The organism is Gordonia terrae (assembly GCF_001698225.1).
In the GTDB taxonomy this organism is placed as follows: domain Bacteria; phylum Actinomycetota; class Actinomycetes; order Mycobacteriales; family Mycobacteriaceae; genus Gordonia; species Gordonia terrae.
In genome coordinates, this window is record NZ_CP016594.1 from 4,136,391 (window position 1) to 4,194,061 (window position 57,671).

The 57,671-nt window shown below is 67.0% G+C and carries 54 protein-coding genes and 1 riboswitch (2 of these 55 cut by a window edge); of the genes, 26 read left to right on the top strand and 28 right to left on the bottom strand.

Annotation, left to right across the window (positions count from 1 at the left end):
- The 7 genes from rplQ to infA form a co-directional block, all read right to left on the bottom strand.
- Nucleotides 1–577 carry the 5' portion of a 50S ribosomal protein L17 gene (rplQ, locus tag BCM27_RS18605; protein WP_004023533.1) on the bottom strand. It extends 50 nt beyond the left edge of the window, so 577 of the gene's 627 nt are visible here — the first part of the coding sequence; its start codon is at nucleotides 575–577; the stop codon falls past the left edge of the window.
- Between the two features lie 81 nt (nucleotides 578–658).
- Entirely contained in the window at nucleotides 659–1,711 is a 1,053-nt protein-coding gene (locus tag BCM27_RS18610) for a DNA-directed RNA polymerase subunit alpha (protein ID WP_004023534.1), read from the bottom strand.
- Nucleotides 1,712–1,793: 82 nt separating this feature from the next.
- Nucleotides 1,794–2,399 carry a 30S ribosomal protein S4 gene (rpsD, locus tag BCM27_RS18615; protein ID WP_004023535.1) on the bottom strand — a complete coding sequence of 202 codons (606 nt, stop codon included), beginning with the start codon at nucleotides 2,397–2,399 and terminating at the stop codon, nucleotides 1,794–1,796.
- 21 nt (nucleotides 2,400–2,420) lie between these two features.
- Nucleotides 2,421–2,828: a 30S ribosomal protein S11 gene (gene rpsK, locus BCM27_RS18620; RefSeq protein ID WP_004023536.1), complete on the bottom strand. Its 408-nt coding sequence runs from the start codon at nucleotides 2,826–2,828 to the stop codon at nucleotides 2,421–2,423.
- On the bottom strand, nucleotides 2,828–3,196 hold the full coding sequence (gene rpsM / locus BCM27_RS18625; protein WP_004023537.1) for a 30S ribosomal protein S13: 369 nt from the start codon (nucleotides 3,194–3,196) through the stop codon (nucleotides 2,828–2,830). Before rpsM ends, rpsK begins: the two co-directional genes overlap by 1 nt.
- Before the next feature lie 210 nt (nucleotides 3,197–3,406).
- On the bottom strand, nucleotides 3,407–3,520 hold the full coding sequence (gene rpmJ, locus BCM27_RS18630) for a 50S ribosomal protein L36 (protein WP_005207978.1): 114 nt from the start codon (nucleotides 3,518–3,520) through the stop codon (nucleotides 3,407–3,409).
- A 118-nt stretch (nucleotides 3,521–3,638) separates the two neighbouring features.
- Nucleotides 3,639–3,860, bottom strand: a complete 222-nt coding sequence (infA, locus tag BCM27_RS18635) for a translation initiation factor IF-1 (protein WP_004023539.1) — start codon at nucleotides 3,858–3,860, stop codon at nucleotides 3,639–3,641.
- 249 nt (nucleotides 3,861–4,109) lie between these two features.
- Between infA and BCM27_RS18640 the strand changes: the two genes are divergently transcribed.
- Nucleotides 4,110–4,454, top strand: coding sequence for an iron chaperone (locus BCM27_RS18640; RefSeq protein ID WP_004023540.1), 345 nt, complete (start codon nucleotides 4,110–4,112; stop codon nucleotides 4,452–4,454).
- A gap of 96 nt (nucleotides 4,455–4,550) precedes the next feature.
- A riboswitch (cobalamin riboswitch) is annotated at nucleotides 4,551–4,768 on the top strand.
- A gap of 146 nt (nucleotides 4,769–4,914) precedes the next feature.
- Nucleotides 4,915–7,218 (top strand): 5-methyltetrahydropteroyltriglutamate--homocysteine S-methyltransferase, encoded by a 2,304-nt coding sequence (gene metE, locus BCM27_RS18645; protein WP_004023542.1) that lies wholly within the window; start codon nucleotides 4,915–4,917, stop codon nucleotides 7,216–7,218.
- Between the two features lie 91 nt (nucleotides 7,219–7,309).
- On the opposite strand, the gene BCM27_RS18650 is transcribed toward metE, so the two are convergent.
- From BCM27_RS18650 to prpD, 4 genes are read right to left on the bottom strand one after another with little or no spacing between them, the layout of a single operon-like run.
- The gene (locus tag BCM27_RS18650) at nucleotides 7,310–10,699 is read right to left on the bottom strand and encodes a pyruvate carboxylase (protein ID WP_004023543.1); all 3,390 of its coding nucleotides are present in this window, start codon (nucleotides 10,697–10,699) and stop codon (nucleotides 7,310–7,312) included.
- Nucleotides 10,700–10,749: 50 nt separating this feature from the next.
- On the bottom strand, nucleotides 10,750–11,901 hold the full coding sequence (locus tag BCM27_RS18655; RefSeq protein ID WP_004023544.1) for a bifunctional 2-methylcitrate synthase/citrate synthase: 1,152 nt from the start codon (nucleotides 11,899–11,901) through the stop codon (nucleotides 10,750–10,752).
- A complete protein-coding gene (prpB, locus tag BCM27_RS18660; protein ID WP_004023545.1) occupies nucleotides 11,898–12,842 on the bottom strand; it encodes a methylisocitrate lyase in 945 nt (314 codons plus the stop codon). Before prpB ends, BCM27_RS18655 begins: the two co-directional genes overlap by 4 nt.
- A complete protein-coding gene (prpD, locus tag BCM27_RS18665) occupies nucleotides 12,842–14,344 on the bottom strand; it encodes a 2-methylcitrate dehydratase PrpD (RefSeq protein ID WP_004023546.1) in 1,503 nt (500 codons plus the stop codon). Before prpD ends, prpB begins: the two co-directional genes overlap by 1 nt.
- 154 nt (nucleotides 14,345–14,498) lie before the next feature.
- On the opposite strand from prpD, the gene BCM27_RS18670 reads away from it, so the two are divergent.
- The 5 genes from BCM27_RS18670 to fdhD all read left to right on the top strand — a co-directional run bounded on the left by BCM27_RS18670 (nucleotide 14,499) and on the right by fdhD (nucleotide 18,629).
- Entirely contained in the window at nucleotides 14,499–15,926 is a 1,428-nt protein-coding gene (locus BCM27_RS18670) for a short-chain fatty acyl-CoA regulator family protein (RefSeq protein WP_004023547.1), read from the top strand.
- Nucleotides 15,927–16,110: 184 nt separating this feature from the next.
- Nucleotides 16,111–16,503, top strand: a complete 393-nt coding sequence (locus BCM27_RS18675) for a phage holin family protein (protein WP_004023548.1) — start codon at nucleotides 16,111–16,113, stop codon at nucleotides 16,501–16,503.
- On the top strand, nucleotides 16,500–17,249 hold the full coding sequence (locus BCM27_RS18680; RefSeq protein ID WP_004023549.1) for an SIMPL domain-containing protein: 750 nt from the start codon (nucleotides 16,500–16,502) through the stop codon (nucleotides 17,247–17,249). Before BCM27_RS18675 ends, BCM27_RS18680 begins: the two co-directional genes overlap by 4 nt.
- Nucleotides 17,250–17,263: 14 nt before the next feature.
- Nucleotides 17,264–17,713 carry a D-aminoacyl-tRNA deacylase gene (gene dtd / locus BCM27_RS18685; RefSeq protein ID WP_033205133.1) on the top strand — a complete coding sequence of 150 codons (450 nt, stop codon included), beginning with the start codon at nucleotides 17,264–17,266 and terminating at the stop codon, nucleotides 17,711–17,713.
- Between the two features lie 40 nt (nucleotides 17,714–17,753).
- Entirely contained in the window at nucleotides 17,754–18,629 is an 876-nt protein-coding gene (fdhD, locus tag BCM27_RS18690; protein ID WP_033205165.1) for a formate dehydrogenase accessory sulfurtransferase FdhD, read from the top strand.
- Here fdhD and BCM27_RS18695 read toward each other — a convergent pair.
- The 6 genes from BCM27_RS18695 to BCM27_RS18720 all read right to left on the bottom strand — a co-directional run bounded on the left by BCM27_RS18695 (nucleotide 18,598) and on the right by BCM27_RS18720 (nucleotide 26,212).
- Complete coding sequence (locus BCM27_RS18695; RefSeq protein ID WP_004023552.1) at nucleotides 18,598–19,731, bottom strand: ABC transporter ATP-binding protein; 1,134 nt, start codon at nucleotides 19,729–19,731, stop codon at nucleotides 18,598–18,600. The genes fdhD and BCM27_RS18695 overlap by 32 nt on opposite strands.
- 49 nt (nucleotides 19,732–19,780) lie before the next feature.
- A complete protein-coding gene (locus BCM27_RS18700; RefSeq protein ID WP_004023553.1) occupies nucleotides 19,781–21,088 on the bottom strand; it encodes an ABC transporter substrate-binding protein in 1,308 nt (435 codons plus the stop codon).
- 104 nt (nucleotides 21,089–21,192) lie between these two features.
- On the bottom strand, nucleotides 21,193–22,029 hold the full coding sequence (locus BCM27_RS18705) for a carbohydrate ABC transporter permease (RefSeq protein ID WP_033205164.1): 837 nt from the start codon (nucleotides 22,027–22,029) through the stop codon (nucleotides 21,193–21,195).
- Between the two features lie 113 nt (nucleotides 22,030–22,142).
- A complete protein-coding gene (locus tag BCM27_RS18710; protein ID WP_004023555.1) occupies nucleotides 22,143–23,057 on the bottom strand; it encodes a carbohydrate ABC transporter permease in 915 nt (304 codons plus the stop codon).
- A gap of 97 nt (nucleotides 23,058–23,154) precedes the next feature.
- Complete coding sequence (locus BCM27_RS18715; protein ID WP_004023556.1) at nucleotides 23,155–25,245, bottom strand: bifunctional lysylphosphatidylglycerol flippase/synthetase MprF; 2,091 nt, start codon at nucleotides 25,243–25,245, stop codon at nucleotides 23,155–23,157.
- A gap of 52 nt (nucleotides 25,246–25,297) precedes the next feature.
- On the bottom strand, nucleotides 25,298–26,212 hold the full coding sequence (locus tag BCM27_RS18720; RefSeq protein ID WP_239450618.1) for a hypothetical protein: 915 nt from the start codon (nucleotides 26,210–26,212) through the stop codon (nucleotides 25,298–25,300).
- 345 nt (nucleotides 26,213–26,557) lie between these two features.
- Between BCM27_RS18720 and BCM27_RS18725 the strand changes: the two genes are divergently transcribed.
- Nucleotides 26,558–28,195, top strand: a complete 1,638-nt coding sequence (locus tag BCM27_RS18725) for an HNH endonuclease signature motif containing protein (protein WP_033205162.1) — start codon at nucleotides 26,558–26,560, stop codon at nucleotides 28,193–28,195.
- A gap of 138 nt (nucleotides 28,196–28,333) precedes the next feature.
- Here the strand turns inward: BCM27_RS18725 and BCM27_RS18730 are convergent, their stop codons facing one another.
- Nucleotides 28,334–28,936 carry a TetR/AcrR family transcriptional regulator gene (locus BCM27_RS18730; protein WP_033205160.1) on the bottom strand — a complete coding sequence of 201 codons (603 nt, stop codon included), beginning with the start codon at nucleotides 28,934–28,936 and terminating at the stop codon, nucleotides 28,334–28,336.
- Nucleotides 28,937–29,076: 140 nt separating this feature from the next.
- Here BCM27_RS18730 and BCM27_RS18735 point away from each other — a divergent pair, with 140 nt between their 5' ends.
- Both BCM27_RS18735 and BCM27_RS18740 read left to right on the top strand, forming a co-directional pair.
- A complete protein-coding gene (locus BCM27_RS18735) occupies nucleotides 29,077–29,712 on the top strand; it encodes a hypothetical protein (RefSeq protein WP_004023561.1) in 636 nt (211 codons plus the stop codon).
- A gap of 34 nt (nucleotides 29,713–29,746) precedes the next feature.
- A complete protein-coding gene (locus BCM27_RS18740; RefSeq protein ID WP_033205129.1) occupies nucleotides 29,747–31,240 on the top strand; it encodes an alpha/beta hydrolase in 1,494 nt (497 codons plus the stop codon).
- A 43-nt stretch (nucleotides 31,241–31,283) separates the two neighbouring features.
- Here the strand turns inward: BCM27_RS18740 and map are convergent, their stop codons facing one another.
- From map to rpsH, 9 genes are all read right to left on the bottom strand, one after another.
- Nucleotides 31,284–32,087 carry a type I methionyl aminopeptidase gene (gene map / locus BCM27_RS18745; RefSeq protein WP_004023563.1) on the bottom strand — a complete coding sequence of 268 codons (804 nt, stop codon included), beginning with the start codon at nucleotides 32,085–32,087 and terminating at the stop codon, nucleotides 31,284–31,286.
- 38 nt (nucleotides 32,088–32,125) lie between these two features.
- A complete protein-coding gene (locus tag BCM27_RS18750; protein WP_004023564.1) occupies nucleotides 32,126–32,680 on the bottom strand; it encodes an adenylate kinase in 555 nt (184 codons plus the stop codon).
- Complete coding sequence (secY, locus tag BCM27_RS18755; RefSeq protein ID WP_004023565.1) at nucleotides 32,677–34,005, bottom strand: preprotein translocase subunit SecY; 1,329 nt, start codon at nucleotides 34,003–34,005, stop codon at nucleotides 32,677–32,679. The genes BCM27_RS18750 and secY overlap by 4 nt, the downstream gene beginning before the upstream one ends.
- 205 nt (nucleotides 34,006–34,210) lie before the next feature.
- Nucleotides 34,211–34,651, bottom strand: coding sequence for a 50S ribosomal protein L15 (rplO, locus tag BCM27_RS18760; RefSeq protein WP_004023566.1), 441 nt, complete (start codon nucleotides 34,649–34,651; stop codon nucleotides 34,211–34,213).
- A gap of 5 nt (nucleotides 34,652–34,656) precedes the next feature.
- Nucleotides 34,657–34,836, bottom strand: coding sequence for a 50S ribosomal protein L30 (gene rpmD, locus BCM27_RS18765; protein ID WP_004023567.1), 180 nt, complete (start codon nucleotides 34,834–34,836; stop codon nucleotides 34,657–34,659).
- Nucleotides 34,837–34,838: 2 nt separating this feature from the next.
- The gene (rpsE, locus tag BCM27_RS18770) at nucleotides 34,839–35,489 is read right to left on the bottom strand and encodes a 30S ribosomal protein S5 (protein ID WP_004023568.1); all 651 of its coding nucleotides are present in this window, start codon (nucleotides 35,487–35,489) and stop codon (nucleotides 34,839–34,841) included.
- A gap of 46 nt (nucleotides 35,490–35,535) precedes the next feature.
- On the bottom strand, nucleotides 35,536–35,940 hold the full coding sequence (gene rplR / locus BCM27_RS18775; protein WP_004023569.1) for a 50S ribosomal protein L18: 405 nt from the start codon (nucleotides 35,938–35,940) through the stop codon (nucleotides 35,536–35,538).
- A 3-nt stretch (nucleotides 35,941–35,943) separates the two neighbouring features.
- The gene (gene rplF / locus BCM27_RS18780; protein WP_004023570.1) at nucleotides 35,944–36,480 is read right to left on the bottom strand and encodes a 50S ribosomal protein L6; all 537 of its coding nucleotides are present in this window, start codon (nucleotides 36,478–36,480) and stop codon (nucleotides 35,944–35,946) included.
- 14 nt (nucleotides 36,481–36,494) lie between these two features.
- Nucleotides 36,495–36,893, bottom strand: a complete 399-nt coding sequence (rpsH, locus tag BCM27_RS18785) for a 30S ribosomal protein S8 (RefSeq protein WP_004023571.1) — start codon at nucleotides 36,891–36,893, stop codon at nucleotides 36,495–36,497.
- A gap of 271 nt (nucleotides 36,894–37,164) precedes the next feature.
- Here rpsH and BCM27_RS18790 point away from each other — a divergent pair, with 271 nt between their 5' ends.
- The 7 genes from BCM27_RS18790 to BCM27_RS18820 all read left to right on the top strand — a co-directional run bounded on the left by BCM27_RS18790 (nucleotide 37,165) and on the right by BCM27_RS18820 (nucleotide 47,015).
- Complete coding sequence (locus BCM27_RS18790; protein WP_004023572.1) at nucleotides 37,165–38,286, top strand: PQQ-dependent sugar dehydrogenase; 1,122 nt, start codon at nucleotides 37,165–37,167, stop codon at nucleotides 38,284–38,286.
- 223 nt (nucleotides 38,287–38,509) lie between these two features.
- The gene (locus BCM27_RS18795) at nucleotides 38,510–38,851 is read left to right on the top strand and encodes a cupin domain-containing protein (RefSeq protein ID WP_004023573.1); all 342 of its coding nucleotides are present in this window, start codon (nucleotides 38,510–38,512) and stop codon (nucleotides 38,849–38,851) included.
- A 128-nt stretch (nucleotides 38,852–38,979) separates the two neighbouring features.
- Nucleotides 38,980–42,696 (top strand): nitrate reductase subunit alpha, encoded by a 3,717-nt coding sequence (locus BCM27_RS18800; RefSeq protein WP_033205125.1) that lies wholly within the window; start codon nucleotides 38,980–38,982, stop codon nucleotides 42,694–42,696.
- Nucleotides 42,696–44,387 (top strand): nitrate reductase subunit beta, encoded by a 1,692-nt coding sequence (gene narH, locus BCM27_RS18805; RefSeq protein WP_004023575.1) that lies wholly within the window; start codon nucleotides 42,696–42,698, stop codon nucleotides 44,385–44,387. The genes BCM27_RS18800 and narH overlap by 1 nt, the downstream gene beginning before the upstream one ends.
- Nucleotides 44,384–45,049, top strand: a complete 666-nt coding sequence (gene narJ / locus BCM27_RS18810) for a nitrate reductase molybdenum cofactor assembly chaperone (RefSeq protein WP_004023576.1) — start codon at nucleotides 44,384–44,386, stop codon at nucleotides 45,047–45,049. Before narH ends, narJ begins: the two co-directional genes overlap by 4 nt.
- Nucleotides 45,050–45,057: 8 nt before the next feature.
- Nucleotides 45,058–45,807, top strand: coding sequence for a respiratory nitrate reductase subunit gamma (gene narI / locus BCM27_RS18815; RefSeq protein WP_004023577.1), 750 nt, complete (start codon nucleotides 45,058–45,060; stop codon nucleotides 45,805–45,807).
- Nucleotides 45,804–47,015, top strand: coding sequence for a nitrate/nitrite transporter (locus tag BCM27_RS18820; protein WP_004023578.1), 1,212 nt, complete (start codon nucleotides 45,804–45,806; stop codon nucleotides 47,013–47,015). Before narI ends, BCM27_RS18820 begins: the two co-directional genes overlap by 4 nt.
- 69 nt (nucleotides 47,016–47,084) lie before the next feature.
- Here BCM27_RS18820 and BCM27_RS18825 read toward each other — a convergent pair whose 3' ends face one another.
- The gene (locus BCM27_RS18825; RefSeq protein WP_004023579.1) at nucleotides 47,085–48,308 is read right to left on the bottom strand and encodes an MFS transporter; all 1,224 of its coding nucleotides are present in this window, start codon (nucleotides 48,306–48,308) and stop codon (nucleotides 47,085–47,087) included.
- A gap of 151 nt (nucleotides 48,309–48,459) precedes the next feature.
- Here BCM27_RS18825 and BCM27_RS18830 point away from each other — a divergent pair, with 151 nt between their 5' ends.
- The 9 genes from BCM27_RS18830 to BCM27_RS18870 form a co-directional block, all read left to right on the top strand.
- Complete coding sequence (locus BCM27_RS18830; RefSeq protein WP_004023580.1) at nucleotides 48,460–48,927, top strand: MarR family winged helix-turn-helix transcriptional regulator; 468 nt, start codon at nucleotides 48,460–48,462, stop codon at nucleotides 48,925–48,927.
- A gap of 91 nt (nucleotides 48,928–49,018) precedes the next feature.
- Nucleotides 49,019–49,636: a DUF4262 domain-containing protein gene (locus BCM27_RS18835; protein ID WP_004023581.1), complete on the top strand. Its 618-nt coding sequence runs from the start codon at nucleotides 49,019–49,021 to the stop codon at nucleotides 49,634–49,636.
- Nucleotides 49,637–49,774: 138 nt separating this feature from the next.
- Nucleotides 49,775–51,175 (top strand): O-antigen ligase family protein, encoded by a 1,401-nt coding sequence (locus BCM27_RS18840; RefSeq protein ID WP_033205121.1) that lies wholly within the window; start codon nucleotides 49,775–49,777, stop codon nucleotides 51,173–51,175.
- A 32-nt stretch (nucleotides 51,176–51,207) separates the two neighbouring features.
- Entirely contained in the window at nucleotides 51,208–52,164 is a 957-nt protein-coding gene (locus tag BCM27_RS18845; RefSeq protein ID WP_081487058.1) for a glycosyltransferase family 4 protein, read from the top strand.
- Complete coding sequence (locus tag BCM27_RS18850) at nucleotides 52,154–53,749, top strand: oligosaccharide flippase family protein (RefSeq protein ID WP_004023584.1); 1,596 nt, start codon at nucleotides 52,154–52,156, stop codon at nucleotides 53,747–53,749. The genes BCM27_RS18845 and BCM27_RS18850 overlap by 11 nt, the downstream gene beginning before the upstream one ends.
- Nucleotides 53,746–54,870 (top strand): glycosyltransferase family 4 protein, encoded by a 1,125-nt coding sequence (locus tag BCM27_RS18855; protein WP_004023585.1) that lies wholly within the window; start codon nucleotides 53,746–53,748, stop codon nucleotides 54,868–54,870. Before BCM27_RS18850 ends, BCM27_RS18855 begins: the two co-directional genes overlap by 4 nt.
- Before the next feature lie 35 nt (nucleotides 54,871–54,905).
- The gene (locus BCM27_RS18860; protein WP_004023586.1) at nucleotides 54,906–55,997 is read left to right on the top strand and encodes a cellulase family glycosylhydrolase; all 1,092 of its coding nucleotides are present in this window, start codon (nucleotides 54,906–54,908) and stop codon (nucleotides 55,995–55,997) included.
- 149 nt (nucleotides 55,998–56,146) lie between these two features.
- Nucleotides 56,147–57,523 carry a YveK family protein gene (locus BCM27_RS18865; RefSeq protein WP_004023587.1) on the top strand — a complete coding sequence of 459 codons (1,377 nt, stop codon included), beginning with the start codon at nucleotides 56,147–56,149 and terminating at the stop codon, nucleotides 57,521–57,523.
- On the top strand, nucleotides 57,513–57,671 hold the beginning of the coding sequence (locus BCM27_RS18870; protein ID WP_004023588.1) for a glycosyltransferase. 948 nt of this gene lie beyond the right edge of the window; 159 of the gene's 1,107 nt are visible here — the first part of the coding sequence; it begins with the start codon at nucleotides 57,513–57,515; its stop codon lies beyond the right edge, outside the window. Before BCM27_RS18865 ends, BCM27_RS18870 begins: the two co-directional genes overlap by 11 nt.

Below are 57,671 nucleotides of genomic sequence, written 5' to 3' on the forward strand. Positions count from 1 at the left end.
CGGTCGCCGCGGTGGACTCGTCGTCGACCGCCTCGGCCACGGCCTCGGCGTTGGCGACCTCGGCATCGGTGGCGTCGGCCTCGACGGCCTCCACCACGTTGTCCGCGCCATCAGCCGAATCGGTATCGGCGACAACCTCTTCGGTGGCGTCGAGCTTGTCCTCGGCGGCCTTCTTGGAGGCGGCGACGCGGGTCGCGCGGCTGGCCTCGCTCGACGCGGTGGTCTCGCGCACCAGCTCGATCACGGCCATGGGGGCGTTGTCACCCTTGCGCGGCAGCGTCTTGATGATGCGGGTGTAGCCACCCGGACGATCGGCGAAGAACGGGCCGATCTCGTCGAACAGTGTGTGCACGACGTCCTTGTCACGGATGTCCTTCAGCACCTCACGACGGTTGGCCAGCTTGCCGGCCTTGGCGTGGGTGATGATCTTCTCCGCGTACGGACGCAGGCGCTTGGCCTTGGCTTCCGTGGTGGTGATGCGGCCGTGCTCGAAGAGCGAGGTGGCGAGATTCGCCAGCATCGCCTTCTGGTGGCTGGCCGACCCGCCGAGGCGGGCACCCTTGGTGGGCTTGGGCATTGTCTTCTCCTAGGAGGACCCCGCATCACTCGATGCGGAAGTCAGGGTTGGGCAGTGACAGCTACCGCCGCGTCGAAGCGACTACAGCTGCTCGGTCTCCGCGAAATCCTCACCGGAATCGGCGTCGAAGGACGCGTCTTCCGACCACGTGCCGGTGGCCGGGTCATAACCTGCGACCTGCGACGGATCGAAGCTCGCCGGGCTGTCCTTGAGCGACAGACCGAGCGCGTGCAGCTTGACCTTGACCTCGTCGATCGACTTCTGACCGAAGTTGCGGATGTCGAGCAGATCCGACTCGGTCCGGGCAACCAGCTCGCCGACGGTGTGCACACCCTCGCGCTTGAGGCAGTTGTAGGACCGGACGGTCAGCTCGAGATCCTCGATCGGCAGGCTGAACGACGCGATGTGGTCGGCCTCGGCCGGCGACGGCCCGATCTCGATGCCCTCGGCCTCGACGTTGAGTTCCCGGGCGAGCCCGAACAGCTCCACCAGGGTCTTGCCCGCCGATGCCAGCGCGTCACGCGCACTGATCGAGTTCTTGGTCTCCACATCGAGCACCAGGCGATCGAAGTCGGTGCGCTGCTCGACACGGGTTGCCTCGACCTTGTAGGTCACCTTGAGCACCGGCGAGTAGATCGAGTCGACCGGGATACGGCCGATCTCGGCACCCGACGCCTTGTTCTGCACGGCCGGAACATAGCCGCGGCCCCGCTCGACGACGAGCTCGATCTCGAGCTTGCCCTTGTCGTTCAGGGTGGCGATGTGCAGATCGGGGTTGTGCACGGTGACACCGGCCGGGGGCACGATGTCGGCGCCGGTGACGGTGCCCGGACCCTGCTTGCGCACGTACATGGTGACCGGCTCGTCCTCGTCGGAGCTGACCACGAGGCCCTTGAGGTTCAGGATGATGTCGGTGACGTCTTCCTTGACCCCGGCCACGGTGGTGAACTCGTGGAGCACGCCGTCGATACGAATGCTGGTGATGGCAGCACCCGGGATCGAGCTGAGCAGGGTACGACGCAGCGAGTTGCCGAGGGTGTAACCGAAGCCCGGCTCGAGCGGCTCGATGACGAACTTCGAACGGTCCTCGGCAAGGACTTCCTCGGTGAGGGTGGGTCGCTGTGAGATGAGCATTTCTTGGATATCTCCTTTGGCCGACCGCTATATGACGGCCTCGAGGGTGAACCGAACAGCTGCTGCTGTCGGGCGGTGTGTCTTACTTCGAGTAGAACTCGACGATGAGCTGCTCGGTGAGCGGTACGTCGATCTGAGCACGCTCGGGCACGCTGTGCACGAGGATGCGCAGGGTCGACGGCACGACCTGGAGCCAACCCGGGACCGGACGATCGCCGACGAGCTCCTTGGCGATCTGGAACGGGACGGTCTGCAGCGACTTCGGGCGGACGTCGATGATGTCGTACTGGCTGACGCGGTAGCTGGGCACGTCGACCTTCACACCGTTGACGGTGAAGTGGCCGTGGCTGACCAGCTGGCGGGCCTGGCGACGGGTCCGGGCGATGCCCGAGCGGTACACGACGTTGTCGAGACGGGTCTCGAGCAGCTTCAGCAGTTCGTCACCGGTCTTGCCGGTGCGACGGTTCGCCTCTTCGAAGTAGCGGCGGAACTGCTTCTCCATGACGCCGTAGGTGAAGCGCGCCTTCTGCTTCTCCTGCAGCTGGAGCAGGTACTCGCTCTCCTTGATCCGCGAACGGCCGTGCTGGCCGGGCGGGTAGGGGCGACGCTCGAACGCTGCGTCTCCACCGATGAGGTCGACGCGGAGACGACGGGACTTCTTTGTTGCGGGGCCGGTATAACGAGCCATGTCTTATCTCTTCCTTTCCCGCTAGACCCGGCGCCGCTTGGGCGGACGGCAACCGTTGTGCGGCTGCGGGGTCACATCGGAGATGGTGCCGACCTCGAGGCCGGCTGCCTGCAGGGAGCGGATGGCGGTCTCGCGACCCGAGCCCGGTCCCTTGACGAAGACGTCGACCTTCTTGACGCCGTGTTCCTGGGCCTTGCGCGCAGCGTTCTCGGCCGCGAGCTGAGCCGCGAACGGGGTGCTCTTGCGCGAACCCTTGAAACCGACGTGGCCCGACGATGCCCAGCTGATGATGTTGCCGCTGGGGTCGCTGATCGACACGATGGTGTTGTTGAACGTCGACTTGATGTGCGCGTGGCCGTGCGGGACGTTCTTCTTATCGCGACGGCGGGTGCCCTTCTTGGGGCCTGCGCTACGTGACTTCGGAGGCATTACTTCTTCTTCCCGGCGATGGTCTTCTTCGGGCCCTTGCGAGTGCGGGCATTGGTCTTGGTGCGCTGTCCACGCACAGGCAGGCCACGACGGTGGCGCAGACCCTGGTAGCAGCCGATCTCGATCTTGCGACGGATGTCGGCCTGCACCTCGCGACGCAGGTCACCCTCGACCTTCACCGAGGCTTCGATGTACTCACGCAGCTTCGAGACGTCTGCGTCGGTGAGATCCTTGGCTCGCAGGTCGGGGCTCAGGCCCGTTCCCTCGAGGATCTCCTTGGAGGTGGTACGCCCAACTCCATAGATGTAGGTCAGTGCGATCTCCAGCCGCTTCTCGCGGGGGAGATCCACACCAGCAACACGTGCCATGTGGCGGATTTCCTTTTCGATTCTCAGAGGTCTGCTCCCAGTCCGTCCCGCGAGCTGGTGCCGAACCGTGTGTCCGGCCTCGTGGGCTCCGGCCTCTGATCCGGAGGTAGGCGGTGACGCGTCTGTCGCCGCTGGTGTTGGGAGGTCCTTGTGTGTTCAGTTGTCGATCTTCAGTTGTTCTGACTCAAGCGACCCGGAGGGTGCGCGTGATCAGCCCTGACGCTGCTTGTGACGCAGGTTCTCGCAGATCACCATGACCCGACCGTTGCGGCGGATCACCTTGCACTTCTCGCAGATCGGCTTGACGCTCGGCTGAACCTTCACGTCAATCTCTCCTGCTCGGCTCGCCCGCGCGCACGCCGAAAGCGGCCGTGCACGTGGGTGTCGGTCTCCTCCCGAACGGATGTCCGGGAAGTCTGTCCCCGGCATCGCCGGGAAAGTCTCACTTGTAGCGGTACACGATTCGCCCACGAGCCAGGTCGTAGGGCGAGAGTTCCACGACGACCCGATCCTCGGGCAGGATGCGGATGTAGTGCTGCCGCATCTTGCCGCTGATGTGGGCGAGAACCTTGTGTCCGTTCTCCAGCTCAATACGAAACATCGCATTGGGCAGGGGTTCGATCACTCGACCCTCGACCTCGATGGCCCCGTCTTTCTTCGCCATGTCCTCCGCGATCCTGGCCGTGACCACGACATCCGGGTGATGCCGCGGCGCATCGGCCGGGTTGAATCAGTGTTTGTCCGTTAGGGTGTGGGCACCGGTCCGCGAGGACCTGCACCCGGTGTGCGCCGACCGGGCCCACGTGCTGACACGCTGATGCCCGGCACGCGATGCGCACCGACGATCCATGTTACGCGAACGAGCAGGCCAGGCCAAATGCGTGCTCAGCGCCACGGAGAGAGGCCGCACCGGATGGGCACTGTCGACGACTATCTCGACGGACTCGACCCCGCCGACCGCGAGGTGGTCGGACGCATCTACGACGTCGCCCGCACCGCGGTCCCCGACACCACTCAGGGCAAGGGCTACGGCATGCCGGCCCTGACATATCGCGGGAGCCCGCTCCTCTCGGTGATGCGCACCAAGAAGCACATCGGTCTGTACCCGTTCAGCCCGGAGGCGGTCGACGCCGGGCGGCCGTTCCTCGACGGTTTCGACGTGGAGAAGGGCACCGTTCGGTTTCAGCCGGGGACTCCTCCTTCCGACGATGCGATCCGCGCGATGATGTCGTTTCGGCGCGATCAGATCGACGGCTGACCGCCCGAACGTCGAACTACCGGTGTTCAGCGGGTCGACTTTGCTGGGCTAGGGTCGATGACGCATGTGGTTCGCCGCGTCGGGGGTCGTTTCAGCTCTCCGTCCGCGGCGTCGAGTCGCCGGCATCACGCCGGCGGACGAGAGGGAATCCGGTTCGAATCCGGAGCTGTCCCCGCAGCGGTATGCCGTAACGACCACCGTCATCAGCACTGAGCTCCGGCTTGGGAAGCGACGGTCAGTAGGAACTTCGATCAGAGGGATCTCGATCGAGAGCGACGGTGAGCCCGAAGACCTGCCAGGTGTACCGGACGCGCCGCGTCCGGTGGCTCGCCGCCTCGAGGATTGGGCGCAGGTCGAACCGGCGATCGTCGCGTGCCCCCTGCCGGGCGTGACGTGGGTCCGATCGATCTCCCCTGCTGGGCGGTGAACCATCCACCGTCAGTAGGAGAAGTCGACGTCCATGTCCGACACCGTCCGCCGCAGCTCCGCGGCACCGTTCACCACCACCGTCCTCGGCACCGCACGCATCGGCCCCCGGCGCGAACTGAAGAGGGCCGTCGAAAGCTATTGGTCCGGCCGCATCGACCGGACCGAGCTCGCCACGGTCGCGCAGCGCCTACGCAGCGAGCAGTGGGCCGAGCTCACCGAGGCCGGCCACGACTCCGTCCCGGTCAACACGTTCTCGTACTACGACCAGGTGCTCGACACCACGGTCCTCCTCGACGCACTGCCGCCGAGGTTCGCCGAGATCGACGATCGGCTCGATCGCTACTTCGCGGCGGCCCGCGGAACCGCCGAGGTGACCCCACTCGAGATGACCAAATGGTTCGACACCAATTACCACTACCTGGTCCCCGAGATCGGCCCGTCGACCACGTTCCGGTTGAATCCGGCGAAGGTGCTGGCCGAGGTCGCCGAAGCCGGGGAACTGGGTCTCCCGGCCCGCCCGGTGATCGTCGGCCCGGTGACGTTCCTGGCGCTGTCGAAGGCGGTCGACGGGGCGGGCGCTCCGCTCGATCGCCTCGACGAGTTGGTGCCCCTGTACCGAGACCTCCTGACGCGGTTGGCTGACGCCGGCGTCGAGTGGGTTCAGCTGGACGAACCCGTCCTGGTGACCGATGCCGCCGCGGGCCTGGGTCCGCGGACCGAATCGGTGTACAACGCCCTGGGCTCCCACGAGCGCCGTCCGGCCATCGCGGTGGCGACGTACTTCGGTGACGCCGGTGATCGGTTGGCACACTTGGCCCGGACGCCGATCGAGGCCATCGCGGTCGACCTCGTCGACGGCTCGGTCGAGACGGTGGCCGGCACCCCCGGCCTGGCCGACAAGCTGCTGATCGCCGGCGTGGTGGACGGCCGCAACGTGTGGCGCACCGACCTGGACCAGGCCGCGGCGACGCTGGCCACCGTGCTCGGTTCCGCCCGTTCCATCGCCGTCTCGACGTCGTGCTCGACCCTGCATGTCCCCTACACCGTGGACGCGGAGGACGAGCTCGACACCAACCTTCGCGGTTGGCTCGCGTTCGCGGCCGAGAAATTCCTCGAGGTGGCGGTGTTGTCGTCGGCGTTGCGCGAAGGCCACGCCGCGCAGGCCGCCGCCTTCGCCGAGAGCTCGACGGCACTGGCCAGCCGTGCCACCGACCCTCGTTTGCACAACGCCGACGTCCGCGCACGCCTGGACGCCGTCACCGATGCCGACGCGACGCGCGGCCCGGCCGATGATCGCCTCGCCGCCCAGCAGGAGCGGCTGGGACTGCCCCCGCTGCCGACCACCACGATCGGTTCCTATCCGCAGACCTCTGCGATCCGACTGGCGCGGGCCGCGCTGCGATCGGGCGAGATCGACCGCACCGAGTACGAGGACCGGATGAAAGCGGAGATCGCGGACGTCGTGGCGCTGCAGGAATCGGTCGGCCTCGATGTGCTCGTCCACGGGGAACCCGAGCGCAATGACATGGTGCAGTACTTCGCCGAGCAGTTCGAGGGATATTTCGCGACGGCGAACGGTTGGGTGCAGTCCTACGGCTCGCGGTGCGTGCGGCCACCGATCCTGTTCGGCGATGTGAGCCGGCCGAAGCAGATGACAGTCGACTGGATCACCTACGCGCAGACGCTGACCAGCAAGCCGGTCAAGGGCATGCTGACCGGCCCGGTGACGATTCTTGCCTGGTCTTTCGTTCGCAACGACCAGCCGCTGTCGGCGTCTGCCGATCAGATCGCGCTCGCCATCCGCGACGAGACCGTCGACCTCGAGAGGGCAGGGGTCGGGATCATCCAGGTCGACGAACCCGCTCTGCGCGAGTTGCTGCCGTTGCGTGACGCGGACAAGCCCGGGTACCTGGCGTGGGCCGTTCGGGCGTTCCGCATCGCGACCTCCGGGGTCCGCGACGATACACAGATCCACACGCACCTCTGCTATTCGGAATTCGGCGAGGTCATCGGAGCGATCGCCGACCTCGACGCCGACGTCACCTCGATCGAGGCGGCGCGGTCGCACATGGAGGTGCTCGACGACCTCGACGAGGCCGGCTTCCGTAACGCGGTGGGCCCGGGTGTGTACGACATCCACTCACCGCGCGTGCCCGACCAGGACGAGATCTTCTCGGCCCTGTCGTCGGCGCTGTCGAGCGTCGGCGCTTCCCGTCTGTGGGTCAACCCGGATTGCGGGCTGAAGACCCGCGGGACCCCGGAGGTGGTGGACTCGCTCACCAACATGGTGGCCGCGGCAACACGACTGCGCGAGACGATCCCGCTGTCCGGCTAGGCAGTCAACCGGCTCGACAAATGACCCCGGCCGTCGCACTCTCCCGTGAGTGCGACGGCCGCGGTCTGCAATACCGACTGCTTGTTGTGCGTCAACCGATCTCGACGAGCAGATCGCCAGGAGCGACCTGCGTGACCGAGTCGATCGCCAGCCGCGCGATCTTGCCGCCGACAGGCGCGGTGATCGTGGCCTCCATCTTCATGGCCTCGATGGTGCCGACGGCCGCACCGGCGGCGACCTCGTCGCCGACACCGACACTCAGCGAGACGACCCCGGCGAACGGTGCGCCGACGTGACGGGGATTGGACCGGTCCACCTTCTCCGCAACGGCCACCTCGGCGTCGACCGACCGGTCACGCACCTGCACCGGCCGCAGCTGTCCGTTGAGGATGCACATGACGGTGCGCATGCCCTTGTCGTCGGGCTCACTGATCGCCTCGAGTCCGATGAGCAACTCCACACCCGGTTCGAGCTCGACGCGGTGCTCCTCGCCGTACCGCAACCCGTAGAAGAACTGGTTCGCCGACAGTCGTGAGGTGTCGCCGTAGGTTTCTTGATGGTCGTCGAACTCCTCTGTGGGGCCGGGGAACAGGAGCCGGTTGAGGGTGTGCTGCCGCTTCGGTCCTGGCGTGTCCAGTGCCACCGAGTCCTCGGCCGACAGGCCCTCGGTCGACGCCGCGTCGGGACGGCCCTCGAGCGCCACGGTGCGGAGCGGCTCCGGCCACCCGCCGGCCGGGTCGCCGAGCTCGCCGCGCAGGAAGCCGACCACCGAGTCCGGGACATCGTGGGATCGCGGATCGGCGGCGAACTCTTCGGCGGTGATCCCCTTGCCCACCAGTGCCAGCGCGAGATCGCCCACGACCTTCGACGACGGGGTGACCTTGATCAGCCTGCCCAGCATGCGGTCGGCGGCGGCATAGGCTTCCTCGACCGCCTCGAACCGGTTCCCGAGCCCGAGCGCGATGGCTTGTTGCCGCAGGTTCGACAGTTGCCCGCCCGGGATCTCATGGGTGTACACACGTCCGGTCGGCGACGGCAGCCCGGATTCGAAGGGCGCGTATACTTTTCGCAGCGCTTCCCAGTATGGTTCGAGATCGCAGACCGCCTGGAGGTCGAGGCCGGTGTCGCGGTCGGAATGCGCGGCCGCGGCGACGATAGCGGACAGCGCGGGCTGGCTGGTGGTGCCGGCCAGCGCGGCGCTGGCGCCGTCAACCGCTGACGCTCCGGCCTGCCACGCTGCGAGATAGGTCGCCAACTGCCCACCGGGGGTGTCGTGGGTGTGCACGTGCACCGGCAGATCGAACTCCCGGCGCAACGCCGACACCAGCGTTGTCGCAGCAGGGGCACGCAGCAGCCCGGCCATGTCCTTGATCGCCAGCACGTGCGCACCGGCATCGACGATCTGCTCGGCCAGCCGGAGGTAGTAGTCGAGGGTGTACAGATCTTCGGCCGGGTCCGCCAGGTCGCCGGTGTAGGACATGGCCACTTCCGCCACCGCCGCGCCGGTCTCGCGGACCGCATCGATCGCCGGGCGCATCGCCTCGATGTTGTTGAGCGCGTCGAAGATCCGGAAGATGTCGATCCCAGTCGCCGTCGCCTCGGCGACGAACGCAGTGGTCACCTTCGTCGGGTACGGGGTGTAACCGACGGTGTTCGCGCCGCGCAGCAGCATCTGCAGACAGATGTTGGGCACCGCTTCGCGCAGCTGCGCCAGCCGATCCCACGGGTCTTCCTTCAGGAAGCGCAGCGCGACGTCGTAGGTGGCCCCACCCCAGCACTCCAGGGACAACAACTGCGGAGTCATGGCCGCGACATACGGAGCCACGGCCATCAGGCCGGTCGTACGCACCCTTGTTGCCAGTAACGACTGATGCGCATCGCGGAAGGTGGTGTCGGTGACGCCCAGCGCCGTCGAATCGCGGAGGTCATCGGCGAATCCCTGCGGCCCCGATGCGAGCAACCGCTGCCGCGATCCGTCCGGAGGCGATGCGAGCATCGCCCGGTCCAGGGTGGGTAGCTTGTCGCGCGGGTAGACCGTGGTCGGGCGCTCGCCATGGGGCTTGTTGACGGTGACATCGGCCAGGTAGGTCAGGATCTTCGTACCGCGATCGGCCGACGATCGTGAGGTCAGCAACCAGGGCCGGTCCTCGATGAACGAGGTCGTGACCCGCCCCTCGCGGAAGTCGACATCGTCGAGCACCGCCTGCAGAAACGGGATGTTGGTGGCCACACCGCGGATGCGGAACTCGGCCACCGCACGTCGGGCCCGTCGCGCCGCGGTGGCGAAATCGCGTCCTCGGCACGTCAGTTTGACGAGCATCGAGTCGAAATGACCGCTGACCTCCCCACCGAGTACCGCGCCACCATCCAGGCGCACCCCGGCACCCCCGGGACTGCGGTAGGCGGTGATACGCCCGACGGCAGGCCGGAAGTCGTCGGCCGGATCCTCGGTGGTGATGCGGCACTGCATCGCCGCACCGCGGATCTGTAGCCCGTCCTGACTCAGACCGAGGTCGTCGAGCGATTCACCCGAGGCGATCCGCAACTGCGCGGCAACCAGATCCAAGTCGGTGGTCTCCTCGGTCACCGTGTGCTCGACCTGGATTCGCGGATTCATCTCGATGAACACGTGCCTGCCGTGTTCATCGAGCAGAAACTCGACGGTACCTGCGCAGGTGTATCCGATGTGTCGCGCGAAAGCGACTGCATCAGAACACATCCGTTCACGGAGCTCAGCGGACAAGTTTGGTGCCGGCGCCAGCTCGATCACCTTCTGGTGACGGCGCTGCACCGAGCAGTCCCGCTCGAAGAGATGGATCACGTTGCCCTGGGTGTCGGCGAGGATCTGCACCTCGATGTGGCGCGGGTTGACGACAGCCTGTTCCAGGAACACCGTCGCATCACCGAAGGCGGCCTCGGCCTCCCGAGAGGCCGCTCTGATCGCTTCGGCAAGGCCGGCGATCTCCTCCACCCGGCGCATACCTCGGCCCCCGCCGCCGGCGACGGCTTTCACGAACACCGGGAAGTCCATGTCGTTCGCGGCCCGCACCAACTCGTCCACATCCGCCGACGGCTCCGACGACGCCAGCACCGGCAGTCCGGCCGCCTTGGCCGCGGCCACCGCCGTCGCCTTGTTACCGGTCAGCTCCAGCACATCGGTCGACGGCCCGACGAACGTGATCCCCGCCTTCCCGCACGCCCGCGCCAATTCCTGGTTCTCCGAGAGGAATCCATAACCCGGGTAGATCGCGTCGGCACCCGAGCGTTCAGCTGCCGCGATCATCTCCTCGACCGACAGGTACGCGCGCACCGGTTGACCCGGATTCCCGATCTGATACGACTCATCGGCTTTGGCCCGGTGCACGGAGTTCCGGTCTTCGTAGGGGAACACCGCCACCGTGCGGGCACCGAGTTCGAAGGATGCGCGGAAGGCGCGCACAGCGATCTCGCCGCGATTGGCGACCAGGACTTTCTCGAACACGTGGCTCTCTCTCGTCGGGCTGGGGTGTGGTGGCCAGGGCGCGGTGGTTGTCAGGCCGAGGTCAGTGCCCGCTGGGGCGATCCGGAGTACTGACTGAGCGGGCGTATCAATGCGTTGGAGTCGACTTGTTCCATGACGTGGGCGGTCCAACCGGTGATCCGGCTCATCACGAAGATCGGCGTGAAGGAGCCGATGTCGAAACCCATCAGGTAATACGCAGGACCCGTGGGGAAATCGAGGTTCGGTTTGATCCCCGTCCGTGCGTCCATGACGGCTTCGAGTTCGGAGTAGATCTCGCACCATTTGGTCTCACCGAGATGATTCGCAACGTCGAGGAGGGCCCTCTTCATGGTCGGCACTCGCGAGTCACCGTTCTTGTAGACGCGATGGCCGAATCCCATGACCTTCTCCTTGGCGTCGAGTTTCGCGTTGAGCCACTGCGCGGCGCGGTCGGGGCGGTCGATGTCGATCATGTCGTACATGACGGCCTCGTTGGCCCCACCGTGCAGCGATCCCTTCAGCGCACCGATCGCCGCGGTGACCGCACTGTAGATGTCCGACTGTGTCGAGGTGACCACGCGGGCGGCGAACGTAGATGCGTTGAAACTGTGTTCGGCGTAGAGCACCATCGACTTCTCGAACGCCCGGACGATCACCGGATCGGGAACCTCACCGAAGCACATGTTCAGGAAGTTCTCGGCATACCCCAGTCCGTGGTGCGGAGCGATGGGATCCTGACCGCGACGGCGACGCATGTCGGCGGCGACTATGGTCGGCAGGACAGCGAACATCCGTAACGATTTGTCGTAGTTGGCTTCCGGGGTACTGAGTTCTTCGTCGGGGTCCTCGGTACCCAGGAAACTGATCGCGGTGCGCACCACGTCCATCGGGTGACAGTTCTCCGGAATACGGTGCACGACAGACAGAATTGTTCGATCGAGTCGCCGGCTGGCGCGTTCACGCTGCGTGAACAGCGCCAGTTGCCCGTCGGTGGGGAGTTCGCCGTGCCAGAGCAGGTAGGCGACCTGCTCGAACGAGCAGTGCTCGGCGAGATCCTGCACGGCGTACCCGCGATAGGTCAGCGAATTGGTCTCGGGGACGACCTTGGAGATGGCCGTGGTGTCGACGACGACACCGGCGAGCCCCTTGTAGATGGTGGGGGTCTCGACAGTGTCGGCGGCGCCCGCGTCGGCTGTGGTCATTGCGGTGCTCCCTCGATGGTGAAGTCGAACAGGTCGGAGTCGAAGTCGTTGTAGTCCTCGTAACGAAGCAGTTCGTACAGCCTGCTGCGGTGCTGCATGTGGTCGATCAACCCGGATTGTGTTCCCTGCGCGTCAATGTCGCGCAGGCCGCGCTCGACCGCGCCCATTGCGATCCGCAGCGTGGTCACCGGATAGATGACGGCGTTGTAACCGACACTCGTCAACTGCTCGGCGGTCAACAGGTCGGACTTGCCGAACTCGGTCATGTTGGCGAGCAGCGGCACGTCGACGGCCTTGCGGAACTGCTCGAACTCGCCGAGGTCACGCAGTGCCTCGGTGAAGATGAGGTCGGCGCCGGCATCGGCGTAGGCCTTGGCCCGGTCGATGGCGGCGTCGAGTCCCTCGATCGCGCGGGCGTCGGTGCGCGCGCAGATGACGAAGTCGCTGTCGCGGCGGGCGGCGACCGCCGCACCGAGCCGCTTGACCATGTCGCCTGCGGGAACGACGTCTTTACCGTCGAGATGACCGCAGCGTTTGGGATTCACCTGGTCCTCGAGGTGGCAGCCTGCGAGTCCGGCGTCCTCGAGTGTTGCGACGGTACGAGCTGCGCTCATCGGTTCACCGAAGCCGGTGTCGGCGTCGACGAGGGTGGGCAGTTCGGTTGCGCGGGCGATGGATCCGCCGCGCGCCGCGACCTCGCTGAGGGTGGTGAGCCCGATGTCGGGAAGTCCCAGGTCGGCCGCGAGTACCGCACCGGACACGTAGACGCCCTCGAAGCCGATGTCTGCGATCAGCTTCGCCACGAGGGGGGAGAATGCTCCTGGCCAACGCTGGAGGGTCCCGGAGTCGAGACCCGCCCGCAGAGCCTGCCGCTTCGCCGATGCGGAGGTGCTCGACGAGAACAGACCCGAGACCGTGGAGTCGGAGGAGGTCGATGTCATCAGAAGATGCCCTTCCCGGTCTGCGGGGCCTGGTCCAGGACCGCCGGCAGCACAAGCGTGTTCAGTGCGGAGAGACTGCCGGGGGTGAGGGTCTCGAGCTTCTCGACGTCGCCGAGGAATCGATCCTGCTCGTCGGTGTCGATGACGCCCTGTGCCATCGACCGGAACTTCGCGATGTACTGATCCCGGCCGAACGGGCGGGCTCCCAGCGGGTGCGCATCGGCGACAGCGAGCTCGTCGGTGATGACGGCGCCGTCGCGCAGCGTGATGACCGCCTTCGCGCCGAATGCCTTCTCCTTCGGGTCGCTCGAGTGGTAGCGACGGGTCCATTCAGGGTCCTCGACGGTGGAGATCTTCTGCCACAGCGCGATGGTGTCGGGCCGATGGGCGCGCTCGGGGGCGTACGACTGCTGGTGATCCCAGGTGCCGTCCTGCAGCGCGACGGCGAAGATGTACATCACCGAGTGGTCCAGGGTCTCGCGGCTCGCGTTCGGATCGAACTTCTGCGGGTCGCCGGATCCGGTTCCGATGACGACGTGGGTGTGATGGCTCGTGTGCAGCACGATCGACTCGATGTCGTCGAAATCGCCGATCTTCTCGCGCATCCGGCGGGCGAGGTCGATCGGCGCCTGGCTCTGGTACTCCGCGGAGTGCTCTTTGGTGTAGGTGTCCAGGATGGCGCGTTTGGCCTCACCGGGTCCCGGGAGCGGAATCATGTATTCGGCTTCCGGACCGCTCAGCAGCCAGGCGATGACCCCGTCCTCGCCTTCCCAGATCGGGGCCGGGGCACCTTCGCCGCGCATCGCGCGGTCGACCGCCTCGACCGCGATCTTGCCGGCGTGCGCCGGTGCGAAAGCCTTCCAGCTGGAGATCAGACCCTTGCGCGACTGGCGGGTGGCCGTGGTCAGATGCAGCGCCTGCCCGATCGACTGGTAGATGGTCTCCGCGTCCAGGTTCAGCATCGTGCCCAAACCCGCGGCCACCGACGGCCCCAGGTGGGCGACGTGGTCGATCTTGTGCTCGTGCAGACACATTCCACGAACGAGGTCGACCTGGACCTCATAGGCGGTGGCGAGACCACGGATCAGGTCGTGACCGCCGGCCCCGACATGCTGACCGACCGCGACCAGCGCCGGGATGTTGTCGCCGGGATGGGAGTACTCCGCGGCGAGGAAGGTGTCGTGAAAGTCGAGCTCACGCACGGCGACTCCGTTGGCCCACGCGGCCCACTCCGGCGAAAAGCTGCCCTCGATTCCGAACACCGTCGCACCCGGCGCGCAGGGATGAGCCTGTGCCTGCCGACGGGCGGAGGTGACCGGACGACGGATGACCGAGGCGGCGCTCACGGCAGCGTTGTCGATGATGCGGTTGATGATCATCTCGCGGGTGTCAGCGGGCACCTCGACCGGATCGACCGCGATGTCGGCGATCTTTTGAGCAAGGTGCTCAGACTGTGGAAAATCCTCGGAGCTGCGGCGGGTGCGAACGTGGTGAGTGATCATGTTCGCACCGTACGCATTGCCGCGTATCCGTGAAAAGACCTGGCAGATGCGTATTCTTGCGGATGCGATCAGCCGGTCTTGCGAACGTTGTGGATGTCCTACGCGCTATGCTGACGTCGTGGTGAGAGCAACGGGCGGAACCTCCGGTCGACGAATGTTCGTGGGTGCGCGCCTCCGTCGGCTACGCGACGAACGAGGGCTGTCGCAGGCTGCGCTGGCCCGGCGAATCGACCTGTCGACCAGCTACGTCAACCAACTCGAGAACGATCAGCGACCGCTCACGGTGCCTGTGCTACTGACGTTGTCGCGCGAATTCGACCTCGACGCCGACTATTTCGCCCCGGACGGGGACGCCCGGCTGGTTGCCGACCTCGCCGATGTCCTGGCCGCCCAGCCCGACGTCCCCGACATCAGCCGCGCGGAGATCGCCGAACTCGTCGCGCGCATGCCGGCGGTCGGCACGACGCTTGTGAACCTCCATCGCCGCCTGACCGCGGCCGCCGGCGAAGTGGAGAACTACCGGGCGCAGGTGTCCGGCGACGCGGCCCGTCCGGCGTCGACCCCGATGCCCTTCGAGGAGGTCCGCGATTTCTTTTACGACCGACGCAACCACATCGACGTTCTCGACCTGGCCGCCGAGCGGATCTTCACCGAAAACGGCCTCTCGATAGGCGGTCTCGATCTCCAGCTTGCCGAGGTCCTCGCCGACGACCACGGTATCCGCGTGGCCATCGCGCATGATCCCGATCCGACAGCGCGCGCCCATACGCCCAAGCGACGGTTCGATCCCGCCGACCGCACCGTGCACCTCGCCGGACGATTGACCGCGGGACAACGCGCGTTCCAGTTGGCGACCCAGTTGGCCATGGTCACCCAATCGGAGGTGATCGACGAGATCCTCGCCGACGCCGATGATCTCAGCGACGAAGCCGTCCCGGTTGCCCGTATCGGGCTGGCCAACTATTTCGCCGGAGCACTACTACTCCCCTACGAGGTCTTCCGGCGGGCCGCCGCCACCGCCCACTACGACATCGAAGTGCTCAGCCTCGGTTTCGAAGTCGGTTTCGAGACCATCTGCCATCGCCTGTCGACCCTGCAGCGCCCGGGCAGTCGCGGAATCCCGTTCATCTTCGTGCGCGTCGACCGAGCGGGGAACATCTCGAAACGTCAGTCCGCCACCGCGTTCCACTTCTCTCGGGTCGGCGGGAGCTGCCCGCTCTGGGTCGTACACGACGCGTTCGCCACACCGGGACGGGTCGTCACCCAGGTCTCGTCCATGCCCGATGGGCGCTCGTACTTCTGGCTCGCCCGCACCACCGTAGAACCCGGCGGATACCTCAGCCCCCACAAGAGCTTTTCGATCGGACTCGGTTGCGACGTCGCGCACGCCGAGCGCCTCGTCTACTCCACCGGAGTGGATCTCACCGATACCCGTACCGTCGTACCGATAGGCGCCGGGTGCAAGGTCTGTGACCGTCCGGCGTGTTCCCAGCGCGCATTCCCCCAACTCGGTCGGCCCATCCATGTCGATCCCGAGGTCAGCGACTCGGTCCCCTACCGTCCCCGCCCGACTCCGGACTAGCATTTCCACCACGCGAGTACGGAAATCAGGCTCGTGAGGTCACCCGATCGCGCGCAGCAGCGACGAATGCCCGGACGATCTCTCCGAGGACGGCTCCTAGCTGTGGCACCAACTGTTGGAACGAGGTCGAGCCGCGAGCAGTCCCTGACCCCGAGAGTGGGCCCGAACTGGCACACTGTCGCCCATGCTTGCCTTCCTCGTCCGGACCGTGCTCACCGCGGTGGCGCTGTGGGTCGCGACGCTGATCGTTCCCGGCATCGACTTCGTGGGCGGTTCGACGACCGCCGAGAAGATCGGCATCGCGCTGGTCGTCGCCGTGATCTTCGGTGTCCTCAACGCGATCATCAAGCCCATCGTGCAGATCATCGCCATCCCCTTCTACATCCTCACGCTCGGGTTGATCCACATCGTCATCAACGCGGCGATGCTCGAACTCACCGCGTGGATCACGCGCAACACGACGCACTGGGGTCTGGAGGTCGATGACTTCTTCTGGTCGGCGATCTTCGGCGCGATCGTCGTGTCGGTCGTCGGCTGGCTGCTCGCCCTGCTGATGCGCGATCCGGCCGACCGATGAACAGCTCGTCTCGCGTCACGACGCGACGCCCCGCCTTCCGGGCGATCTCGGTACTCGCGGCGCTCGCAACCGTGCTCCTGGTGGTGTCGGGGTGCGGCAGCGACACCGGCGATCAGCCCAGGTCGGTGACCGTGGTCGGGACGGGACAGGTGACCGGTACCCCGGACACCCTGCGCGCCGACATCGGCGTGGAGGCCACCGCTCCCGACGTCACGACCGCGCTCGACGAGACGAGCGCCAAGGTCACCGCCGTCACCGACGCCGTCGTCGCCGCCGGGGTGGAACGCAAGGACGTCGCGACACAGCAGGTGTCGGTGAACCCGCAGTACACGAACCCCTCCCCCGGCACTACGAGCGAGGTCGGGGGCTACCTCGCGACCAACACGATCCGGGTCACCATCCGGGACATCGCGAAGGCCTCCGCGGTCCTGAGCGCGGCCGCCACCGCGGGCGGCGACAACACCCGCATCAGCAACGTCTCCTTCGCCATCGACGACGACTCGGACCTCCTCGACCAGGCCCGCGAGGCGGCGTTCACCGACGCCCGCGGCCGCGCCGAGCAATACGCGAACCTCGCCGGCGACTCCCTCGGCAAGGTCCTGACCATCACCGAGAGCACGAGTGGCCAGGAGAAGTCCGCGACACCGGGCACCTTCGAACGCGACGTGGCCGCGGCGCCGGTCCCGGTCGAACCCGGGCAGCAGGAACTCACGTTCACCGTGAACGTCACCTTCGCCCTCGACTGAGAGCAGAGACCGACATGCGCGCCGTACTACAACGGGTCAGCAGAGCCAGTGTGAGCGTCGACGGCGAGGTCGTCGGCGCACTCGACATTGCGCCCGGCGCCGCGGGACTCGTCGCACTCGTCGGGGTCACGCACGACGACACCACCGACCACGCCACGAAGCTCGCCGACAAGATCTGGCGGCTGCGGATCTTCGACGGCGGCGACGGTCCCGAACGGGCCGCCGCCGACCTGGACGCCCCGATCCTCGTCATCAGCCAGTTCACGCTCTATGCCAACACGGCCAAGGGCCGGCGCCCGTCGTGGAATGCCGCCGCTCCCGGACCCGTCGCCGAACCGCTGGTCGAGGCGGTCGTCGACGCGCTACGGACTCTCGGTGCCACCGTGGCCACCGGCCGCTTCGGCGCCCACATGGAGGTCGGTCTCGTCAACGACGGACCCGTCACGCTGATCCTCGACGTCTGAGACGACCGGGTCGTGCGGTCTCACGACTATCGTCGGGGTGGTGGGACGAATAACCGCACGCCGCCGCGTCACCCGCATCCGACGGGATGCCGCCCCGACGCAGCGTGCCGACACCCTCGCAGTGGAGGAGCCGCTCGAGATCCGGGTCCGCGGGACGTCCATCTCGGTGACCATGCGTACGCCCGGCAACGACTTCGAACTCGTGGCCGGCTACCTCGTCTCCGAAGGTGTGATCGCGACCGGAGCGGACTATTCGACAGCCCGCTACTGCGCGGGCACTGACGCCGACGGGATCAACACCTACAACGTCGTCGACGTCTCACTCGCCGCGCACGTTCCCGCGACAGCGCCCGGACTCGCGCGTGCCACCACCACGACGAGCGCCTGTGGCATCTGCGGCAAGGACAGCATCGAGTCCGTGCACACCGCGTCGGTCCGCGACCCCGGCGCCGACCCGATGACGATCGCCGCGAACGCCGTGCTGGATCTGCCCGATCGGTTGCGCGCCGAACAGACCGTCTTCGACAAGACCGGCGGTCTGCACGCCGCAGCATTGTTCGCCGCGGACGGAACATTGCTGACGGTCCGTGAGGACGTCGGCAGGCACAACGCCGTCGACAAGGTCGTCGGGTGGGCTGTACTCGCCGACCGACTGCCGCTCACCGGCACCGTCCTGCAGGTCTCCGGCCGAGCGAGTTTCGAACTCGTCCAGAAGGCCGCGATGGCCGGCATCCCGATGCTCTGTGCGGTGTCGGCACCGTCCTCGCTGGCCGTCGACGCCGCCGACGACCTCGGCATCACGCTCGTCGGATTCTCACGTGGCGAGTCGATGGTGGTCTACACGCGACCCGACCGGATCACGGCCCCAGTCACCGAACACGCCGTCACCGAACACGCGGCGGTCGCCCCGAATTGAGGTCGTGGCGGCTCGGATCGTCGAGCGCGACCCCGCTGACGGGATCGAACCAATAGGTCTCGTCGACCACCGGCGTCAATCCGAGAACGTCGCCGGCCTCGATGGTCCGCCGATGGTCGACGCGTACGACGACCCGGCTGTTCCGCAGCGACAGGTCCGCGCTGCAGTACACGAACTGCTCGGCACCGAGTTCCTCGACGAGGTCCACAGTCGCGGACAGGGTGCCGGATTGGGGAACCGCGGACACCTGCCAGGACTCGGCGCGCAACCCCACGACCACGTCGCGCGAGGCCAGCGACGCCAGCACCGAGCCCGGGACCCGCACGGTCGCATCGCCGAGTCGGACCGACTCGTTCTCGACCCGGGCGTCGATCAGGCACATCTGCGGCGAGCCCATGAAGGACGCCACGAACAGGTTGGCCGGACGGGAGTAGATCTCCCGCGGCGTCCCGACCTGTTGCAGCACACCGTGATCGAGGACCGCCACCCGGTGTCCCATCGTCATCGCCTCGACCTGGTCGTGCGTCACGTACAGGGTCGTGATGCCGAGTTCACGCTGCATGGACGCGATCTGAGCGCGCGTACTGACCCGCAACTTCGCGTCGAGATTCGACAGCGGTTCGTCCATACAGAACACCTTGGGACGCCGGACGATCGCCCGTCCCATCGCCACCCGCTGCCGCTGCCCACCCGACAGTTTCGCCGGCTTGCGATCCAGGAGCGCGGTGAGCTCCAGCATCTCGGCCACCTCCGACACACGGCGCGCGGTGTCTTCCTTGCCCATCCCGGCATTGCGCAGCGCAAACCCCATGTTCGCGGCCACCGTCATGTTCGGATAGAGCGCGTAGTTCTGAAAGACCATCGCCACGTCGCGAGCCTTCGGGGCCACGCCGACGACGTCGGCTCCATCGATGAGGATCGCTCCGGACTCGACCGGTTCCAGGCCCGCGACCATTCGCAGGCTGGTCGACTTGCCGCATCCCGACGGGCCGACCAGCACCATGAACTCACCGTCGGCGACGGCCAGGTCCAGCGAGTCCACGGCCGGCTTCTGGCCGTCCGCGAAGCGTCTCGTCGCACCCTCATAGGTCACCGACGCCACGCGTCATCCCTCCGCTCGTGTTGTGTGTCAATCGAGTCGACGCTGTGGATCACGGGAGTTTCGGCTTGATCTGGGTGTCGTAGATCTGGGCGATCTGCCGCTGCGTGTCGGCAAGGGTCGAGGCGACGTCGGCGTTCTGCAGACCGATCCGCTCGTACCCGGTACCGATGATCTTGTCGCCGCCGGGCACGAAGACGCGCGCGTAGTTCTGCGGCTGGGTTCGCGGCAACTGCTCGATGGCGGTCGCGAAGTTCGGGTTCTTCGCCAGGAACGCGACCATCGACGGGTCGTCCTGCGCCGCCTTGCGCACCGGCATGTAACCGACGTTCTGGGAGAAGTACGACGTGTTCTCGGTGTTGGTGATGAACTCGATGAACTTGAGGGCGTTGACCTTCCGGTCGTCGGACAACTTGGCCGGGATGGCCAGTCCGGCGCCGCCCGTCGGGCACCCCGAAACCCCCTGCGGTGCGGGCAGGAACGCCGTGCCGAACTCGAACGTGGCGTTCTCGGTGATCCCCGACAGGTCGCCGGTCGACGCGATCGTCGATGCGATGATGCCCGCACTGAAATCGCCGGCGATGTCGTTGGAGATCTTCGCGTAGCGCTTGGTGTTGATCGAATCGCTCAGGTACTGCGCGGCGGCGACCGTCTTGGGGTCGGTGAACTTCAGTTCCCAGTCGTTGGAGTAGGCACCGCCGAAGGTCCAGGTCGGGCCCTGGAAGGTCCAGCCGAGGTAGTCGACGGCGTTGCCCCACCCATGAGCGCGCTTGTCGCCACCGACCACGGTCTGGATCCGGGGGCCCCAGTCGTCGAACTCATCCCAGGTCTGCGGTCCGCGGTCGGGCAGGCCGGCCCGTCGCCACACGTCCTTGTTGTAGTAGAAAAGCGGCGTCGACCGAGCGTACGGCAGCGCCCATGTCTGGTCGTTCCACTTGTAGTCGCCCACAAGCGAATCGACGTAACCGGCGGTGTCGACACCGGCGCGGCCGAACAGGTCGTCGAGCGGGGCGATCGCACCGATGAGCGCGAAGTTGAACCACCACACGTCGGACAGGATCATGATGTCGGGGACCGCACCGCCCGAGAGGGCCGCGTTGAACTTCTGGGCTGCTTCTTCGTAGTTCTTGCCGGCGTCGACGAGCTGGACGGTGATGCCGGGGTTGGCCGCCTCGAACCGCGAGATCAGTTCGCGTTCCACCTCGACCGACTTGCCCGGGTGGTTCGACCAGAAGGTGAGCTTCGAGGCATCACCCGACGACGAGCCGCCGTCGCCCGAGCCGGCGCAGGCCGTGACCAGGGCTCCGGCCGCCGCGGTCGCCGATGCGGCCAGGAAGCCGCGGCGGGACATGTTGATCATTGTCGTCTCCTGTCAATCGTTCTCGTGCGAAGGCGTTCTCGCGCGAAGGCGTCTCGTGCGAAGGCATGGTGCGTGAGGCATCGGCGGGTGCGGGCAGTGCGCGGTCAACCCTTGACCGCCCCGGACGTCAGGCCCTTGATCATGTGTCGCTGCAACGCCAGGAAGATGGCGAGCATGGGCAGCATCGTGAGCACGGTGGCCGCCATGACCGGACCCCAGTTGGTCAGCCCGTCGCTGTTCTGCAGTTGGGTGAGTCCGACGGGCAGGGTGGCGACGGTGTAATCGTCGGCCATGAGGAACGGCCAGAGATACTCGTTCCACTCGTTGACCAGTGTGATCGTCGCGAACGCGACCATCGTCGGGATCGACAGCGGCAGGACGACGCGGGTGAGCAGTCGGAAGTGCCCGGCCCCATCCATCCGTGCGGCCTCGATGATCTCGGGTGGCAGCGAGAGAAAGTGGTTGCGCATCAAAAAGGTTCCGAAGGCGACGCCCGCGAGCGGGAGGATGATGCCGATGAAGGTGTTGCGGAAGCCGAGTTGGGCGACGAGTGCGTAGTTCGTGATGACCGTGATCTGGTTCGGGACCATCAGCGCCGCGATGATGACGACGAACACCACGTTCTTTCCCGGAAACCGCAGGAACACCAGGCCGTAGGCACTGAGCACGCCCAGCACGAACTTCGACGCGCCGAGGATTCCGGTCACGATGACCGAGTTGCGCAGAAAGGTCCAGAAGGGCACCGACGTCGTGGCCTCGGAGTAGTTCTCGGGACGCCACGTCGACGGCCACCAGACGGCCGGCTGCACGTAGATCTCGGAGCGATCTTTCAGCGAGGCCAACAGAATCCAGATCAGGGGCAGGGCGATGATCACCAACACCACCGCCATCGCGGCGTACCCGCACGCGTCGGCGAGCCGTCGACGTGTGACCGGCGACATCCGCGGGACGTCGGGATGCACCGGCCTCGTGGCCGACGATGTCGGAGTCGATGGCTTTCCGGTGCGCTTCTGTGCGGCATCGGCTTCCACAACCGAACCGGCGGTGACAGGCCTCATCGGGCACCTCGATCCATCATGCGGACCTGGACGACGGTGATGACCAGGAGGACGACGAACATGACCGTTGCGACCGTGGCGCCGTAACCGGCCCGGAAGTTGACGAAGCTCTCCTCGTACACCTGGTAGACCATCGTCGTGGTGCCGTTGCCCAGCGGCCCGCCGCGGGTCATCACGTTGATGATGTCGAACACCTGTAACGAGTTGAGCAGCACGGTGATCGACAGGAAGAAGGTGGTCGGACGCAACTGCGGGAGCAACACCTTGCGAAAGTACGTCCACCATCCGGCACCGTCGATCGCCGCCGCCTCGTCGAGATCGGAACGCTTGCCCTGCAGGGCCGCCAGGTAGATCACGAACGTGTACCCGAGGTTCTTCCAGATGTAGGTCACCGTGATCATGAACAACGCCCAGTGCGGTTGCTGGTAAAAGTCCGGCGCGGTACCGAGTCCCAGACGCCCCATCACGTCGTTGATCAGACCGAAGCTGGGGTCGAAGACGAACTGGAAGGCGATCCCCACGGCCGCGCCGGACAGCACGAACGGCGCGAAGGCCGTCGACCGCACCAGGTTGCGGCCGCGCAACTTACGGTCGAGCAGCAGGGCCAGACCCAACCCCGCGATCATGCTGCCCGCGACGGCGGCCACGGTGAAGATGACCGTGTTCGAGACGATCACCCGCGTATCGGCACGGGTGAACCACTCGATGTAGTTGTCCAGGCCGATGAACGTGGCCCCGGACTGGGCGATATTCCAGTCGTAGAACGACATCCGCACGTTCTCGACAAGCGGGCGATACGTGAAGACCGCGAGGAGGATCAGGTTGGGCGCGACGAGCAACAGGAACAACCCGTAGCTCCGCCAGGGGCGTCTGCCGGTGGCGGGCAGGACATGTTCGTCGACCGATGGCACTGGCGAAGTCTCGCCGTAGGAGACGACCGGATGGTGAACTCAGGCAGCGTCTCCGGTGAACGGTGCCTTCACAGCCGCGAACAGCATGTCGGACCGTTCAGCCTTCCCCTCGTGACGCCGCCAGCCGGACCAGCTGGCCCGTGGTGGCGTCGGGGAGGTATGCCCTCGACACGGCCACACCGATACGCGGGAGGTCTGATTCGTCCCGGAACGCGAGATAGACCGGCTCGTAGCGTGGGTTGAACTTCTTCTTGAAGGTGTGCAACGACCGGAACCCGTAGTACGGCTCGAGGGCCGCCCCCAAGGTGTCGAGGAGTTTGTCCAGCGGTTCCGCGTCCGACTCGCCCGTGCGTGCCAGCGGCGCTCCCGACAGTGAGATGAACTGCGCTCCATCGTCTTTGAAAGCCACCGCCGACGATGCGATGAGATATTCGACGACCGGCCCGAACCCGTCGGTCCGTCGTCTCATGATGTCGAGCGTCCACCCCGCGACGTCGCCGCCGGGTGCGTACACGGGCAGCCATGACAACACCCCGTGCACATTGCCTGCGGGGTCGACCGCGAGCGCGACCCGCACGGCGGGGTCCATCGCCTCCTCGACGCTGCCGAGGGTGAAGCCCATCTCGGGCAACCCCTTGTCCCCCACCCATTCCTCGGAGATCGCCCGCACCTGTGTCCGGACGGCGAACGACTCGTCGGCGAGGGTGACCATCCGCAACGAGATATCCTGTTTCGCCGCCTTGTTCATCGCTGATCGCACGTGCTGCCACGGTTTGCCCTTGAACTCCAGTCCCGGCAGGTCGACGATCGTGTCCTCGGCGATCTGCACACTGAGCCAGCCGCGTTCGGTGACGATGCCGGAGGTGGCCGACCCGATCGAGAACCAACACGGCGTGCTACCCGAACTCTCGGCGAGGTCGACGAAGGCTCCGACCGCGTCTCGCAACCGCTCGGGCGCACAGACCGGATCCGCCAGCGCCAGCATCGTTCCGACGTGCTTGCGGTAGGTCACGACGGCCTGACCGCCGAGGTCGCCCTCCGGACCCGTGAACTGATAGCTGTTGCCGGGCCACGTCGTCATCCACGACATCGTGCCGCCGCCGTGGGTGCGCAACAGTTCTCGGACCCGTTCCACCGGGTCGTCGTCGTCCCCGACAGTGCCCACCTGCCGCACCCGCCAGGGCACCGCGAATGCGAACCGCCCCGGGATGAGGATGGCCAGCACAAGCACCCAGAGAAGCGTGGTACCCAGGGTGACGGCACCCTCGGTCGACACGTCGGTGAAGATGACGAGGAACACCGCGAGCACGGTCACGATGACGTTCAATGCGCCGATGACCACGGCGACCCACCATGCCCACCGTTTGCCACGGCGCAGCTGATCGGCGATCAGAACGTTGACGGCCAGGCCGATCAGCATCGTGAACACCGAGTCGTCGCCGGAGTCGGTCGGACCGAGCGGCCCGCTGCCCGGGAACAGGAAGACCAAGAGGTTCGCACCGGCGATGATCAGGAGCGCGGCGCACCCCAACATCCGGACCTCGCGGCGCGTGCGCGGAACCCAGCCGCGCTCGTTGGTGGCGAAGAACTTCTCGCCGACGATCAGCATGATGACCGCCGCGAGGACGTACTGGACCGAGGCCAGGGTTCCCTGGAACAGGAACGCGACCGAGACGATCGCCCCCAGCAGCACGCGGACGCGCAGCCGCCATGGCGAACGGACGGTCGCCGAGGCCACCGCCACCGCCGACACCACCAGCGCTCCGACGCCGGTGCCCCGCGAGTCCGCCAGTTGTTCGGCCCATCGCCACGACGTGACCTCCGACGACAGCAGCCACAGCAGCACGACGGTCAGCAGGCACGAGATCAGGTGACCGCCGACGCCTACCAGAACAGCTCTCACGGTACCCAATTGCCATTCGGCCCATCCCATTCCGACGACAACGGCCACAAGTGCCAGCAGGTAGAGCCAGGGTCCGGGTTCGATGAACGCGGACGTCACCGGCGTCCACCACCGCCCCTCCCGAAGGGCGGGCAATCCGAACGCGACGTCGCGGTACCACGACTTGTCCGAGGCCCGGCCCCACAGCGATCCGGTCGTCGCACCGACGACCAGCAGAGCGACCGCGAGGGCGATGGTGAACGGAAGCCTGCGCACCACGGTGAGCCAGGACACGTCAGAATGCATGGTCAACCGTACGACGACCCGGCCGCGCCCACACGGTCATCGAGACGATCACTCAATCGGCGGGCGACGCACACCAACGTTCGTCCTCACGGAACCAGAGCACCGGCACGTCGTCGATGCGCATCGCATCAGGGTCGAGCCACCACGTGACGTCCGGACCCCAGCCGGCCAACACCGTCGCGCCGTCCCGCGTCGCGAGTGGAATCTCGATCCCGGCGCTGCTGAGGTAGCCGTTGACGCTCACGTGTACCGCGTCGTGGTCATCCGCGACTGCTTCCCAGTCGGGCATGTACCAGCGGCGGTGCCGGCCGGTGGTGTTGTACCAGTCCCACTTCCTCGAGGCGGTCACCTCCAGCGGGTATCGGTCGACGAGCCGGGCCCAGTCACCGGGCGCTCCGATCTCGTACACGCGCGCGCGTTCGGCGACGGACACCGCCCACACCCGGGCCTCGTCCCCGATCGACGTGTCCTCCTCGGCGATGAGCTGCACTGCGCCGAGGCCCGGGCGGGCACGCGTCGTCTGCGCCGTCCCAGCGGCGTATGGGGTCGACCACCACTCACCGGAGAGAGCGCGATGCGGATGTCGTTGGTACTCCTGCCGGCAGCGCTTCTCGCTGGAGTCGATGTGGGCACGCCACTCATCCCACCGAACACCGTCGCTGCGATACGGCAGCGTCGACTCCGGGAACGCCTCGTTTCCGAACGGATAGGCGATCATGCGCTGGAGCTCCGGGTCGATCGGGTCGTCCCACCACGCGCAGGCCGGATGCCGGGATACCGATTCCGCGATAACCGTGAGTAGCGTGACGACCTCACTTGCGGCGTAGAGGATGTCCTCCTTGTCGGGAGGCTGCCAGTATCGGGCGAAGTCCACCGCGTAGCCGAGTGCGCCCAGGAACTCCGATTCATCCGCCGCAACGAGGCCTTCGATGTCGACGCTCCGAATCGCGGACTGAACTTCGATCAATGTCCGAGGGCGACGATACTGATCGCCTCGGTCGCCCGTGGCGTGGCGGAATGCCACGTTCGCGCAGAGGAATCGACCGCGCGGCGTAGCCAGGATCCGTTGGGCTCGGGTCACCTCGCCGACGGTATCGGTGACCGAAGCCGAACGCCATGGGATTAACGCCATGGGATTACTGCTCGCGGCCCACCGATCACCGAGATGATGCACTCCGCGCCGGGGCGCGAACCGCATACCATCCCCTACCGACAACCGACCGTCACCCAGGAGAACACGAAACTCGTTGCACAACACCAGAATCGCCGGTACAGTAGAACTCACATTCGACTCACCACGGGGGTGACGGTCATGTTCGATTCCCAGCAGGTCGTAGACACCGACGAGCGGCCCCCTCGTGCGGTCGAGTTGGTGGCCGACCTCCACCGCATCCTGGATGAGCTGCAGTCGGTGGACCTGGCCCCGTGCACCGATACCGAACTCACCGACGTCGCAGCAGACACCGAACGTGCCATCGCGCGACTGACCGTTGCCGGTGACCGGCAGATCGATCAAGTCGAGGCTCGCGACCTTCCCCGCAAGACCGGTTGCCGAACCCTCATGCAGTTCATGACCCATCGGCTGCGAGTCTCGAACCCGATGCGTCGCCGCAAGCAGATGGACGCCACCGCCCACCGCACCAGCCTCGGCGGTGAAGTCCTGCCACCCGAACACCCCTGCCTGGCTGAGGCTTTCACTCAAGGCGCGGTGGGTACCGCGCACGTGCAGGCGACCCTGGATGTCCTCGATCGCATCCCGGCGGCTGTCGACCACGACGTCAGGGTCGCTGCCGAGCGTCAGATGGCCGAGATCGCCGCCGACCACACACCCGCCGACATCACCCAACTCGGCGCGCGGCTCCTCGCTCACCTCGACCCGGACGGCACCCTGGCCGACGACACCGACCAGAAACGACGCCGCGGCCTGTGGATCGGTCGCCAACGAGCCGATGGCACCGCCAAAATATCGGGCACCCTCACCCCCGCACTCGCCGCCCGGTTGACTATGATGTTCGCCGTCTGGGGCAAACCCGGACTCAACAACCCCGACGACCCCGCCTCACCCCAGGGTCCGGCCGGAGCCGCTGACCCCGAAGCCGTAGCGGCGGCAGCCGACCGTGACGGCCGCACTCTAGCCCAGACGAACCACGACGCGCTCGACGCCGCACTGGCCGCCGGTTTCGCCGACGGGACACTCGGGACATCGCACCGCGGCCTGCCCGTGCAACTGATCATCAAAGCCGACCTGAACGACCTGATCCGCGAAGCCGGGCTCGCGACCACCGCCACCGGAACCCTGCTGCCCATCCGGGACGTCATCGCGCTCGCCGCGGATATGCAGCCCTGGCTGGCGATCTTCAAAGACCACACCGCGGTGCCTTTGCACTTCGGTAGGGGTAAGCGTCTCGCCACCCGCGAACAACGCCTCGTCTCCTTCGCCCGCCCCGACGGCGAAGTGTGCTCCGCACCCGGATGCGACCAGCCCGCCACCCACGTCGAACTCCACCACGCCCAGAAAGACTGGGCCAAAGGTGGTTCCACCGACATCGACGACCTCGCACCGGCCTGCCCCCGCCACAACCGCATGGTCGGCGACCAGCCCGGCCAGTACACCACCCGCATCGAACGGTCCGGCCCCGACGAAGGCCGCTGCCTCTGGCGACTCAACACCGAACCCGGCGCGCCACCCAACCCCGACCGCCTCAACCGCCGGCCCGACATACCCCGGCGGTTCACCACACACCTGAACACAGTGCGCAACGAGATCCACGGACCGACCACCCGGCCCGGCGACCAAGCACGCCCGTACGGCCACACCCACGACGACGCGCGCCGCTCATGGTCGACGATCAGCCACGTCATCGACGTCCGACCACCCCGACCCAGCCTACGACAGCTTCACCCCTCCCTCATCGAAGCACACCTCATGGAGCTCCTCGCACGTAACTGACTGCGCTGCAACGCAAGACGACCCTTCGAGGCTCGTCGACCTCGACGCGCTCCTTTGTCGCTTGCTCGGCCCGGCGGTTAACGCCCATCGCACCCCAGGGAGCAGGTGGATCCTTGCGGCCACGCAAGGCGCTAGCCGTTACTCGACGGACTTCACGACCGCGTCGACGGCCAGGTACAGAATGGCGTTCTCCCGCTCGAGGATCGACATGTCTCCGGGCAGCGCCCGCTCGATCGACACCCCGCTGACGACGGCGTTCAGAAAACTCGCCTGTTGGGACACATCACCGTCGACCAGCGCCCCCTCTTCGTCCAGGACTGTCAGCCAATGTTCCATCCGGCGCACCCCTTCCGCCGCCATCGCCAGGTACGCCGAACGTGTCTCGTCCGTGGGCTCGGGAACGATGAACGCGTCGAAGACCTTGATCCAGGCTTTCCGCGCCTCATCTCCCGCACTCGGGGCAAGCACCTTCCGCAGACACTGCACCAACCGATCCCGCGCCGGCACCGACCGGTCATGGATCACGTCGTCGTCCGAGGTCGCCACATCGTAGATCGTGCGCAGAACCGCATCACGCAGAGCACGCTGCGTGGGGAAATGATGCCGCAACGACCCCATGCTCACCCCCGCACGCGATGCCACCGCTCGCACACTTAGCGACGACGCCGGATCCTCACCGACCATCTCGCACGCCGCGATCAGCACCTTCGCCCGGGAGTCCAGTTCTGACTTCTGCGCCACCGTCACCTCTCTCGCCCGCGGGTTCTCGTGTGACCACGCACCCTCGGTCAACCAACACACTGTACTAGCACAGTGTGCTAGCGTGTGATCACTACCGAAATAGTACAGCGTGCTAGTGCCATGAACAGGAGTGATACGCCGTGTTCCACCAGTGGATGCAACAACGCACCGCACAACGGATGACCCCCGGCGACGGCCGGCCCCTGCAGCGGTTCCGGTGGTGGCAGTTGCCCGGGCGCGCGCTGTTCCACCTCCAGCTAGACACGATCTACGCGGTGGACGTCCGGCACTGGCAGAACCAGAGCTCCGACGAGGTGACGGCCGACCTGTATCGCGCAGGCAAGCAGATCGCGGTGTCGAAACTTCCGGCAGCGTTCCCCGTCGAAGGCGGCACGATCCAGGTGGCGATGAGCGGATCAGGCCTCAAGCGGTGCCACTACGTCGCCGACGACGGCCGTGAACGGCAACTGAGTCCGGACCCGGCCTCGGCTGAGGGGCGTCGCGCTCGACTTGCGCAGAACCACCCACTCACCAGCCGGTTGATCGCCACCTCCTCGGCGGTCTTGCTGATCGTCGGGGTCGCACTCCTCATCCTGCAGGTCGCCGAACCCATCTCCCGGATCCCGCCGATCGCGGAATCCATCGGATCGATCACATCCCCGGTCCAACTGCCGGTCTGGCTCAACGTGGCCCTCGGAGTCGGTGCGGCGGCCGCCGGGCTGGAGCGCGCGCTCCGACTCCGATACCACTGGCTGCTCGACACAGCCGGGACCTGACCTCACACGCCGAACGGAATGGAAAACGAACACAATGAGAACCAGACTCATCTCCTCGATCGCGGTGACAGGTCTTCTCGTCGCCGGTTGCTCGATGACATCCACTCCCGATCCCCCGCTCGATCGCGCGCAACCCGCGAGCCAGACGGAGCTCCGGTGGTCGCCCTGTCCCGCCGGCGTCGAGGACCCTGACGCCGGCCCACCGCAATTGCAATGCGCCACAGTCCAGGTGCCGCTGGATTACCACGATCCCGACGGCGAACAGATCGACTTGACCATCTCGCGCCTGCCGGCGAGCAATCCCGACACCCGACGTGGTTCGCTCATGCTCAATCCCGGTGGTCCCGGCGGCAGCGGACTGGATCAGCCAGTCTTCCTCACACAGCGCGGAATCCCGCAAGAACTTCTCGACACCTATGACCTCATCGGGATCGACACGAGGGGCATCGGCCATTCGTCGCCCATCAGTTGCGGTTTCACTCCCGACATCGAGTACTACGGGGCCGTACCTCCATACGCGTACGATGACACGGCATTCGACGAGCAAGCGACAACAGCCGAGGTGGTGGCGAACCGGTGCGCCGCCAACGACGACGGCCGCATGCGACACATGACGACGGCGAACATGGCGCGCGACCTGGACCGGATCCGCGCCGCACTCGGCGAGGAGAAGGGCAACTTCCTCGGATACTCCTACGGCACAGCGCTGGGCGCCGCGTACGCATCGATGTTCCCGACTGCGACCGACCGAATCGTGTTGGACAGCAACATCGGTGACACCCACCTCGACCGGGACGGGATGCGTCGGTACGCACGCGGCATGGAGGACACGTTCCCCGACTTCGCACGGTGGGCAGCGGCGCGGGACGCCCGGTACGGCCTCGGGAACACGCCCGAGGCGGTGCGCGACACGTACTTCGCCATCGCGGACAAACTCGATCGCGCCCCGGTCGACGGGATCGACGGTCGCACGTTCCGGCTGGGCATGTTCGTCTCGCTGTACAACCCCGCTTCGTACGACGCGACAGCGCAGAACTGGATCGCCATGCGGGACCGTGCACCCAACGACACTCCGCCGGCCATCAGCGCGGCCGCTGCCGAGACGGACAACAGCTGGTCGGTGTTTCTGGCGGTGACGTGCAACGACGTCGAATGGCCGAGTGATCCCACGGTGTACGAGAAGGCCATCGAGGAAGACCGGCAACAGTACCCGCTGTTCGGTGCCGCGGCAGCAAACATCATGCCGTGCGCCTACTGGCAGATCGACCGGACCGCGCAACCGGTGGCTGTCGAGGACGAAGGACCGACCAACGTGCTTGTGGCACAGCATCAGCGCGATCCGGTGACTCCACACGTCAACGGCGAGCGGATCAACGAGAAGTTCGGCGACCGCTCCCTGCTGCTCAGCGTCGACGGCAGCGGGCACGGCGTCTTCGCACTGGGCACGAACGCATGCGCCCAGGACGTCGTCACCGACTATCTGGTCGATGGCAACATGCCGGAGCAGGACGTGACCTGTCCCGCGTAGGCACGCGCCTGACCGGCCGTCACCCGAGGCGGTAAGCGGTCGGTCAGGCTCCCGAGGGGCGCGGCGTGAGGATACGCGGCCCGTCGGCGGTGACCGCCACAGTGTGTTCCCAATGGGCCGAACGTGATCCGTCGTCGGTGACAACGGTCCAATCGTCGTCGAGAACCGAGGTGTCCTCGGTACCGAGCGTCAGCATCGGCTCGATGGCGAGAGTAGAGCCGATCACGAGGGTCGGTCCCTTGCCGGGCTCACCCTCGTTCGCGAGGAACGGCTCCATGTGCATCTCGCGGCCGATCCCGTGCCCACCGTAGCCGTCGACGATGCCGAACGGGCGACCGAACGTCTTCTCCGCGGCGCGGGTGCCGAGCTCGATCGCGTGCGAGATGTCGGTGAGGCGCGCACCGTCGACCATGGCGGCGATCCCCGCCTCCATCGACAACCGCGTCGCCTCGGACAATTCCGCGTCGGCGGTCGACAACTCACCGACCCCGAAGGTCCAGGCCGAGTCGCCGTGCCAACCGTCGAGAATCGCGCCGCAGTCGATGGACACGAGATCGCCCTCGGCGAGCACGACATCGGCCGATGGGATTCCGTGGACCACCACCTCGTTCACCGAGCTGCAGATGGACCCGGGAAAACCGTGGTAGCCCTTGAACGACGGCACCGCCCCGGCGCCACGGATCACGGACTCGGCGACTTCATCGAGGTCGAGGGTGCTGACGCCCGCTTTCGCTGCCTCTCGCACCGCCACCAGCGCGGACCCGACGATCGCGCCGGCGGCGGCCATGGCGTCGAGCTCGCCCGCGCTGCGGAACGGCACGACGCGCTTGCGCTTACGAAAACCCATGCGTTACAGCGATTCCCCGGTTGTCAGGTTGCGCCGTGTCAGGAGACGCCGGCGCCGAGGGCGCTCAGGACGCGCTGATGAACGCCCTGGATGTCACCGACCGCATCGATGGTCTTGACCTGGTCGCCGTAGTAGGCGAGCAGCGGCGCGGTCTCCCTGGTGTAGACGTCCATCCGGTTGCGGATGACCTCTTCGGTGTCGTCAGCGCGGCCACGAGCCAGCATGCGCTCCACGACCACATCGGTGTCGACGACGAACGAGAGCACCGCATCGAGCGAGGCGTCGAGGTTCGCCAGGATGTCGTTGAGTGCGTCGGCCTGCTCGGTCGAACGCGGGAAGCCGTCGAGGATGAAACCCTTCGACGCGTCCGGCTCACCGACGCGGGCACGGACCATGTCCACGGTGATCTCGGACGGGACGAGATTGCCGGCGTCGAGGTACTTCTTGGCCTCGACACCCACGGCGGTGCCCTGAGAGATGTTGGCGCGGAAGAGGTCGCCGGTCGAGATGTGGGGGATCCCGAGTGCTTCGCTCAAGAGTTCCGCCTGGGTGCCTTTGCCTGCTCCAGGCGGGCCGAGAATGACAAGTCTCACTTCAGGAATCCTTCGTACTTGCGTTGCATCAACTGACTGTTGATCTGCTTCATCGTGTCCAGACCCACGCCGACCATGATCAGCACGGCCGTACCACCGAACGGCAGGTTCTGGACGTTGCCGCTGTTGCCGATCTCCAGGAACAGGTTCGGGAGTACCGCGATGATACCGAGATAGATCGAGCCGGGCAGAGTGATGCGACTGAGCACATACCCGAGGTACTCGGCGGTCGGCGCGCCCGGACGGATGCCCGGGATGAACCCACCGTACTTCTTCATCTCGTCGGCGCGTTCCTCCGGATTGAACGTCACCGCCACGTAGAAGTACGTGAAGAAGATGATCATCAGGAAGTACACGGCAATGTAGACGCCGTTGCTGGGATCGGTCAGATACCTGGTGACGTACTCCTGCCACGTCGATTGCGTCCCATCGGGATTGCGCGTGAGCTCGACGATCAGCTGCGGCAGGTACAACAGCGACGAGGCGAAGATCACCGGGATGACGCCGGCCTGGTTGACCTTCAACGGGAGATAGGTCGACGATCCGCCGTACATCTTCCGGCCGACCATGCGCTTGGCGTACTGGACCGGGATGCGTCGCTGGCCCTGCTCGATGAACACGACGCCGGCGACGATGATCAGTGCGGCGACACACACCAGGGCGAAGACGAGTCCGCCGCGGCTGTTCAGGATGGTGCGACCCTCGGCCGGGATACGGGCGGCGATACCGGCGAAGATGAGCAGCGACATGCCGTTGCCGATGCCGCGTTCGGTGATGAGCTCGCCGAACCACATGACGACACAGGCGCCGGCGGTCATGACGAGCACGATGATCGAGAGACCGAAGATGCTCGAATCGTTGAGGACCTCGCCGCTGGTCGCACAGGACTGCGGGAGGAGCTGGCCGCGATCGGCCAGGGCCACGATGCCGGTCGACTGCAAGAGTGCCAATGCGACAGCCAGATAGCGCGTGTACTGCGTCATCTTGGCCTGCCCGGCCTGACCCTCCTTGCGAAGCTGCTCGAACCGCGGGATGACCACGGTGAGCAGCTGCACGATGATGGCCGCGGTGATGTACGGCATGATGCCGATCGCGAACACCGACAGCTGGAGCAGCGCTCCACCGGAGAACAGGTTGATCAGGGAGTAGACCGAACTCGACTCACCCGACGAGACCTCGTCGAGACACGCCCGCACGGCCTGATAGTCGACGCCCGGCGACGGGACCGTCGCGCCCAGCCGATACAGGATGATGATGCCGAGAACGAAGAGGATCTTCTTCCTCAGGTCCGGCGTCCGAATGGCCGCGAAGAGGGGGGAAAGCACTAACTCCTCCTAGGAACGACCACGCGAGGCGTACGTCCCGGGTCGAGGCGACCCGGTCCCCGTGTGCTCGGCAATCGACGATGATCTTTCGGGATGCGGCGATCTTGGTGTGTCCGGCAGGACAACGTCTGAGACTCTAACAGTCACACCGAAACGCCCCGGTCGGGCGGCAGCGATGCTGCCGCCCGACCGCGGTGTGTGTCCGTCAGAGTTCGGTGACGCTGCCGCCGGCAGCGGCGATCTTTTCCTTGGCGGAAGCGGTGAACTTGTCGGCGGTGATGTCGACCTTGACCGACAGGTCGCCGTCGCCGAGAACCTTCACCAGCTTGTTCTTGCGAACGGCACCGGCCGCGACGAGTTCGTCGACGCCGATGGTGCCACCCTGCGGGAACAGGCGGGCGATGTCGCCGACGTTGACGACCTGGTACTCGATCCGGTTGCGGTTGGTGAAGCCCTTGAGCTTCGGCAGCCGCATGTGGATCGGCATCTGGCCACCCTCGAAGCCGGCGGGCACGTTCTTGCGTGCCTTGGTGCCCTTGGTGCCGCGACCGGCGGTCTTACCCTTGGACCCCTCACCGCGACCCACGCGGGTCTTGTCGGTCTTCGACCCCGGTGCGGGGCGAAGGTGATGGAGTTTGATGGTCATTGCTCTTAAACCTCTTCGACTGTCACGAGGTGGCGAACCGCGTTGATGAGGCCGCGGTTAATCGGCGTGTCCTCGCGGGTGACGGTCTGGCGGATGCCTCGGAGTCCGAGGGTCCGCAGGCTGTCACGCTGGTTCTTCTTGGTACCGATGGTGCCCTTGACCTGAGTGATCTTCAGTTCGGCCATGATCAGACCCCCTGTCCTGCACGGGCGCGCAGCATACCGGCCGGAGCGACGTCCTCGATCGGCAGACCACGACGGGCCGCGACCTCTTCGGGGCGCTGCAGCATCTTCAGAGCTGCGACGGTGGCGTGCACCACGTTGATGGCGTTGTCCGAGCCGAGGCTCTTGGCGAGGACGTCGTGGACGCCCGCGCACTCGAGCACGGCACGCACCGCGCCACCGGCGATGACACCGGTACCGGGGCTGGCCGGGCGCAGCATGACGACACCGGCGGCGGCCTCACCCTGAACCGGGTGGGTCACGGTGCCACCGATCAGCGGCACGCGGAAGAAGTTCTTGCGAGCTTCCTCAACGCCCTTCTGGATCGCAGCCGGGACTTCCTTGGCCTTGCCGTAGCCGACGCCGACCATGCCCTGGCCGTCGCCGACGACCACGAGAGCGGTGAACGAGAAACGACGTCCACCCTTGACCACCTTCGAGACGCGGTTGATGGTCACCACGCGCTCGAGCTGGTTGCGGTCCTGGTCGCGGCCGCCACGGTCGCGACGGTCGCCGCGGCCACCGCCGCCGCGACGGTCGTTGCCGCCGCCCTGGTTGTTCTGGTTGTTGTCGTTACCGGCGGGTCCGTTTCCGCCGTCACGCTGACGTCCGGGCATCAGAGGTTCCCTCCGGTCATGTGGGTGTAGCTGGTGAAGATGGTCATCAGAAGCTCAGGCCTCCCTCGCGGGCGGCATCGGCGAGCGCTGCGATCCGGCCGTGGTAGTCCTTGCCACCACGGTCGAACACGACGGCGTCGACACCGGCGGCCTTGGCGCGGGCGGCGATGAGCTCGCCGACCTTGCGGGCCTGCGCCGACTTGTCGCCGCCGGCCGCGCGCACGTCGGCCTCGATCGACGAGGCCGCGGCCAGCGTCTTGCCGGCCAGGTCGTCGATGAGCTGGACGTGGATGTGACGCGAGCTGCGCTTGACCGCGAGACGCGGACGAGCCGGGGTTCCGCTGACCTTCTTGCGGAGGCGGAAGTGTCGATTGGTGGTCGCCTTGCGACGACGCGTCGACACGTCCTTGCCGACGGGCTTGCGAACTGTCTTGGTAGCTGTCTCACTCATGGCTTACTTACCCGTCTTTCCGACCTTGCGACGGATCTGCTCACCCTCGTAGCGAATGCCCTTGCCCTTGTAGGGGTCCGGACGACGCAGGCGGCGGATGACCGCCGAGATCTCGCCGACTTGCTGCTTGTCGATACCCGAGACCGAGAACTTCGTCGGGGACTCCACGGCGAACGTGATGCCCGCCGGGGCCTCGATCGGCACGGGATGGCTGTAACCGAGCGCGAACTCGAGGTCGCTGCCCTTGGCCTGCACGCGGTAACCGACACCGAAGATCTCCATCTTCTTGGTGTAGCCCTGCGTGACGCCGACGACGAGGTTGTTCACGAGCGAACGGCTCAGGCCGTGCAGCGCGCGGCTGCGACGCTCGTCGTTGGGGCGGGTCACGACGATGGAGTTGTCCTCCTTGGCGACCGCGATGGGCTCGGAGATGGTGAGCGAGAGCTCACCCTTGGGGCCCTTCACGGTGACGTTCTGGCCGTCGATGGTGACGTCCACGCCCGCGGGGATCTCGATGGGGTTCTTTCCGATACGCGACATTGTTGTTACCTCCCCTACCAGACGTAGGCGAGGACTTCGCCGCCCACGCCCTGGTTGGCTGCCTGGCGATCGGTGAGCAGGCCGGACGACGTGGAGATGATGGCCACGCCGAGGCCGCCCAGAACCTTGGGCAGGTTGGTGGACTTTGCATAAACCCGGAGGCCGGGCTTGGAGACGCGGCGCAGTCCGGCGATGGAACGCTCACGACTCGGGCCGTACTTCAGGGAGACGACGAGGTTCTTTCCGACCTCCGCGTCTTCGGTGCGGTAGTCGGTGATGTAGCCCTCGCGCTTGAGGATCTCGGCGATGTTCACCTTGATCTTCGACGAGGGCAGTGTCACCTCGTCGTGGTACGCCGAGTTGGCGTTACGCAGACGCGTCAAGAAGTCTGCGATCGGGTCAGTCATGGTCATGGGTGACCGTCAACCTTTCTCGTAGCGGTTCCCATACAGCGCCGGGCGCGGAGAAATCCCCGTGACCTGCGGTGGGCCTTCCACGAAGTGGATAGTTGTTTCTGAAGGTTCTCGCCGCCGATGCCCTTGGCTTTTCGCCGGCACCGGAGACTATTCAGTTGTGTCCCGGACACCTGAGGTGCACAGGCAACCGGTCTAGTGTAGGGAATCCGCAGCGTAGACCCAAATCGGCGCCGGTCGGCGGTCTCGGACCTCGGGCACCATCGAGGGTATGGACCGCCGTCAGCTTCTCAGATCAGGGCTCCTCGCGACCGGACTCCTCGGGGTCGCGGGCACCACATCACTGGCCGGCTGTTCCGGCGCCGAGGATGCACCCGGCGGCTCGGACACATCCGCCCCGACGGGCGCGTCGGCGGACGCCACGACCGTGGAGACCATCGCGTCGGGACTGAACGTGCCGTGGGCGCTGGCGTTCCTGACCGGCGGTGACGCCCTCGTCACCCAGCGCGACGATGCGACCGTCGTGCGGGTGTCCCCCGATGGCGCGGTGCGGACGGTCGGCGAGTTCGGTGACGCGGCACCCCGCGGCGAGGGCGGGCTGCAGGGCATCGCGATGGCGCCGGGCGACGAGACCGCGGTGTTCGTCTACTACACGACGGCCACCGACAACCGGCTCGTGCGCCTGGACTTCGACGGCAACCGGCTCACCCGTCCGCGCCCGCTGATCACCGGACTCGATGCGGCGTACAACCATCACGGCGGCGCGCTGGCCTTCGGTCCGGACGGCAGTCTGTTCGTCGCGGTCGGCGATGCCGCCATGCCCGAGGTGGCCCAGGACGTCGACGCGTTGAACGGCAAGATCCTGTGTGTCGATCGGGACGGCCGCCCGTGGCCGGGCAACCCGTTCGGCAACGAGGTCCATTCCTATGGTCACCGCAACGTGGAGGGGCTGGCGTTCGACGGCGCGGGACGGCTGTGGGCGAGCGAGTTCGGACAGAACAGTCGCGACGAACTGAACCTGATCCGCCGCGGCGGCAACCATGGGTGGCCCGAGGTCGAGGGCGAGTCCGACGATCAGCGGTTCGTCGCGCCTGCCGCCACCTGGAGCACACAGGAGGCGTCGCCGGCCGGGCTCGCCATCGTCGGCAACCGCGCCTACATGGCGGCCCTTCGCGGGCGACGGCTGTGGGAGATACCGCTGAGCGGAGCGCCGGAGGACGCCGACGACGACTCGGTCGGCGAACCCGTGGATCGGTTCGTCGATGAATTCGGTCGTCTGCGACTGGTGGCCGCGGCGCCGGACGGCTCCCTGTGGTTCGGCACTAGCAACACCGACGGACGCGGCCGCGCGGGCGACGACGACGATCGCCTGTTCCGCATGCGAATCGGTTGACGCGGCACCGCGACTGCGTGACCAACGGCGAAACGCATTCGAGAGAACGTCTCATTTCGCATTGCGGTGAATTGCTCCGGTGGGAATGTCGGACCATTTCCGCAATGAATGTGTGCGCTATTAGTATGCGGCGCCCGCCCGGGTGATCGGGCGTGGACAACGAACCGGGCTCGATCCTCCGGAACGCCGTGCCGACGCCACGCAGCGATGCCATGGTGTACACGTGGATTCGACTCATCTGCCCGAACTCGTCGACCAGCTCCTCACCTCCGCACGCGAGGCGTCGAGCCGCCGATCGTCTCATACGTTGCACGGCAACTCTTCTCGCCATCTCCGCCAGACCGTCATCGCGCTCGTCGCCGGCGCGGCGCTGTCCGATCACGAGAGTCCCACCGAGGCCACGCTGCAGGTCTTGCGCGGCAGAGTCGTCCTGACCTCGGCGGATGGCGACCCCGACATCCGCTGGGAGGGCGCCGAAGGCGATCTGGTGACGATACCGTCGACACGACATGGCCTGATGGCACAAGAGGACTCGGCAATCCTGCTGACCGTGGCGACCCGCTGATCCGAGGCGACCGCAGTCGTGTTCTCCACATGATCGGTGAATGTATTCTGCGGAAACAATCCAGCCGCTTTTGACCGAATCCGCAATTCGCGCGGAAAGATCGACGGACCCTTTGTAGGGTGACGCACATGACCCGGTCAGAAGATGTACAGGGTTCTGCAGCCACCGCACTGTTGGACATCGGCAGATTCTTCACCCGATGGGACGAGACCGACGATCGTCGCGTCGTCTTCCGGGACGGCGGTCGGGCGGGTGACGTCTTCTACCGCGATCGGTGGAGCCACGACAAGATCGTGCGGTCCACGCACGGGGTCAACTGCACCGGTTCCTGCTCGTGGAAGGTCTACGTCAAGGACGGGATCATCACCTGGGAGACCCAGGAGACCGACTACCCGTCGGTCGGCCCGGATCGGCCCGAATACGAACCCCGCGGATGTCCCCGTGGCGCGGCCTTCTCCTGGTACACCTACTCCCCCACCCGGGTACGGCATCCTTATGCGCGCGGGGTGCTGGTCGAGATGTACCGCGAGGCGAAGAAGCGTCTGCACGATCCGGTCCTGGCCTGGGCCGACGTCGTCGGGGATCCCCTGCGCCGACGCTCCTACCAGCGGGCCCGAGGCAAGGGTGGGCTCGTCCGCGTCTCCTGGGACGAAGCCATCGAGATGGCCGCGGCCGCGCACGTACACACGATCAAGACCTACGGCCCCGATCGTTGTGCAGGCTTCTCGCCCATCCCGGCGATGTCGATGGTCAGCCACTGTGTCGGGACCCGGTTCATCCAGCTCATCGGCGGCGTGATGACGTCGTTCTACGACTGGTACGCCGATCTCCCGGTGGCCAGTCCACAGGTCTTCGGCGACCAGACCGACGTCCCCGAGTCCGGGGACTGGTGGGATGCGACCTACCTGATGATGTGGGGTTCCAACGTCCCGGTGACCCGGACCCCGGATGCGCACTGGATGGCCGAGGTGCGCTACCGCGGCACCAAGGTGGTCTCGGTCAGCCCGGACTACGCCGACAACACCAAGTTCGCCGACGAATGGCTACCCGCGCAGGCCGGCACCGACGGGGCTCTCGCGATGGCGATGGGCCACGTCATCCTCACCGAGTTCTTCGTCCAGCGCTCGACCGGGTTCTTCGACGACTACGTGCGCCGGTACACCGACCTCCCGTTCCTCATCCATCTGGAGGAGCAGGGTGACGATCGACCGGGGCAGTTCGTCGCCGGCAAGTTCGTCACCGCCGACGAGCTGACCGGCCCGGAACAGGCCGCGTCCGAAGACGTCTGGAAGACGGTGTTCTGGGATGAGGGACGCGACGAGCCGGTGGTGCCGAACGGTTCGATGGGGTTCCGGTATGCCGAGTCCGGCAGGGGTCGGTGGAATCTCGATCTCGACGGCGCGCACCCCGCGCTGACGCTGATGGGCGATGCGGCCGAGTCCGTCGAAGTCGCCTTCCCCGTCTTCGACGCCCCGGACGGCAGCGGTGCGGTGGTCCGGCGAGGTGTGCCCGCGCGGCGTATCGGCGGACGGCTCGTCACGACGGTATTCGACCTCATGCTCGCGCAGTACGGCGTCGCGCGGGACGGGCTCCCCGGCGAGTGGCCCACCGGCTACGACGACGTATCGGCGCCGTACACACCGGCCTGGCAAGCCGAGATCACCGGCGTCCCGGCGGCTGCGGCGATCCGGGTCGCGCGGGAGTTCGCCGCGAATGCCGAGGAGTCGCAAGGCCGCTCGATGATCATCATGGGCGCCGGGATCTGCCAGTGGTTCCACGGCGACGCGACCTACCGGGCGATCCTGTCCCTGCTGATCCTCACCGGCTGCATGGGTCGCAACGGCGGCGGCTGGGCGCACTACGTGGGGCAGGAGAAGTGTCGTCCGATCACCGGCTGGATCTCGCTGGCCAACGCCCTCGACTGGACGCGGCCGCCGCGGACCATGACCGGGACGTCGTACTGGTACATGCACACCGGGCAGTGGCGCAACGACGGCTACTCGACGTCGTCACTCGCCTCTCCGCTCTCGCGCGGCACGATGGACCACGAGCACACGGCCGACGCGATCGCCCAATCCGCGCGGCTCGGCTGGATGCCCTTCTATCCCCAGTTCTCGGCCAACCCGCTCGATGTCGCCGACGAGGCAACCGCGGCCGTGGACCGCGGCGAGGCGACCGACGCGGCCGCCTACGTCGCCGAACGGCTGCAGAACGGCGACCTGACACCCGCGATCACCGATGTCGATGCCCCGGAGAACTGGCCGCGCACCCTGGTGCTGTGGCGGTCGAACCTGCTCGGCTCGTCGGCGAAGGGCAACGAGTACTTCCTCCGCACTCTGCTCGGTACCCACCACAACGTGCTGGGCACCGAGAACCCCGACACCCCACGGCCGAACGAGATCCGTTGGCACGATGACATCCCCGAAGGCAAGCTCGACCTGCTGCTGTCCGCGGACTTCCGGATGACGTCGACCACGCTGCTGTCCGACATCGTGCTGCCCGCCGCGACCTGGTACGAGAAGCACGACCTGTCCTCGACGGACATGCATCCGTTCGTCCATGCGTTCACCCCGGCGATCGACCCGCCGTGGGAGGCCAAGTCCGACTTCGATCTGTTCCACCGTCTCGCACGCAAGCTGTCCGACCTGGCCCGGACGCACCTGGGGACACGTCATGACCTCGTGAGCGTGCCGCTGCAGCACGACACCCCCGGCGAGGTGGCGCAACCACACGGCCGGGTTCTGGACTGGCAGCGGGACGGCGTTGCCGGGCAACCAGGCCGGAACATGCCCAACTTCAGTGTCGTGGAACGGGATTACACCGCGATCGCGGACAAGCTGGCGTCCATCGGCCCGCTCGCGGACACGCTCGGCTTCACCGTCAAGAACGTGACCTACCCGCTCGAGGAGCAGACCCGCAAGCTCGCCGAATCCAACGGCGTGATGCTCGGCGGCGCCGGCGACGGACGACCGGCGATCGACACCGACGAGAAACTCGCCGAGGCGATCCTGACGTTGTCGGGGACCACGAACGGTGAACTCGCAGTGGCCGGCTTCGAACAGCTCCAGCAACGCGTCGGGTTCCGCCTCGACGATCTGGCCCGCGGGTCGGAGGAGAAGCGGATCCGCTTCGCCGACACCCAGAAGGCACCCGTGCCGGTCATCACGTCGCCGGAGTGGTCCGGATCGGAGACCGGGGGTCGCCGGTACGCGCCCTTCACCGTGAACATCGAGCGACTCAAGCCGTTTCACACCCTCACCGGGCGGATGCACTTTTACCTCGATCACGACTGGATGATCGACATGGGCGAGTCGTTCCCGATCTACCGTCCGCCACTGGACATGCACCGTCTGTTCGGCGAGCCGAAGCTCGGCGCCGACGGGTCGCGGGAGATCACGGTCCGATACCTGACCCCGCACTCGAAGTGGTCGATCCACTCCGAGTACCAGGACAACCTGTTCATGTTGTCGCTGTCGCGCGGCGGTCCGATCGCCTGGCTGAGCCCCCAGGACGCCGCCTCGATCGACGTCGCCGACAACGACTGGATCGAATGCGTGAACGCCAACGGCGTCTTCGTCTGTCGCGCGATCGTCAGTCACCGCATGCCGGCCGGGGTCTGCTACGTCCACCACGCCCAGGAACGCACGATCGACGTCCCGAAGTCGGAGGCGACGGGTCGCCGTGGCGGCATCCACAACTCGCCGACCCGGCTGCTGGTGAAGCCGACTCATCTGATCGGCGGATATGCCCAGTTGTCCTACGCCTTCAACTATCTCGGACCGACCGGCAACCAACGCGACATGGTGTCGACCATCCGCAAACGCAGCCAGGAGGTGACGTACTGATGCGGGTCATGGCCCAGGTCGGGATGGTGATGAATCTCGACAAGTGCATCGGGTGCCACACCTGCTCGGTGACCTGTAAGCAGGCCTGGACCAACCGGTCCGGCACCGAGTACGTGTGGTTCAACAATGTGGAAACCCGCCCCGGACAGGGATATCCGCGTCGTTACGACGACCAGGACACCTGGCAGGGCGGATGGGTCCTCAACCGCAACGGCAGGCTGCGGTTGCGTGCAGGCGGCCGGATCCGAAAGCTGTTGACCCTGTTCGCGAGTCCGGTCCAACCGACCATCGAGGACTACTACGAACCCTGGACCTACGACTACCAGACCCTGATCGACGCCCCGCTCGGCGACGACTTCCCCGTCGCCCGTCCGAAATCGCTGCTGACCGGCAAGGACACCAAGGTCACCTGGTCGGCGAACTGGGACGACAATCTCGGCGGCGCACCCGAACTCGCGAAGCGCGATCCCATCGTGGAGAAGCTGCGTCGTGAGTCCGAGGATGCGGTGAAGTTCGGGTTCGAGCAGACGTTCATGTTCTATCTGCCGCGCATCTGCGAACACTGCCTGAACCCGTCCTGCATGGCGTCCTGCCCCTCCGGCGCGATCTACAAGCGCAGCGAGGACGGCATCGTGCTCGTCGACCAGGATCGCTGTCGCGGCTGGCGGCAGTGCATCACGGGCTGTCCGTACAAGAAGATCTACTTCAACCACAAGTCCGGCAAGGCCGAGAAGTGCACGCTCTGCTACCCGCGCATCGAGGTCGGGCAACCCACCGTCTGTTCCGAGACGTGCGTCGGACGACTTCGCTACCTGGGCATCTTCCTCTACGACGCCGATGCCGTGACGGCGGCCGCGTCGACCCCGGACGAACGCGACCTCTACGAGGCCCAGCTCGACCTGATGCTCGACCCCGACGATCCCGACGTGATCGCCGCCGCCCGTCGGGACGGCATCCCGGACGACTGGCTCGAGGCCGCCCGCCGATCCCCGGTGTACGCGCTGGCCAAGAAGTACCGTGTCGCACTCCCCCTGCATCCGGAGTACCGCACCATGCCGATGGTCTGGTACGTCCCGCCGCTGTCGCCGATCGTCGACCTGCTCGCCGAGCAGGGTCACGACGCCGAGGGCGCGGGCACCCTCTTCGGCGCCATCGAGGCACTCCGCATCCCCGTGGAGTACCTGGCCGAATTGTTCACCGCCGGTGACACCGCCGTCGTCGACACGGTGCTGCGCCGCCTGGCCGCCATGCGCTCGTACATGCGCGATGTCACGTTGGGCCGCGAGCCCGACGCCGACATCCCGGCCGCGGTGGGGATGACGGAGGAAGAAATCTACGAGATGTACCGCCTCATGGCCATCGCGAAGTACGACGATCGCTACGTGATCCCGACGGCGCATCTCGAGCAGGCCGAGAAGCTCGACGAGATGGGCTGTTCGCTGGATTACGACGAGGGACCGGGCATGTTCGACTCCTCACCGTTCGGCGAGGCCAGCGGACGCCCGGCGCCGGTGTCGGTGGAGACCTTCCACGCGCTCAAACAGCGGCAGAACACCGACACCGCGGCCGGTGAGCACACGATGTCGGGCCGGACCAACCTGCTCAACTGGGACGGGAACGGAGCCCCGCCCGGCCTTTTCCCCGAACGCATCTCGAGCGCGTCGACCACGCCGGGCGAGGAAACGCGATGAGGGGCCTGCGGGTCTTCGACCGGCGACCGCGGACGAGTGCCGAGCCCAACGTGGTCCGGCTGATCGCGTCGTGGTGCCTCAGCTACCCCGACGACGAGGTGCTCGGCCGCGTCGAACTGATGCGGGCCGCCCTGGACGAGCAGGAGGATCCAGACACGGGAGACCTGCTGCGGCACACCATCGATCACCTCGCAGACGGCGATCCGACGACGCTGCGCCGCGACTACATCGAGATCTTCGATCTCTCCAAGCGGCACACGCTCTACCTGTCGTACTGGTCCGACGGCGACACCCGTCGGCGGGGCACCTCGCTGGGCGAGTTCAAGCAGGCCTACCGCGACAGCGGGTTCCTCGTCGACCTGCACGGCGAGCTGCCGGACCATCTGCCCATCGTGCTCGAGTTCAGCGCGCGCGCCGATCCGGTCCGCGGCGTCGAACTACTCGAGAAGCACCGGGCGGCACTGGAGTTGATCCGGTTCGCGCTCCTCGACGCGGAGTCGCCGTACGCCGGCGCGGTGCAGGCCGTCTGTGCGACCCTGCCCACCCCGTCCCCGCCCGATCGCGCCGCGGCGCTGGCCATGTGCGGCCCCGCGCAGACCGAGACAGTGGGCCTGGAACCCTTCGATCCCCGACTGCTGCCGATCAACCCGACCCGAGCGTGAGGTGACGCATGGACATCTTCCTGTGGGGCGTGGTGCCCTACGCGACGCTCGGACTGCTCATCGGTGGAACCATCTGGCGGTATCGCTACGACAAATTCGGGTGGACGACGCGGTCGTCGGAGCTCTACGAGTCGCGATTGCTGCGGATCGCCTCACCCCTGTTCCACTACGGCGTGCTCGTGGTGATCATCGGCCACGCGATCGGACTGTTGATCCCCGAGTCGTGGACCGAGGCCATCGGCGTCTCGGAGACCCTGTATCACTGGGGCGCGGGCGGTTTCGGACTGCTCGCCGCGGTCGCGACGCTCGTCGGGGTCGGCATGCTGGTGTACCGGCGACGCACGGTGGGGCCGGTGTTCATGGCGACCACGCGCAACGACAAGGCGATGTACCTCGTGCTGGTCACCGCGCTGCTGGTCGGCACCTACATCACCCTGATCGGGACCCTCGATCCCCATGCCGAGGGGGTCAACTACCGCGAGACGGTATCGCCGTGGTTCCGGTCGCTGTTCGTCCTGCAGCCCGACGTCGCAGCGATGGCGGAGGCGCCCTTGCGTTTCCACGTGCACATCCTGATCGGGATGCTGCTCTTCGCGATGGTGCCGTTCACCCGGTTGGTGCACATCTTCACCGCGCCCGTGCACTACCTGTTCCGCCCCTACATCGTGTACCGGAGTCGCGACCGTCGCGTCGCGCCCGGCAATCAGCCGTACCGCCCCGGATGGGCGCCCGTCGGAGTGAAGGATCGTGATCGATGACCACCGAGACCACCGCCACGCCGCCCTCCGTCGCCGCCGGGCAGACCAGGAACCTGGTCCTGGCGACCGTGGCCTTCGCGATCAGCTTCTGGGCCTGGAACCTCATCGGCCCGCTGGGGGTCGTCTACACCGACCAGCTCGACCTGAGCGCCACCCAGAAGTCGATCCTCGTCGCCATCCCGATCCTGGTGGGCTCGCTGGGCCGGATACTCACCGGCGCACTCACCGACCGGTTCGGCGGACGCCTGATGTTCACCGTGCTGCTCGTCGTCACGATCCCCTTCGTCCTGCTGGTCGCCGCCGCCGGACACTTCGCCAGTTATGCCCTGCTCCTCGTGGCGGGGTTCTTCCTCGGCATCGGCGGGACGACCTTCGCGGTCGGCATCCCGTTCGTGAACGCCTGGTACGACAAGTCACGGCGCGGGTTCGCGACCGGCGTCTTCGGTGCGGGCATGGGCGGAACGGCGTTGTCGGCCTTCTTCACTCCGCGTTTCGTGTCGTGGTTCGGGTACGTCGCGACGCACATCATCATCGCCGTCGCGCTCGCGGTGGTCGCCGTGATCTGCTGGTTGTTCATGCGTGACTCACCCAGGTGGGCCGCGTCCCACGACTCGGTGGTCCCCAAACTGATCGGTGCGGCCAAACTGCCGATCACCTGGCAGCTCGGATTCCTCTACGCAGCCGCATTCGGCGGCTTCGTCGCGTTCAGCACCTATCTGCCGACGTACCTGAAAGATGTGTACGACTTCGACCTGCAGGCAGCGGGTACTCGGACAGCCGGGTTCGCGATCGCCGCGGTCATCGCTCGCCCGGTCGGCGGCATCCTGTCCGACCGCTTCGGACCACGCATCATCACGGTGATCTCGTGCGGCGGCGCCGCGGTACTCGCCGTCTGGATGATCACCAAACCACCCGTCGAGATACCGGCGGGCATCGACTTCGTGCTCATGGCCGTCTGCATGGGGCTCGGTTCGGGCTCGGTCTTCAGCTGGGTCGCCCAGGCCGCTCCCGCCGAACGAGTCGGGTCGGTCACGGGAATCGTGGGCGCACTCGGTGGACTCGGCGGGTTCTTCCCCCCGATGCTCATGGGCGCGACGTACGACGCGGCCACTCACAGCTACACCATCGGACTCGCACTGCTGGTCGTCTTCGCCACGTGCGCCGCACTGTTCACCGTGTTCGGCATCCGGCAGCGCGCCGACACCTGACCGGAGTTCGTCGGAGACCATGGCGCTCGACCCGTAGAAGCCAATGCGTTGCAGGTCGGACGCCAGACCTCACGCGCGCTCGGCCTGCGCGCGCTGAGCCTGCGGGTCGATGGTCATCGGGGCGGGCAGCGTCTCGGTTCGGGTCGTTCGGCCGTGGAGCACAGTGGCGAACAGCAGGACTGCGAGGCCCAGGATGGTCACGCCCGCACCCGCCCAGATCGGTGATGTGTAGCCGAGACCGGCAGCGATGGTGATTCCGCCGATCCAGGCACCGAGGGCGTTGCCGATGTTGAACGCGGCGATGTTCGCACCTGATGCCAGAGTGGGCGCGGTGGCAGCGTGATTCATGATGCGGGTCTGCAGCGCCGGCACTGTCGCAAAGCCGAATGCGCCCATCAGCAGCAGCGACACGACGCTCATGATCTGGCTCGACGCGGTTGCCGCGAAGACGATGAGCACGACCGTCAGGATGGCCAATGTCGCTGTGAGCGAGGTCGTCAACGCACGATCCGCAAGCTTGCCGCCGACATGGTTCCCGATGAACAGGCCCACCCCGAACATCACGAGAAGCCAAGGGACAGTGGATGACGCAAACCCGGATACGTCGGTGAGGGTGTAGGCGATGTAGGTGAATGCGCCGAACATCCCGCCGTAACCCAGGATCGTGATGGCGATGGAGAGCCATACCTGGGTGGATCGGAATGCGCCGAGTTCGGCGCGGAGGCTGGTCGGCGCCGCGTGGCCCTCGGTGGTGTCGGGCACCAGCGTGAGGATTCCCACCAGCGCGACGATGCCGATGGCGGTGATGGCCCAAAAAGTGGAACGCCATCCCAGTTGCTGTCCCAGGAATGTCCCGAAGGGCACACCGAGCACGTTGGCGACGGTCAGTCCGGCGAACATCATGGCGACGGCACCCGCGCGTTTGGCCGGGCCGACCATGCTCGATGCGACGACCGCACCGATTCCGAAGAACGCACCGTGGCACAGGGCCGCCAGGATTCTGCCGGCCAGCATCGCATCGTAGGTGGGCGCGACGGCGGAGAGAAGGTTGCCGCCGATGAACAAGATCATCAGCGCCATCAGCACTCGTTTCCGATCGAACCGGATGACGGCCGCGGTCAGCGCGACGCCGCCGACTGCCACGGCAAGGGCGTAGCCCGAGATGAGGTAGCCGGCAACCGCTTCCGTGACGCCGAACTCCGCGGCGACCTCCGGGAGAAGGCCCATGATCACGAACTCGGTGAGTCCGATCCCGAATCCACCGACCGCGAGCGCGAGAAGTCCGATGGGCATGCTCGCCCCTTCCAGTTTGTTGTGAACACCGATAGCAAGCGTGTGCATTAGTTGCATACGCGCCATAGATAGTTGCACGCGCCGTCTATCGGTGCAAGCTGCTAATCTGGACGAGCGCTCGACGACGGGTGCGGGCGACACAGAGGACACCATGGGGATTGCAGACGACGCAGTGGAGATCCGCTCGCAGGGCTGGCGGACCCTGGCCGCGCTCTACGGCACGTTGGACACCGAACTCGAGCGCGCGCTGCAGCGTGAACATGCGCTGTCGGTGGTGGAGTACACCGTCCTCGACGCCCTCAGTCGACAGGACGGGTGGCACATGCGGATGGCGCAGCTGGCTCGCGCCGCCGCCCTCAGCTCGAGTGCCACCACCCGGTTGGTCAACCGCCTCGAAGATCGAAACCTGTTGCGACGCATCATCTGCGCCGACGACCGGCGCGGAATCTACACCGAGTTGACAGACAGCGGACGCGAACTGTTGCGGGCCGCCCGGCCGGTGCACGACTCCACCCTGCGCACCGCACTGGACGACGCCCGCCGAATCCCGGAGCTGGCACCGTTGGTGGAGGCCCTGCATCGACTACCCGCAGCGCCGGCGCCCAGCAGAGCAGGCTGAGCCCTGGCGCCGGGGCCCGGGTCGGCGCCGCCCGGGAATTGTCGGGACCCCGTGGTGTCATGATCGCACCCGTCGAACAAAGGAGCGATCCATGTCAGACCACGCTGCCGCGATCCGAGGTCTGCCCAGGTGGCATCCCAACCCCGTCATCCGATCGACCATCGAGACCATTCGGCGCTGCGGTTGGCAGGTGACCTCGGTCGGCGAACCGGAGCCCGAGTTCGACGCACGGACCCTCTCCGACCGACTCCAGCCCGAGTGCGGTTACTCCTATACCGCCGGTCTGTCCCTGCATTCGATACCCGAGCTCTCGATCTACGGCGTCGATCCGCTCACCGCGACCCACGTCCTGAACGAACTCGGCAGCTTGCTCCACCGCGAGGACTGGCGCGATCTCGTCGCCGCGCAGACCGACATCCCCCTGCAGACGGTCGCCGTGACCGTACGCCTCATCGAACAACTCGACCACGACGAGCTGCTCCTGGCGAACCTGCTGTTCCCGGATCATCCGAAATTGCAGGTGATCTGGCCCGACGACCACGGTCACCTCCCCTGGGAAGACGGTTACACCCTGCTGCCCATGCATCAGCCGGTGAAGGGGATGCCGCAACTCCTCGATCCCCCGCTCGGGGAACCGCGCCTTCTCACAACCGAATACGGGCCCGAGCGGACCCGCCCGCGGAAAGGCCGGCGCATCTCGGGTCACTGACCTGCGGTACAGAGCGGTCCGGCGTGGTCCGGGGCAAGGTGTGTCCGTGTTGCCCCGGACAAACGGACCGTCGAGGTGCCACCATGGGTACTCGGGGGCTGGAACGGACCACGGGGGCAGGTGGAAAGGCAGGTCGGCGTGGCGCACCTCCCCGTCGTGGTCGCTGTCCTCCTCGCCCTGGTTCTCGCGGCCGCCTTCGTCGCCGTCGTCTACCGGCGTCCGCAGCGCGGTCTGCTGATCCTGGCGGCCCTCACACCGCTCGACGGCCTTCTCGATATCGCTCCGGTGCCCGGCGTCGCCTCGGCGTGGAAAGAAGGCGTTCTCGCACTCACGCTGATCTGCGCGGCCAATCGTCGCCTCCGCCCCGTGGACCGCACGGGTCCGCCGCTGCACATGCCGTGGTGGCCGGCCGCGGCGGTGTTGGTCGCGTTCGGGCTGGTGTCGGCACTCTACGTCTACGGCCCCATCGGGCTGTACGGCGTCAAGGTGACCTTCTTCTACCTGTTCGTCGTCCTCGCGCTCTGGCTGACACCGTTCGACGCACTCGACCGCGACCGCCTGGTCTCGATCATCATGGCGCTCGGTGTCCTCACCACCGTCGTGGGGATCGGGCAGCAGATCCTGGGCCCGGCCCGACTGGTCGAACTCGGTTACACCTTCGGCGAGCAGGTCCGGACGAGCGGTCCGCTGTTCCGCACATTCAGCACGTTCAACCAGCCCTTCGGGTTCGGGCTCTTCGTGATGCTCGCGCTGCTGGTCGGCGGGGCGGTCGCGCTGTCCGACACCGGACGCCGACGCAATCAGTTGTTCCTCGTCTGCTGGCCGGTCATGGCCGTCACCATGGCCACGTCGGTGGTGCGGGCGGCGATCCTCGGCCTCGTCGTCGGCGTGATCTGGCTTGCCGCTCTTCGCTTCCGTCGCCTCATCGCCCCACTCATCGCGCTCGGCGTCGTCGCCGTCGTCGCGTTGCCGTTTCTGCCCTCGAGCATCACCAAGGTGTTCTTCAACTCGAGCAGCCTGAGTCAGCGCGGCTCCGGGTGGGGTGAGATCTTCGCGAGCATCTGGGTACACCCGCTGGGGACCGGGCTCGCGTCGAGCGGATCGGCCGCCGACGCGCTGTCGGCAGCCCGGGGCGACACGACGACGACGATCACCGCGGGCGCCGGCGGTACCGTGCAGCAATTGTCCAAGAACTATCAGCCGGACAACTACTACGTGAAGCTGCTCCTCGAACTCGGACCGATCGGATTGTGGTTGTTCCTCGCGCTGATCGTGACCGCAGTGATCTGGTGCGTGCAGTACTCGCGCCGAATGCCCGACCCGGATGGAGCCTTCGTCCTGGGTGTGAGTGCGTCGATGGTCGCGGCGATGGTGGCCTGCCTGGTGGCCACCTACTTCGAGATCTTCCCGCTCGACTTCTTCTTCTGGTTACTGTTGGGAGCTGCTGGATGCGCGACGGCACAACACGAATCACGTACGGTGCGCTTGCACTTCGTCCCGGAGGCAGCGGAGTCCAGACCTACATCCGCGAACTCCTGAGGGCGCTGCCGGCACACCTGACCGGCACCCCGCTGTCGGCAGTGGTCCAGACCGACGCGGTCGACGAACTGCCGCCGACGATCAGCCCGGTCGGACGCCCGGTCGCCGACGGTGTCCGGCGCGCGGTGTTCGGCGTCCTGCCCATCCGTTCGGCGGATGTCTTCCACGGCCTTGACGTCGATCTCCCGATCGCCGGGCCGACCACGACGGTCGCGACGGTCCATGACCTGTCCGTGCTCGACATGCCGTCCGCATCGAGCAGGTTCCGCGCCGCAGGCGAATCCGTACTCGTCCGCACGTCGCTTCGACGCGCCGACGTGCTGATCGCCGTGTCCGAGTTCACCGCCGAACGGATCCGCGAGACGTGCGGCCGTGACGCATATGTCACCGAACTCGCGCCCGCGGAGTGGGCCCGTCCACCGTCGGACGCCGACATCGAGCGGGTCCGGGCGAAATACGATCTGCCCGAACGCTTCGTGATGCAGATCGGTACCGTCGAACCCCGCAAGAACGTGGAACTGGTGGCCGCGGTCGCGCGACGTCTCGACATCCCGTGTGTGCTCGGTGGCGCCGGCTCGACGGGACCCGATGCGCCGTCGTCGGCGGTGGGTCTCGGGTACGTCGACGTCGAGGACCTGCCGCCGCTCTACGCCGCGGCGACCGTGACCGCCTACGCCTCCTTCTACGAGGGTTACGGCCTGCCGCCCGTCGAGGCGATGGCCTGTGGGGGCGCCGTCGTCGCGAGCGCGGTGGGCGCGCTCCCCCAGGTGGTCGGGAACGGCGCCACCCTCGTCGGAGGCCATGACGAGGACGATTGGGTCCGCGCCCTCGAACCGCTCGTGCGCGACGATGCCGCACGCAGCGAGCTCGTCGCCGCCGGTACCGCCGTCGCGTCGGCGCTGAGCTGGGACACCACCGCCCGGCGCACGGTCAAGGCCTACCGCGCATCCGGTGTCGACATACCCGCCAGGGAGCGCCGTGAGCCCTGACGTCACCGGCCCGCTGCCGTCCGACGTACTGGTCGAACAGCAGGCCGAAGCCGAGCTGGAGGCCCGGGCCGGCGGGCCGAAAACGACCGGCGCCGGGAGCGCAGCGAGCGGGCCGAAAACGACCGACGAACCCGGCCCGCACCCCGCCTCGGACGCGCGGGCCGCCACGCGGGCGACGATCGCGATGCTGGTGAGTCGTCTGGTGATCGCGGCTCTGGGCTGGGCCGGAAGCGTTCTCATCGCGCGGACCCTGTCCCCGGAGGACTGGGGTACCTATTCTTTCGTGTTCGCCCTCCTCGGGCTGACCGCGATCTTCACCGACCTCGGGGTGGGCCGCGCCGTGATGGCCCGGCTCATCTCCGGCGATCCCGACGACGTGGCCAAGACGTCCTCGGCGTTCATCGCGCTGCGGCTGGTACTCGGCCTCCTCGGCTACCTGATCGCCGTCGCCTACGTGATCGTGCTGCAGTATCCCGGCGACGTCGTCCGCGCGACCGCCGTCGCGGGTCTCGTCGTCGTGTTCGCCACGCCCGCACAGGCTCTCACGGTCATCTTCCAGAGTCGGCACCGCCTGCTGCTCACCGCCATCGCCGAGAGCCTGGGACAGGTACTGCAGCTGGCCCTGACGATCGCCGCCGTGCTGGTCGCGCCGGCGCTCCTGGTGTTCGTGCTCGCCCCGGTCGCGAACGAGATCTTGTCGCTGGTCATCAAGGTCGTCGGGATCATGCGCCGGTCGTCGGGGTTGCGCCCGTCGCGGATCGTCGAGTGGTCGCGCTGGCGACCGATGCTCTCCGATGCCCTTCCGCTCGCACTCGGCCTGGCCCTGACTATCGCGCTGCAGAAGGTCGACGTCCTGCTGTTGAGCCTGCTCGACTCACTCGACGCGGTCGGGATCTACAGCATCGGCTACAAGTTCTCCGACATCATGGACACCCTCATCCTCGCCGCGATCGGCCCCATCAGCACCCTGCTGGTCGCCGCCTGGCCGAGCCAGGCGGCGGTCCTGCGTCAGCGGTGCCGGAGCGCGGCCGCCGTCTTCGCCGCGAGTGGCGCCGTGGCCGTGGCCGCCTTCTGGCCGAGCGCCGGACCCATCATCGGACTTCTGTACGGGGATCGATTCGTCGTCGGCGCCGACGCCGCCCGACTGCTCGTCCTGGGCGCCGCGATCACCGCCTTCATCGTGCTCGGCATCTTCCTGCTCGCATCGACCGGTCACGCGAAGCGGTACCCGTGGATCGCGATCGGCGGTCTGGCGCTCAACGTCGGACTCAACGTGATCCTCATCCCGCGGTACTCCTATGACGGGGCCGCGATCTCCACCGTCGTCACGTTCGCCGTCGCGGCGGTGGCGCTGTGGGTGGTGATCGGCCGGACCCTGCCGATCACCGGACTCCTCCCACTCGGCACGCTCATCACACTGGTCTCGCTGACCGCCGGCGCGTGCGCGCTCGGGGTCTTGGTCGCGCATTCCGTGCCCTGGCCGGTCGTCTCGGCCGGGGCGGCGCTGATCGTCGCCGCTCCCGCTGTTCTGCTGATCCGGGCGGTGACCGCGCCTCCCGGCCGACACACGAAGGTGGCCCGATGAGCCGTCCCGCGTCCGAGCACACGATCGTCTTCGTCGCCCACACCGGTCAGGTCTCCGGCGCCGAGAAGGTGATGCTCGATCTCATCGACGTCGCGGTCGGCCGAGGCCACCGGGTACGAGTCGTCAGTCCCGACGGCCCGCTTCCCGGGCGACTCCCGGCCGGGGTGGATCACGTGGCCATTCCCCCACTCGGCCTCAGCGGCGAGCGCGGTGTGGCGCGTCTGGCGGGCGCAGGCCGACTGGTCGTCGACTGGATCCGGGCCGGACGCATCCTGCGCCGGGTGTCGCGGACGACCGGCGCCTCGACGATCGTCAACTCGTTGTTCGCGCTCCCCGCGGCACGCATCGCCCGTCCCACGGGCCGCGTCTCGTGGCTCGTCCACGACACCCTGTCGTCGGGCCGGCAGCGCGCGGTCCTGCGCGTCAGCGCACCCGTGATCCGGCGCGCGGTGTCGGTGTCGGAGGCGACAGCGGTCCCCCTCGCCGAACTCGGTCTGCCGGTCGTGGTCGCCCACAACGGTGTGACCTGGCCGGTCGACGCCCTGCCGGCCGATCTGCACGACCCGCCGGTGGTCGGGATGCTGGCCCTGCTGACCCCGTGGAAGGGGCATGCCGTGGCGCTCGACGCTGTCGCCGCACTGCCGGACGTCGACCTCGAGTTCGCCGGCGGATCGTTTCCCGGGGACGCCGATCATGTTGCCGCGCTGCGGGATCGGGCCGGGGAACCCGACCTCGCCGGACGCGTCCGATTCCTCGGTCACACCGACCTACGGGCCGCGCTCCAACGGTGGGATGTCGTGCTCTCGGCGAGCGTGACACCGGAGGCCGGGCCGCTGTCGGTCCTGGAGGCGATGGCCTACGGAAAACCCGTCATCGGCACCGATCACGGCGGCACCACCGAGTTCCTGCGTGACGGTGCCGGGGTCCTCGTCCCACCGTCGGATCCCGCCGCGCTGGCCGCCGCGATCAACCGCGTCCTCGCGGACGCCGACCTGCGCCGTTCGCTGACCGCGGAGGCTCGTCGTCGAATCGCCGACGGTCACGACAAGTCGGCGACCTTACCGCGTATGCTCGACGAGTTGTTGTCCGGCCGAGGAGAAGTCCGCGGCCGGGCCCTGTGACGCCCGAGGCGCGTCTCGTCAGATAGGCACCATCCATGACACCGTCCCTGCACGGTCGGGCCACCCGGTCGGCACTCGCGTACGTGTGCATCCTCATCGCAACCCTCGCCGCCATCGTGTGGGTGCGCAGCGATGCCCATTCGGCACCGGCCGCGTGTTCACTCGCAGGAGGGGATCGCCAGGTCGCCGCCTCCCCGGGCGCCTCCTTGCTCGGCGCGTCGGATGCGGACCTCAATCGAGAGCTGTCGGTCGCCAAGGATCTCGGCATGTGGGCGGTGCGCCTCGACGTGGACTGGTCGGTCGTCGAACCGCGGCGCGGACAACGCAACTGGGCCCCGATCGACCGGGTCGTCAACGCCGTCGTCGCGCACGGCATGTGCCCGCTGGGCCTGGTGACCTACACCCCGTTGTGGGCGGCGCGCGCGTCCGACTTCCCCCGCAACAGCCACTACCGTCCCGCCGACCCCGCCGTCTTCGCCTCCTTCGCCGCGGCCGCGGCGCAGCGGTACGCCGACTCGATAGCCGTCTGGGAGATCTGGAACGAGCCGAACCTGGCGAGCTACTGGCTCCCGCGCGCGAACGCCGGGGAGTACGGCCGTCTGCTCACCGCGTCGTACGCCGCCATCAAGAGCGCGGTCCCGGGCGCCGCGGTGATTTCCGGCGGCCTCGCGCCCGGCACCGACAACGGCCGCGACATCGCGCCGCTGACGTTCGTGCGCGCGCTGTATCAGGGCGGGTACAACCGGTCCCTGGACGCGCTGAGCGTACATCCGTACACGTACCCGGCGCTGCCCAACGACCCGGCTGCCGCGTCGTGGAGCACCGCGGCGCGGATGTGGGACATGCGCGATGTGATGGTCGCGGCGGGTGACGGCGGCAAGAAGATCTGGATGACCGAGTTCGGCGCGCCGACCGGTACCGGCACCAACGCCGTCACCGAAGAGGTTCAGGCGCAGAGCATTGCGATCGCCATCGGCGCCCAGACCGACGCGCCCTGGCTCGGTCCGCTGTTCGTGTATTCGCTTCGGGACGCCGGCACCGATCCGAACAACCTCGAACACAACTTCGGGGTGGTCCGTCGCAACTGGTCCCCGAAGCAGGCGTACACGATGCTCGCGGGCCGGTGACGCGCGAGATCGTCTCTCGCACACGCGCCACGCCCGCCCGCGTCGACCACCGTCGCCGACATCGTTGGTTATGGTGAACTGACAGCTGATCGAGCACTGCATTGTCCGGGGATGGTCGGGGGGCATCCGACACCACAGGAGATACGCGCGTGACCTCCAGCTTCGATGCCGCCGGGCGACGCGATGCGCCGCCCTCGGTAGACCTGTTCGGACACTTCCGTGATCTCGCCCGTGTCGCCCTCCCGGCGATCCTGATCGGCATCATCGTCGGTGCGTCGGTGTTCGCGCTGCGGACCGCGCTGGTCCCGAAGGAGTATTCGGCCACGGTCGTCGCCGAGATCACGCCGGCCGGCACGATCATCCCCGGCGACGCCTTCGTCGAACAGCTACGCGCGCCGTTCGTGGCGCTGTCCACCGACGAGAACGTCCTGCAGCAGGTGCTGACGCAGGTGGACACGGGTTGGACCACCGGCGAGTTGAGTTCGCACGTCGCCACGACACCGGGAACCGCACCCACGCTGATGGATGTCACCGCCACGGCGCCGACGAGCCGGCAGGCCGAGGACGTGGCCCGTGCGATGGTCACCGCCATCTCCGCGGCATCCCTGTCCACCCACGCACGCGACATCACCCGGCAGATCGATCAGTTGCGCGCGCAGGTGACCGCCGAGCGGGTCCGCAACCGGGCGCTGCCCGACCGCAGTGACGCCAAGGTCGAATCCGACGCCACGCTCGCCGATCTCGACTCGCAGCTCACCCGCCTGCAGAACTCGTCGTCGGACAAGCTCACGATCCTCGCGGCGCCATCGGTGAGCGAGGTCCCCGTCAGCCCCAAGCCCGCTCAGGAGGCTGCGGTCGCCGGGATCGCCGCGACGATCATCGCGGCCGAACTGCTCGTACTGTTCCGCGGGCGGGTCGGTCGCAGACCGAATCCGATCTGGGCCCGCCGCGCCGCCCATCGGTACGGCGCGCACCTCACCTACGGACGGCGCGGTGAACCGGCGTTGCCGTCGACTCTGCTGCCCGCGTTCGCGCAACGCCATCGCCGTGCACAGACCGCGGTGATCCTCACGGGTGAGCATGTCGACGCCGATCGCCTGATCACCGATCTCGTCCCACCCACGGACGGCGCGGCGACCGGACATCGTCTGCGCGTCGACCGGCACCCCCTCACCGGGTCCTGGTGGCAGCACGTCGACCCGGGCGATCTTGCGCTCGCGGTCGTCGTCGTGTCGACGTCAGGGCGCGATCGCAAGGCCGCCGAACGGGCCCTGTCGCAGCTCGCGACCATCGGGTCGACCCGGCATCTGATCGTGCAGCGCACGGGAAAGCAGCCTCCCGCGCCTGCCTTGTCCACCTCCGCAGACGTGATCCCCGTCGAGAGTGCCGGGGACACGACCCCCACCAGAACCGAGGCCGCCGAACCCATGACACCAGCTGTACCGCACGATGATCGCGACATCAGCCCGCCCGATCCGGACCGGTTCCGGGCCGCGCCGGGAGACGTGGGCAGCAATGCTCGCTGACCGCATCGCCGTCGTTCACGAACGACTCACGGAGATAGCCGGATCCGAGCACGTCGTCGAACAACTGGCCGCCGCGTGGCCGCGCGTCGAGGTGCATGCGCCGATCGCCCGGACCTCCGGAATCCCGGCCGGGCTGGCCGACCCGCCG

Excerpts from the sequence above, each read along its gene's own strand:
- BCM27_RS18610 (WP_004023534.1), bottom strand. The coding sequence starts at position 1,711 with ATGCTCATCTCACAGCGACCCACCCTCACCGAGGAAGTCCTTGCCGAG.
- rpsD (WP_004023535.1), bottom strand. The coding sequence starts at position 2,399 with ATGGCTCGTTATACCGGCCCCGCAACAAAGAAGTCCCGTCGTCTCCGC.
- rpsK (WP_004023536.1), bottom strand. The coding sequence starts at position 2,828 with ATGCCTCCGAAGTCACGTAGCGCAGGCCCCAAGAAGGGCACCCGCCGT.
- rpsM (WP_004023537.1), bottom strand. The coding sequence starts at position 3,196 with ATGGCACGTGTTGCTGGTGTGGATCTCCCCCGCGAGAAGCGGCTGGAG.
- infA (WP_004023539.1), bottom strand. The coding sequence starts at position 3,860 with ATGGCGAAGAAAGACGGGGCCATCGAGGTCGAGGGTCGAGTGATCGAA.
- BCM27_RS18640 (WP_004023540.1), top strand. The coding sequence starts at position 4,110 with ATGGGCACTGTCGACGACTATCTCGACGGACTCGACCCCGCCGACCGC.
- metE (WP_004023542.1), top strand. The coding sequence starts at position 4,915 with ATGTCCGACACCGTCCGCCGCAGCTCCGCGGCACCGTTCACCACCACC.
- BCM27_RS18655 (WP_004023544.1), bottom strand. The coding sequence starts at position 11,901 with ATGACCACAGCCGACGCGGGCGCCGCCGACACTGTCGAGACCCCCACC.
- prpB (WP_004023545.1), bottom strand. The coding sequence starts at position 12,842 with ATGACATCGACCTCCTCCGACTCCACGGTCTCGGGTCTGTTCTCGTCG.
- prpD (WP_004023546.1), bottom strand. The coding sequence starts at position 14,344 with ATGATCACTCACCACGTTCGCACCCGCCGCAGCTCCGAGGATTTTCCA.
- BCM27_RS18670 (WP_004023547.1), top strand. The coding sequence starts at position 14,499 with ATGTTCGTGGGTGCGCGCCTCCGTCGGCTACGCGACGAACGAGGGCTG.
- BCM27_RS18675 (WP_004023548.1), top strand. The coding sequence starts at position 16,111 with ATGCTTGCCTTCCTCGTCCGGACCGTGCTCACCGCGGTGGCGCTGTGG.
- BCM27_RS18680 (WP_004023549.1), top strand. The coding sequence starts at position 16,500 with ATGAACAGCTCGTCTCGCGTCACGACGCGACGCCCCGCCTTCCGGGCG.
- dtd (WP_033205133.1), top strand. The coding sequence starts at position 17,264 with ATGCGCGCCGTACTACAACGGGTCAGCAGAGCCAGTGTGAGCGTCGAC.
- BCM27_RS18700 (WP_004023553.1), bottom strand. The coding sequence starts at position 21,088 with ATGATCAACATGTCCCGCCGCGGCTTCCTGGCCGCATCGGCGACCGCG.
- BCM27_RS18705 (WP_033205164.1), bottom strand. The coding sequence starts at position 22,029 with ATGTCGCCGGTCACACGTCGACGGCTCGCCGACGCGTGCGGGTACGCC.
- BCM27_RS18715 (WP_004023556.1), bottom strand. The coding sequence starts at position 25,245 with ATGCATTCTGACGTGTCCTGGCTCACCGTGGTGCGCAGGCTTCCGTTC.
- BCM27_RS18725 (WP_033205162.1), top strand. The coding sequence starts at position 26,558 with ATGTTCGATTCCCAGCAGGTCGTAGACACCGACGAGCGGCCCCCTCGT.
- BCM27_RS18740 (WP_033205129.1), top strand. The coding sequence starts at position 29,747 with ATGAGAACCAGACTCATCTCCTCGATCGCGGTGACAGGTCTTCTCGTC.
- map (WP_004023563.1), bottom strand. The coding sequence starts at position 32,087 with ATGGGTTTTCGTAAGCGCAAGCGCGTCGTGCCGTTCCGCAGCGCGGGC.
- rplO (WP_004023566.1), bottom strand. The coding sequence starts at position 34,651 with ATGACCATCAAACTCCATCACCTTCGCCCCGCACCGGGGTCGAAGACC.
- rpmD (WP_004023567.1), bottom strand. The coding sequence starts at position 34,836 with ATGGCCGAACTGAAGATCACTCAGGTCAAGGGCACCATCGGTACCAAG.
- rpsE (WP_004023568.1), bottom strand. The coding sequence starts at position 35,489 with ATGCCCGGACGTCAGCGTGACGGCGGAAACGGACCCGCCGGTAACGAC.
- rplR (WP_004023569.1), bottom strand. The coding sequence starts at position 35,940 with ATGAGTGAGACAGCTACCAAGACAGTTCGCAAGCCCGTCGGCAAGGAC.
- rplF (WP_004023570.1), bottom strand. The coding sequence starts at position 36,480 with ATGTCGCGTATCGGAAAGAACCCCATCGAGATCCCCGCGGGCGTGGAC.
- rpsH (WP_004023571.1), bottom strand. The coding sequence starts at position 36,893 with ATGACCATGACTGACCCGATCGCAGACTTCTTGACGCGTCTGCGTAAC.
- BCM27_RS18790 (WP_004023572.1), top strand. The coding sequence starts at position 37,165 with ATGGACCGCCGTCAGCTTCTCAGATCAGGGCTCCTCGCGACCGGACTC.
- BCM27_RS18800 (WP_033205125.1), top strand. The coding sequence starts at position 38,980 with ATGACCCGGTCAGAAGATGTACAGGGTTCTGCAGCCACCGCACTGTTG.
- narH (WP_004023575.1), top strand. The coding sequence starts at position 42,696 with ATGCGGGTCATGGCCCAGGTCGGGATGGTGATGAATCTCGACAAGTGC.
- narJ (WP_004023576.1), top strand. The coding sequence starts at position 44,384 with ATGAGGGGCCTGCGGGTCTTCGACCGGCGACCGCGGACGAGTGCCGAG.
- narI (WP_004023577.1), top strand. The coding sequence starts at position 45,058 with ATGGACATCTTCCTGTGGGGCGTGGTGCCCTACGCGACGCTCGGACTG.
- BCM27_RS18820 (WP_004023578.1), top strand. The coding sequence starts at position 45,804 with ATGACCACCGAGACCACCGCCACGCCGCCCTCCGTCGCCGCCGGGCAG.
- BCM27_RS18825 (WP_004023579.1), bottom strand. The coding sequence starts at position 48,308 with ATGCCCATCGGACTTCTCGCGCTCGCGGTCGGTGGATTCGGGATCGGA.
- BCM27_RS18830 (WP_004023580.1), top strand. The coding sequence starts at position 48,460 with ATGGGGATTGCAGACGACGCAGTGGAGATCCGCTCGCAGGGCTGGCGG.
- BCM27_RS18835 (WP_004023581.1), top strand. The coding sequence starts at position 49,019 with ATGTCAGACCACGCTGCCGCGATCCGAGGTCTGCCCAGGTGGCATCCC.
- BCM27_RS18855 (WP_004023585.1), top strand. The coding sequence starts at position 53,746 with ATGAGCCGTCCCGCGTCCGAGCACACGATCGTCTTCGTCGCCCACACC.
- BCM27_RS18860 (WP_004023586.1), top strand. The coding sequence starts at position 54,906 with ATGACACCGTCCCTGCACGGTCGGGCCACCCGGTCGGCACTCGCGTAC.